The organism is Aurantiacibacter rhizosphaerae, from assembly GCF_009807005.1.
GTDB classification, from domain to species: Bacteria; Pseudomonadota; Alphaproteobacteria; order Sphingomonadales; family Sphingomonadaceae; genus Alteraurantiacibacter; species Alteraurantiacibacter rhizosphaerae.
Genome location: NZ_WUBR01000003.1, coordinates 1 through 56,151 on the forward strand (window position 1 = coordinate 1; position 56,151 = coordinate 56,151).

Annotated in this window: 57 protein-coding genes, 2 tRNA genes and 1 pseudogene (1 of these 60 only partly in view); 36 read left to right on the forward strand and 24 right to left on the reverse strand. The window is 62.1% G+C overall.

The window, feature by feature from the left end; translation table 11 throughout:
• Positions 1–122, reverse strand: a pseudogene (locus tag GRF63_RS12275) (electron transfer flavoprotein subunit beta/FixA family protein); the annotation flags it as partial.
• A gap of 267 nt (positions 123–389) precedes the next feature.
• Here GRF63_RS12275 and GRF63_RS12280 point away from each other — a divergent pair.
• Positions 390–1,235: an exopolysaccharide biosynthesis protein gene (locus GRF63_RS12280; protein ID WP_160486363.1), complete on the forward strand. Its 846-nt coding sequence runs from the start codon at positions 390–392 to the stop codon at positions 1,233–1,235.
• Positions 1,236–1,273: 38 nt separating this feature from the next.
• Here the strand turns inward: GRF63_RS12280 and sucC are convergent, their stop codons facing one another.
• Entirely contained in the window at positions 1,274–2,473 is a 1,200-nt protein-coding gene (gene sucC / locus GRF63_RS12285) for an ADP-forming succinate--CoA ligase subunit beta (RefSeq protein ID WP_160486364.1), read from the reverse strand.
• A 118-nt stretch (positions 2,474–2,591) separates the two neighbouring features.
• Between sucC and GRF63_RS12290 the strand changes: the two genes are divergently transcribed.
• A complete protein-coding gene (locus GRF63_RS12290) occupies positions 2,592–3,374 on the forward strand; it encodes a 3'(2'),5'-bisphosphate nucleotidase CysQ (protein WP_160486365.1) in 783 nt (260 codons plus the stop codon).
• Between the two features lie 63 nt (positions 3,375–3,437).
• Here the strand turns inward: GRF63_RS12290 and GRF63_RS12295 are convergent, their stop codons facing one another.
• Positions 3,438–4,121, reverse strand: coding sequence for a YiaD family glycine zipper/OmpA-like lipoprotein (locus GRF63_RS12295; protein WP_160486366.1), 684 nt, complete (start codon positions 4,119–4,121; stop codon positions 3,438–3,440).
• A gap of 146 nt (positions 4,122–4,267) precedes the next feature.
• Here GRF63_RS12295 and GRF63_RS12300 point away from each other — a divergent pair, with 146 nt between their 5' ends.
• The gene (locus GRF63_RS12300; protein WP_160486367.1) at positions 4,268–5,587 is read left to right on the forward strand and encodes a hemolysin family protein; all 1,320 of its coding nucleotides are present in this window, start codon (positions 4,268–4,270) and stop codon (positions 5,585–5,587) included.
• A 250-nt stretch (positions 5,588–5,837) separates the two neighbouring features.
• Here GRF63_RS12300 and GRF63_RS12305 read toward each other — a convergent pair whose 3' ends face one another.
• Genes GRF63_RS12305 through GRF63_RS16425 form a run of 10 tightly spaced genes read right to left on the reverse strand, consistent with a single transcriptional unit; the run spans position 5,838 to position 14,785 of the window.
• A complete protein-coding gene (locus GRF63_RS12305; protein ID WP_160486368.1) occupies positions 5,838–6,245 on the reverse strand; it encodes a DUF3035 domain-containing protein in 408 nt (135 codons plus the stop codon).
• Positions 6,246–6,279: 34 nt separating this feature from the next.
• On the reverse strand, positions 6,280–6,798 hold the full coding sequence (gene lspA / locus GRF63_RS12310; protein WP_160486369.1) for a signal peptidase II: 519 nt from the start codon (positions 6,796–6,798) through the stop codon (positions 6,280–6,282).
• Positions 6,795–9,686, reverse strand: coding sequence for an isoleucine--tRNA ligase (ileS, locus tag GRF63_RS12315; protein ID WP_160486370.1), 2,892 nt, complete (start codon positions 9,684–9,686; stop codon positions 6,795–6,797). Before ileS ends, lspA begins: the two co-directional genes overlap by 4 nt.
• A 7-nt stretch (positions 9,687–9,693) precedes the next feature.
• On the reverse strand, positions 9,694–10,635 hold the full coding sequence (locus GRF63_RS12320; protein WP_160486371.1) for a bifunctional riboflavin kinase/FAD synthetase: 942 nt from the start codon (positions 10,633–10,635) through the stop codon (positions 9,694–9,696).
• Positions 10,632–11,810 carry a dipeptidase gene (locus tag GRF63_RS12325; RefSeq protein ID WP_160486372.1) on the reverse strand — a complete coding sequence of 393 codons (1,179 nt, stop codon included), beginning with the start codon at positions 11,808–11,810 and terminating at the stop codon, positions 10,632–10,634. The genes GRF63_RS12320 and GRF63_RS12325 overlap by 4 nt, the downstream gene beginning before the upstream one ends.
• Positions 11,807–12,304 (reverse strand): dihydrofolate reductase, encoded by a 498-nt coding sequence (locus GRF63_RS12330; protein WP_160486865.1) that lies wholly within the window; start codon positions 12,302–12,304, stop codon positions 11,807–11,809. The genes GRF63_RS12325 and GRF63_RS12330 overlap by 4 nt, the downstream gene beginning before the upstream one ends.
• On the reverse strand, positions 12,304–13,362 hold the full coding sequence (locus GRF63_RS12335; RefSeq protein WP_160486373.1) for a 5-(carboxyamino)imidazole ribonucleotide synthase: 1,059 nt from the start codon (positions 13,360–13,362) through the stop codon (positions 12,304–12,306). Before GRF63_RS12335 ends, GRF63_RS12330 begins: the two co-directional genes overlap by 1 nt.
• The gene (gene purE / locus GRF63_RS12340) at positions 13,359–13,874 is read right to left on the reverse strand and encodes a 5-(carboxyamino)imidazole ribonucleotide mutase (protein WP_237392479.1); all 516 of its coding nucleotides are present in this window, start codon (positions 13,872–13,874) and stop codon (positions 13,359–13,361) included. The genes GRF63_RS12335 and purE overlap by 4 nt, the downstream gene beginning before the upstream one ends.
• A 4-nt stretch (positions 13,875–13,878) precedes the next feature.
• A complete protein-coding gene (gpmA, locus tag GRF63_RS12345; RefSeq protein ID WP_160486374.1) occupies positions 13,879–14,565 on the reverse strand; it encodes a 2,3-diphosphoglycerate-dependent phosphoglycerate mutase in 687 nt (228 codons plus the stop codon).
• A 49-nt stretch (positions 14,566–14,614) separates the two neighbouring features.
• Complete coding sequence (locus GRF63_RS16425) at positions 14,615–14,785, reverse strand: hypothetical protein (protein ID WP_202131741.1); 171 nt, start codon at positions 14,783–14,785, stop codon at positions 14,615–14,617.
• A gap of 91 nt (positions 14,786–14,876) precedes the next feature.
• On the opposite strand from GRF63_RS16425, the gene GRF63_RS12350 reads away from it, so the two are divergent.
• The 3 genes from GRF63_RS12350 to GRF63_RS12360 all read left to right on the forward strand — a co-directional run bounded on the left by GRF63_RS12350 (position 14,877) and on the right by GRF63_RS12360 (position 17,286).
• Positions 14,877–14,951 (forward strand) — tRNA-Thr (locus GRF63_RS12350).
• Between the two features lie 300 nt (positions 14,952–15,251).
• Positions 15,252–15,725: a PH domain-containing protein gene (locus GRF63_RS12355; protein WP_237392480.1), complete on the forward strand. Its 474-nt coding sequence runs from the start codon at positions 15,252–15,254 to the stop codon at positions 15,723–15,725.
• A gap of 7 nt (positions 15,726–15,732) precedes the next feature.
• Entirely contained in the window at positions 15,733–17,286 is a 1,554-nt protein-coding gene (locus tag GRF63_RS12360) for a PH domain-containing protein (RefSeq protein WP_160486375.1), read from the forward strand.
• Positions 17,287–17,310: 24 nt separating this feature from the next.
• Here GRF63_RS12360 and GRF63_RS12365 read toward each other — a convergent pair whose 3' ends face one another.
• Positions 17,311–17,607 carry a GNAT family N-acetyltransferase gene (locus GRF63_RS12365; RefSeq protein WP_160486376.1) on the reverse strand — a complete coding sequence of 99 codons (297 nt, stop codon included), beginning with the start codon at positions 17,605–17,607 and terminating at the stop codon, positions 17,311–17,313.
• 50 nt (positions 17,608–17,657) lie between these two features.
• On the opposite strand from GRF63_RS12365, the gene GRF63_RS12370 reads away from it, so the two are divergent.
• Complete coding sequence (locus GRF63_RS12370; RefSeq protein ID WP_160486377.1) at positions 17,658–18,653, forward strand: threonine aldolase family protein; 996 nt, start codon at positions 17,658–17,660, stop codon at positions 18,651–18,653.
• Entirely contained in the window at positions 18,650–19,603 is a 954-nt protein-coding gene (locus GRF63_RS12375; RefSeq protein ID WP_160486378.1) for a DMT family transporter, read from the forward strand. Before GRF63_RS12370 ends, GRF63_RS12375 begins: the two co-directional genes overlap by 4 nt.
• On the opposite strand, the gene GRF63_RS12380 is transcribed toward GRF63_RS12375, so the two are convergent.
• A complete protein-coding gene (locus GRF63_RS12380; RefSeq protein ID WP_160486379.1) occupies positions 19,584–20,369 on the reverse strand; it encodes a Rossmann-fold NAD(P)-binding domain-containing protein in 786 nt (261 codons plus the stop codon). The genes GRF63_RS12375 and GRF63_RS12380 overlap by 20 nt on opposite strands.
• A gap of 53 nt (positions 20,370–20,422) precedes the next feature.
• Here GRF63_RS12380 and pepN point away from each other — a divergent pair, with 53 nt between their 5' ends.
• The 10 genes from pepN (at position 20,423) to GRF63_RS12430 (ending at position 30,756) form a co-directional block, all read left to right on the forward strand.
• On the forward strand, positions 20,423–23,077 hold the full coding sequence (pepN, locus tag GRF63_RS12385; protein ID WP_160486380.1) for an aminopeptidase N: 2,655 nt from the start codon (positions 20,423–20,425) through the stop codon (positions 23,075–23,077).
• The gene (gene pgeF / locus GRF63_RS12390; RefSeq protein ID WP_160486381.1) at positions 23,070–23,753 is read left to right on the forward strand and encodes a peptidoglycan editing factor PgeF; all 684 of its coding nucleotides are present in this window, start codon (positions 23,070–23,072) and stop codon (positions 23,751–23,753) included. Before pepN ends, pgeF begins: the two co-directional genes overlap by 8 nt.
• 187 nt (positions 23,754–23,940) lie before the next feature.
• On the forward strand, positions 23,941–24,525 hold the full coding sequence (gene petA / locus GRF63_RS12395) for a ubiquinol-cytochrome c reductase iron-sulfur subunit (protein ID WP_160486868.1): 585 nt from the start codon (positions 23,941–23,943) through the stop codon (positions 24,523–24,525).
• Positions 24,526–24,541: 16 nt separating this feature from the next.
• Positions 24,542–25,837: a cytochrome b gene (locus tag GRF63_RS12400; protein ID WP_160486382.1), complete on the forward strand. Its 1,296-nt coding sequence runs from the start codon at positions 24,542–24,544 to the stop codon at positions 25,835–25,837.
• A gap of 29 nt (positions 25,838–25,866) precedes the next feature.
• On the forward strand, positions 25,867–26,724 hold the full coding sequence (locus tag GRF63_RS12405) for a cytochrome c1 (RefSeq protein ID WP_160486383.1): 858 nt from the start codon (positions 25,867–25,869) through the stop codon (positions 26,722–26,724).
• Between the two features lie 29 nt (positions 26,725–26,753).
• Positions 26,754–27,290, forward strand: a complete 537-nt coding sequence (locus tag GRF63_RS12410; RefSeq protein WP_160486869.1) for an adenine phosphoribosyltransferase — start codon at positions 26,754–26,756, stop codon at positions 27,288–27,290.
• A 95-nt stretch (positions 27,291–27,385) separates the two neighbouring features.
• Positions 27,386–29,239: a cation:proton antiporter gene (locus tag GRF63_RS12415; RefSeq protein WP_160486384.1), complete on the forward strand. Its 1,854-nt coding sequence runs from the start codon at positions 27,386–27,388 to the stop codon at positions 29,237–29,239.
• 11 nt (positions 29,240–29,250) lie between these two features.
• Positions 29,251–29,892, forward strand: a complete 642-nt coding sequence (locus GRF63_RS12420) for an OmpA family protein (protein ID WP_160486385.1) — start codon at positions 29,251–29,253, stop codon at positions 29,890–29,892.
• Between the two features lie 40 nt (positions 29,893–29,932).
• Positions 29,933–30,006: transfer RNA gene (locus GRF63_RS12425), tRNA-Gly, on the forward strand.
• 138 nt (positions 30,007–30,144) lie between these two features.
• On the forward strand, positions 30,145–30,756 hold the full coding sequence (locus GRF63_RS12430) for a hypothetical protein (protein WP_160486386.1): 612 nt from the start codon (positions 30,145–30,147) through the stop codon (positions 30,754–30,756).
• Between the two features lie 20 nt (positions 30,757–30,776).
• On the opposite strand, the gene panC is transcribed toward GRF63_RS12430, so the two are convergent.
• On the reverse strand, positions 30,777–31,631 hold the full coding sequence (panC, locus tag GRF63_RS12435) for a pantoate--beta-alanine ligase (RefSeq protein ID WP_160486387.1): 855 nt from the start codon (positions 31,629–31,631) through the stop codon (positions 30,777–30,779).
• A gap of 68 nt (positions 31,632–31,699) precedes the next feature.
• On the opposite strand from panC, the gene GRF63_RS12440 reads away from it, so the two are divergent.
• From GRF63_RS12440 to GRF63_RS12460, 5 genes are all read left to right on the forward strand, one after another.
• A complete protein-coding gene (locus GRF63_RS12440) occupies positions 31,700–32,530 on the forward strand; it encodes a division plane positioning ATPase MipZ (RefSeq protein WP_160486388.1) in 831 nt (276 codons plus the stop codon).
• Positions 32,531–32,537: 7 nt separating this feature from the next.
• Positions 32,538–32,822, forward strand: a complete 285-nt coding sequence (locus GRF63_RS12445) for a J domain-containing protein (RefSeq protein ID WP_160486389.1) — start codon at positions 32,538–32,540, stop codon at positions 32,820–32,822.
• A gap of 32 nt (positions 32,823–32,854) precedes the next feature.
• Positions 32,855–34,297, forward strand: a complete 1,443-nt coding sequence (pgmG, locus tag GRF63_RS12450; protein ID WP_160486390.1) for a phosphoglucomutase/phosphomannomutase PgmG — start codon at positions 32,855–32,857, stop codon at positions 34,295–34,297.
• Between the two features lie 5 nt (positions 34,298–34,302).
• The gene (locus GRF63_RS12455) at positions 34,303–35,118 is read left to right on the forward strand and encodes a DUF2059 domain-containing protein (protein WP_160486391.1); all 816 of its coding nucleotides are present in this window, start codon (positions 34,303–34,305) and stop codon (positions 35,116–35,118) included.
• A gap of 180 nt (positions 35,119–35,298) precedes the next feature.
• The gene (locus tag GRF63_RS12460) at positions 35,299–37,758 is read left to right on the forward strand and encodes a ligase-associated DNA damage response DEXH box helicase (RefSeq protein WP_160486392.1); all 2,460 of its coding nucleotides are present in this window, start codon (positions 35,299–35,301) and stop codon (positions 37,756–37,758) included.
• Positions 37,759–37,762: 4 nt separating this feature from the next.
• Here the strand turns inward: GRF63_RS12460 and GRF63_RS12465 are convergent, their stop codons facing one another.
• From GRF63_RS12465 to GRF63_RS12490, 6 genes are all read right to left on the reverse strand, one after another.
• Positions 37,763–38,434, reverse strand: coding sequence for a phytanoyl-CoA dioxygenase family protein (locus GRF63_RS12465; RefSeq protein ID WP_160486393.1), 672 nt, complete (start codon positions 38,432–38,434; stop codon positions 37,763–37,765).
• 60 nt (positions 38,435–38,494) lie between these two features.
• Positions 38,495–38,938: an ExbD/TolR family protein gene (locus GRF63_RS12470; protein ID WP_160486394.1), complete on the reverse strand. Its 444-nt coding sequence runs from the start codon at positions 38,936–38,938 to the stop codon at positions 38,495–38,497.
• A gap of 138 nt (positions 38,939–39,076) precedes the next feature.
• Entirely contained in the window at positions 39,077–39,514 is a 438-nt protein-coding gene (locus tag GRF63_RS12475) for an ExbD/TolR family protein (RefSeq protein WP_160486395.1), read from the reverse strand.
• Between the two features lie 35 nt (positions 39,515–39,549).
• A complete protein-coding gene (locus tag GRF63_RS12480) occupies positions 39,550–40,089 on the reverse strand; it encodes an ExbD/TolR family protein (protein WP_202131742.1) in 540 nt (179 codons plus the stop codon).
• An 85-nt stretch (positions 40,090–40,174) separates the two neighbouring features.
• Positions 40,175–40,993: a MotA/TolQ/ExbB proton channel family protein gene (locus GRF63_RS12485; RefSeq protein WP_160486396.1), complete on the reverse strand. Its 819-nt coding sequence runs from the start codon at positions 40,991–40,993 to the stop codon at positions 40,175–40,177.
• Positions 40,994–41,029: 36 nt separating this feature from the next.
• Positions 41,030–41,704 (reverse strand): energy transducer TonB, encoded by a 675-nt coding sequence (locus GRF63_RS12490; protein WP_202131743.1) that lies wholly within the window; start codon positions 41,702–41,704, stop codon positions 41,030–41,032.
• 345 nt (positions 41,705–42,049) lie between these two features.
• Between GRF63_RS12490 and GRF63_RS12495 the strand changes: the two genes are divergently transcribed.
• Together GRF63_RS12495 and GRF63_RS12500 are read left to right on the forward strand one after the other, a co-directional pair.
• A complete protein-coding gene (locus GRF63_RS12495; RefSeq protein ID WP_160486397.1) occupies positions 42,050–42,940 on the forward strand; it encodes a hypothetical protein in 891 nt (296 codons plus the stop codon).
• 100 nt (positions 42,941–43,040) lie between these two features.
• Positions 43,041–44,351 carry a homoserine dehydrogenase gene (locus tag GRF63_RS12500; RefSeq protein ID WP_160486398.1) on the forward strand — a complete coding sequence of 437 codons (1,311 nt, stop codon included), beginning with the start codon at positions 43,041–43,043 and terminating at the stop codon, positions 44,349–44,351.
• Positions 44,352–44,413: 62 nt separating this feature from the next.
• Here GRF63_RS12500 and GRF63_RS12505 read toward each other — a convergent pair whose 3' ends face one another.
• Entirely contained in the window at positions 44,414–44,869 is a 456-nt protein-coding gene (locus GRF63_RS12505) for a hypothetical protein (RefSeq protein WP_160486399.1), read from the reverse strand.
• 112 nt (positions 44,870–44,981) lie between these two features.
• On the opposite strand from GRF63_RS12505, the gene glpX reads away from it, so the two are divergent.
• Together glpX and GRF63_RS12515 are read left to right on the forward strand one after the other, a co-directional pair.
• Positions 44,982–45,971 (forward strand): class II fructose-bisphosphatase, encoded by a 990-nt coding sequence (gene glpX, locus GRF63_RS12510; RefSeq protein ID WP_160486400.1) that lies wholly within the window; start codon positions 44,982–44,984, stop codon positions 45,969–45,971.
• Positions 45,972–46,031: 60 nt separating this feature from the next.
• Complete coding sequence (locus tag GRF63_RS12515) at positions 46,032–46,577, forward strand: hypothetical protein (RefSeq protein ID WP_160486401.1); 546 nt, start codon at positions 46,032–46,034, stop codon at positions 46,575–46,577.
• Positions 46,578–46,699: 122 nt separating this feature from the next.
• On the opposite strand, the gene GRF63_RS12520 is transcribed toward GRF63_RS12515, so the two are convergent.
• Complete coding sequence (locus GRF63_RS12520; protein WP_160486402.1) at positions 46,700–47,491, reverse strand: alpha/beta fold hydrolase; 792 nt, start codon at positions 47,489–47,491, stop codon at positions 46,700–46,702.
• A gap of 379 nt (positions 47,492–47,870) precedes the next feature.
• On the opposite strand from GRF63_RS12520, the gene GRF63_RS12525 reads away from it, so the two are divergent.
• The 9 genes from GRF63_RS12525 to pheT all read left to right on the forward strand — a co-directional run.
• Positions 47,871–48,806 carry a ribose-phosphate pyrophosphokinase gene (locus GRF63_RS12525; protein WP_160486403.1) on the forward strand — a complete coding sequence of 312 codons (936 nt, stop codon included), beginning with the start codon at positions 47,871–47,873 and terminating at the stop codon, positions 48,804–48,806.
• On the forward strand, positions 48,806–49,219 hold the full coding sequence (locus GRF63_RS12530; RefSeq protein WP_237392525.1) for a cupin domain-containing protein: 414 nt from the start codon (positions 48,806–48,808) through the stop codon (positions 49,217–49,219). Before GRF63_RS12525 ends, GRF63_RS12530 begins: the two co-directional genes overlap by 1 nt.
• On the forward strand, positions 49,216–49,995 hold the full coding sequence (locus GRF63_RS12535) for an inositol monophosphatase family protein (protein ID WP_160486405.1): 780 nt from the start codon (positions 49,216–49,218) through the stop codon (positions 49,993–49,995). The genes GRF63_RS12530 and GRF63_RS12535 overlap by 4 nt, the downstream gene beginning before the upstream one ends.
• A gap of 121 nt (positions 49,996–50,116) precedes the next feature.
• Positions 50,117–50,842, forward strand: a complete 726-nt coding sequence (locus GRF63_RS12540) for a hypothetical protein (protein ID WP_160486406.1) — start codon at positions 50,117–50,119, stop codon at positions 50,840–50,842.
• A 405-nt stretch (positions 50,843–51,247) separates the two neighbouring features.
• Entirely contained in the window at positions 51,248–51,451 is a 204-nt protein-coding gene (gene rpmI, locus GRF63_RS12545; RefSeq protein ID WP_160486407.1) for a 50S ribosomal protein L35, read from the forward strand.
• 23 nt (positions 51,452–51,474) lie between these two features.
• Positions 51,475–51,834 carry a 50S ribosomal protein L20 gene (gene rplT, locus GRF63_RS12550; RefSeq protein ID WP_160486408.1) on the forward strand — a complete coding sequence of 120 codons (360 nt, stop codon included), beginning with the start codon at positions 51,475–51,477 and terminating at the stop codon, positions 51,832–51,834.
• 391 nt (positions 51,835–52,225) lie between these two features.
• Complete coding sequence (locus GRF63_RS16740) at positions 52,226–52,903, forward strand: helix-turn-helix domain-containing protein (protein ID WP_160486409.1); 678 nt, start codon at positions 52,226–52,228, stop codon at positions 52,901–52,903.
• Between the two features lie 106 nt (positions 52,904–53,009).
• Positions 53,010–54,110 (forward strand): phenylalanine--tRNA ligase subunit alpha, encoded by a 1,101-nt coding sequence (pheS, locus tag GRF63_RS12560; protein ID WP_160486410.1) that lies wholly within the window; start codon positions 53,010–53,012, stop codon positions 54,108–54,110.
• A protein-coding gene (pheT, locus tag GRF63_RS12565; protein WP_160486411.1) for a phenylalanine--tRNA ligase subunit beta crosses the window boundary here: on the forward strand, positions 54,107–56,151 show its 5' portion. It continues 346 nt past the right edge of the window; 2,045 of the gene's 2,391 nt are visible here — the first part of the coding sequence; its start codon is at positions 54,107–54,109; its stop codon lies beyond the right edge, outside the window. Before pheS ends, pheT begins: the two co-directional genes overlap by 4 nt.

The window sequence follows — 56,151 nt, forward strand, 5'->3', positions numbered from 1 at the left end:
ATCTCGTCAAACGGGTTCATGCTCATCTTGACGTTCGCCAGATCAACACCCGAACCATCGCTCTTCACGCGCGGCTTCACATTGTAATCTATCACCCGCTTAACGGGCACGAGGATTTTCATGAATTTGTCCTCTCAGTCTTGAGTTCTGCCGTTTGTGTAAACAGCTTAACGTATAGGTCAAGCTGGATATTCGGGCTTGGTCTCAGCGCCCATAGCGGCGAAACGGCTGTTCCATATCCTATAACGCGCGGCAATGAATTTCGGCCATCGACAAGACTCTTTTTTGCAAAACGTGCCAGAAGTCCGTCGAACAAGGCGCTAGAGGGCATACCCTACATTCAAGAAACCACATGTACCGTTCCCGCGTTGTTGCAGGGGAGAGAATCTTTGGCAACAACACCACACTCCGTCGGCGATATCCTGGATTGCCTGGACGAACTGGCACAGGAGAACGATGCCGTGTCGGTAGGGCAGGTTTCGCGCGCCTTCGGCTCGCGCACATTCGGCCCTGCCATCATGGTGCCCGCCCTGCTGGAACTGACGCCGGTCGGCGCCATACCGGGCGTGCCGACCTTTCTGGCCGTCGTCATCGCGCTGGTCGCGGTGCAGAAGATGGCGGGCCGCCAGTCGCTATGGATACCGGGCATCCTTGCTGATCGGCGCGTCTCGGCTAAAAAACTGGACAAGGCGACGAACAAGCTGCGCGGTCTTGGCCGGTTCATGGACAGGCACTTCCACCGGCGATTGAAGGTGATGACGCGCGCGCCCTTCGCGCAGATCGCAGCAGGCATCGTGGTGCTGCTGTGCGCGACCGTGCCGTTCCTTGAGGTGCTGCCCTTCGCCAGCAGCGTACCCATGCTGACCATCGCTGGCATCGGCCTGGCCGTGTTGGCGCGCGATGGGGTTCTGATGCTCGTCGCGATCAGCGTGAGCGCCGCGGCGATGGGGGCATTGGGATATGATTACTGGGACGGCGGGCTGAGCGATACCGAAGCGGTGGACGGGCTGGTGGACCAGCGCGACATCGACAACGCCAAGGCGGAAGCGGAAAGCGCCGGTCGCGAAGCCAAGTCGGCAGCCGAGGACACCGAAAGGGCCGTCGAACAGATCGGTGAGGATACCGAGCGCGCCGTGGAGGAAACGGCGAAGAAGGCCGGTGATGCAGTCAAGAAAGCAGGCGATGAGGCCGCCAGCGCGGCGGACGAGGCAACGTCCGGCTCCAGCGGAGAATAGCGGCGCGCCAGTCAGCCTGGCACGCCGCTCAATTCAGATTACGCCGCTTCCTTCACCTCTGCGACGATTTTCTTGGCGGCATCGCCCAGGTCGTCTGCGCTGACGATGGGCAGGCCGGAGTTGGCGAGGATATCCTTGCCCTGCTGCACATTCGTGCCTTCCAGGCGCACCACCAGCGGCACGTCCAGTTCCACTTCCTTGGCCGCGATCACGATGCCTTCTGCGATGGTGTCGCAGCGCATGATGCCGCCGAAGATGTTGACAAGAATGCCCTTCACCGATGGATCCGACAGGATGATCTTGAAGGCTGCCGTCACCTTCTCCGTCGTCGCGCCGCCGCCCACGTCCAGGAAGTTGGCGGGGAATGATCCGTTGAGCTTGATGATATCCATCGTCGCCATGGCCAGACCTGCGCCGTTCACCATGCAGCCGATGTCGCCATCCAGCTTGATATAGGCAAGATCGTGCTTGGAAGCCTCGACCTCCATCGGGTCTTCCTCGGTCTCGTCACGCATGGCTTCCACATCGGGGTGGCGGTACAGCGCGTTGGAATCGAAGCTCATCTTGGTGTCCAGCACCAGCAATTCTCCGCCTTTGGTTTCCACCAGCGGATTGATCTCCAGCATGTCGCAGTCCAGCGCCGTGAAAGCCTCATAAAGCTTCTTCGAAAGCTTCTGCGCTTCCTTCGCCAGTTGACCGTCCAGCTTCAGCGCAAAGGCCACGGCGCGGCCGTGATGCGGCATGAAGCCGGTGGCGGGATCGATGGTGATGGTGGCGATCTTTTCGGGCGTGTTGTGCGCCACGTCCTCGATATCCATGCCGCCCTCGGTGGAAACGATCATGGCAACGCGGCTGCTTTCCCGGTCGATCACCATGGAAAGATAGTATTCCTTGGCGATGTCCACGCCGTCCGTCACATAGAGGCGGTTGACCTGCTTGCCCTCGTCACCCGTCTGCACGGTGACCAGCGTGTTGCCCAGCATATCCTTCGCATCGGCTTCCACCGCATCGATGCTCTGGGCAAGCCGCACGCCGCCCTTGGCATCGGCGGGAAGCTCGGAAAACTTGCCCTTGCCGCGGCCACCGGCATGGATCTGCGCCTTCACCACATATAGCGGCCCCGGCAGCTTCTTCGCGCCTTCGACAGCCTCCTCCACGCTCATCGCAGGATAGCCGGTGGGCACACCAATGCCGAATTTCGCGAGCAGTTCCTTGGCCTGGTATTCATGGATGTTCATCGGGCGGACCTTCGTTGCAATTAATGAGAGTCGGTAGGATCGTTCTTTTGCGGGCGCTAAAGCATCATCGCGCGGCGCTTGCAATCGGTTCCGCCCTTGCGCACATGCCAATGTACCGATGATCGACAGCATGAAACTCGAACAGATCTGCCGCGAGGCGGGATATATGGCGCTTCGCAAGTGGCCAGCGGGCGGGCATGACCTGCAAAGCTGGGAAAAATCGCCGGGAAGCCTGGTGTGCGAGGCCGATCTGGAGGTTGATACCTTCCTGCGCCGCGAGCTTGGCGCGTTGCTGCCAGCGGCGGGCTGGCTGTCGGAAGAAACCGCCGACACTGACGATCGCCTGGAAAAGGGCCTGATCTGGCTGGTGGACCCGATTGATGGCACGCGCGATTACATTCGCGGGCGCAAGGGGTGGGCGGTGAGCGTTGCGTTGATTTCCGCAGGCCGTCCGCTGATCGGATCGCTGGTTGCCCCGGCGCGGGGGGAAGTGTGGTCTGCCGTGGCGGGGAAGGGCGCGTGGCTGAATGGCCAGCGCCTGAAATCCAGCAAGCGCGTGAAATTCCCCGGATCGCGGGTGCCGGTGCATGATCTGCCGAAGGAAGACAGCGACCTTGTGACCGTGGAGCAGCCCAATTCCATCGCCCTGCGCGTGGCTATGGTTGCCGATGACAGGGCGGATCTTGTGGCGACCCTGCGCTGGGGCTTTGAGTGGGACATCGCCGCCGCTGCCCTGATCGCGCGGGAGGCAGGCGCCGCGGTTACTGATGCCTTCGGCCAGCCGCTGGCCTATAACAAGCGCGATCCGCGCGCCTTTGGCCTGCTGGCCAGTGCGCCGGGCATTCACGGTGCGGCGGTGGAGCGGCTGCGCGAACGGGCAGAGCGCCTCGTCAACAAATAGAGCCCACAAATAGAAAGGCCGCCCCAAGCGGAGCGGCCCTTCCTTGCATAAATGTCCGCGCGATCAATAGGCCGCGTTGACATCATCCTGCGTAATCGGCGTGATGCGGATTTCCACGCGGCGGTTCTCTGAACGGCCGGCTGCGGTGGAATTGTCTGCCACCGGATACTGTTCGCCATAGCCAATCGTTTCAACGCGGGCGCGCGAAACGCCGCGTGACACGAGGTAGTTGGCAACCGATTCGGCACGGCGGCGCGAGAGATCCAGATTGTACTGCTCGCTACCGGTGGAATCGGTGTGGCCCATCACGTCGATCAGCGAATCGGGATAGGTCACCATCGATTGTGCCACGCCGTCCAGCGTATCGCGCATCTGCGGCGAAATGCTGGTGGAATCCACGGCGAAGGTCACATCCGGGAAGTTCACCAGAATGCCGTCACCTTCAGGCGTCTGGTTCACGTCCACGCCGGTGCCGGCGGTAACTTCTTCCAGTTCCTTGATCTGCTCGTCCATGCGGTAGCCGACATAGCCGCCAGCTGCGCCGCCGATGCCTGCGCCTACGATGCGGGCTGTCTTGCCGCCGATAAGGCCGCCCAGCAGATAGCCGAGACCGGCGCCGCCGATGCCGCCAAGTGCAGTGCGCGAAATTTTGCGCTCACCCGTGTTGGGATCGGTGACGCAGGCGCTGGTGGTGCCGATAAGCGCCAGTGCTGCTGTCGTCGAAACAAGCATCTTTTTGATATTCATGAAAAAATTCCTCCATTAATCCGCGCATCCCCAAACCTGAAGTGGCGCGATGTGCTCCCCTTAACGAATGTTCCCGATGCCAGTTCCGCGAAGCCGTGCTTTCTGGGCTTTTGCGCAATCCCATAAACCTGCTAGCGGGAATCGCGATGAGCCCCTTCCCCTGGCATTACGCGGCCGCGCTCGCTTTCCTGATCGTTCTCAACGGCGTTTTTGCCATGTCGGAGCTGGCGATCGTCTCTGCGCGCACCGCCCGCCTGCGCATGGCCGCCGAAAAAGGCAGCAAGAGCGCCGAGGTCGCCATGCGTCTGGCGGCAGAGCCGGGCAAGTTCCTCTCCACCGTGCAGATCGGCATCACGCTGATCAGCATCATTGCTGGTGCGGTGTCGGGCGCGGCGCTGGGCGCCCCTGTGGGGGAGCGGATCTCTGCCTGGTTCGGCCTGGATGAGGACACGGCCTATAATGTCGGCTTTGCCATCGTGATCGGCTTCACCACCTTTGGCACACTGATTGTTGGCGAGCTGGTGCCAAAGCAACTGGCGCTGCGCGCCGCGACACCAATCTCGCTGGTGATGGCAAGGCCGATGGCGCTGCTGGCGAAGGTGGCCGCGCCCTTCGTCTGGCTGCTGGATGCGTCATCCAGCCTGCTGCTGTCGATGATTGGCATGCGCAACAAGGGCGATCACCGGCTGACGGCGGAAGAACTGCACATGATCTTTGCCGATGCCACGCGCACCGGCGTGATAGAAGAGCAGGAGCGCGCCATCCTTTCGGGCATCATGCGGTTGCAGGATCGCCCCGTCAGAGAATTGATGACGCCGCGCACGCAGATCGACTGGATCGATATCAACGCGGATGACGATGCACTGCGCACGGCGATTGCCGAATCGCCGCATTCGCTGCTGCCCGTGGCCGAAGGCTCTCCCGACAAGGTTCTGGGCGTGGTGAAGGTGCGCGAGGTGCTGACGCTGCTGATGACAGGCCGCACGGTCGTGCTGGACGAGCTGATGCGCAAGAGCGAGGTGGTGCCGGACCAGCTGGACGCGATGGATGCGCTGCGCGTGTTGCAGCAATCGGGCACAGGCATGGCGATGGTGCATGATGAATATGGCCACCTAGACGGCATCGTCACCACGGCGGACCTACTCTCGGCCATCGCCGGTGATTTTGCCAGCCACCAGGACGAGGGCGATACGCCCATGTTCACAGAGCGTGAAGACGGCAGCTATCTGGTGTCAGGCGCACTGGCGGCAGATGCGCTGGCAGATCGCCTCGACCTGGATTTTCCGGAGAACAAGGAATTCGCCACCGCTGCGGGATACGTTCTGTCCGTGCTTAAGCACCTGCCTGCCGAGGGCGAGTTCTTCATCGATCAGGGATGGCGTTTCGAGATCGTCGACATGGACGGGCGCAAGATCGACAAATTGCTGGTTGCGCGGGAGAAGCCCGGCGATTTGGTCGACGAATAGATCGGGATTTGTTTGTTTTTCGATTGCGCCTCCGCGCAATCGTCCTCGCTAGATGCGCAGCAAGTTGCGCCCGCTGCGGGCGGCCAGTCGGCCTTGCGGTGCGCTAGTCGCGGACCGATCCAGCACACACCTTAAAGTGGTGCGGAAGAAACGGTCGCGACAAGTGACCGCAAGCGCGAATGCGCGCCCGAGCTTCTGCGAGGAAAGCCAAGCAGCGCGGACGCGCTGCGCCCGGCGCTTGAGGGCCAAATCAGGAAGGTATTACGGCCCGTGCTGCCTGCCCGTCACCTTCAGGGGCGGCGATGATGGCCTGCGTCGTGGTGCCCTTGTCCACCGTGTAGGTTTCCGCATCGCCAATGGCAGAGCGGATGCCGGGATCGGCCTGGCCCGCCTGATCCAGCGCGGAGGTTTCGATGGTGCTGCGCTGCGATGGGCCGCCGAACAGTGCTTCCAGCGCCTGCTGCGAGGCGGTGCCTTCTGCAGGGCGCGGGGCGCCGGGTGCGGGCGGCTCCAGGTGGAAATCGGGCGGGATCACCAGCGGCGCCTGGCGCTGCACGGCAAATTCATCCGGACGATCGCGGTCAATACTGATGCCGCCACAGGCGGACAGGCCAAGCACGGCGGCAGAGGCAATAAGGGCGCGGGTGTGATTACGCATAGTTGTCAATTCTCCGGGCTCATGGGCCATCGGTCTATTCAGTAGCAGCGTCCTGCTCATTGGACGGTTTCTCGCGCATGAACAAGGCGCGGGCAAGGATAATAACAACGCCGATCGTGATCGCGGCATCGGCGACATTGAAAATCAGGAATGGACGAAAATCGCCGATATGCAGGTCGGCATAGTCGATGACATAGCCGTATAGATACCGGTCGCGGATATTTCCCAGCGCGCCGCCCAGCACCAGCCCCAGGGCCAGAATTTCGCCCAGCAGCTTTTCACGCAGCATCCACACCAGCACCACCAGCGCGATGGCGGCCGTGCCGGCGACCAGTATCCAGCGCATTTCCATGCTGGTCGCCTCGAACATGCCGAGCGAGACGCCGTAGTTGTTGGTGCGGGTGAAATCGAAGAAGGGCAGCAGCGGGTAATGGTCACCCACGCGGGTGAGGCCCAGGTCCTCCACCACGAAGTTTTTCACCCACTGGTCAATCCCGAAAATCGCCAGCGCCAGCACGATGCCATAGATACGGAACTTGGCCAGCGCGCTCATGATGCGGCATCCAGTTCGGCAACCACGCTTTCGCAGCGGTTACACAGGTCGCCATCTTCGGAAACTTCCGGCAGCAGGCGCCAGCAACGGCCGCATTTCGCATCGTCGGATTTTGTCACGCTCACGCTGTCGCCATCGCCCAGCGTCACTGTGCCGGTGATGAACAGGGTGGCGAGATCTTCGGCGGTAAAGCCTTCCGGCACGGCGCTGGCGGGCACGGTCACCTCGGCCTCCAGCCCGGAACGGATGGTCTTCTCGCGGCGCAGCGGTTCGATGGCTTCCATCACGCGTTCGCGCAAGGATCGCAGTGCGTCCCAGCGCGCGGTATCTGCCTCAGCCGACGGAATTTCCGGCCATTCCAGCAGGTGGACGCTGCCGCCTTCCGGGTGGCGCGTGCCCCACACTTCCTCCGCGGTGAACACCAGCACCGGCGCGGCGTAGCGGATCAGCGCGTTGAACAGCGTATCCAGCACGGTGCGATAGGCGCGGCGTTCTGCCGATCCGGGCGCATCGCAATAGAGCCTGTCCTTGCGGATATCGAAGAAGAAGGCCGAGAGGTCCTCATTCATGAAATCCACCAGCGCGCGGGTGTAGGCATCGAAATCGTAATTATCGATATGGGTGCGCAAAGTGGCATCCAGCTCGCCCAGCAGCACGAGTGCGTAGCGCTCCAGTTCCGGCATGTCCGAAACATCCACCCGCTCGCTCTCGTCGAATTCGCCCAGCGCGCCCAGCATGTAGCGCAGCGTGTTGCGCAGCTTGCGATACTGGTCGGCCACGCCTTTCAGGATCTCCGGCCCGATGCGGTGATCTTCGGTGTAATCGACGCTGAGCGCCCACAGGCGGATGATGTCCGCGCCGTATTGCTCCATCACCTTCAGCGGATCGATGGTGTTGCCCAGACTCTTCGACATCTTGCGACCGTCTGCGGCCATGGTGAAGCCGTGGGTCAGCACCTGCTTGTAAGGCGCGCGGCCACGGGTGGCGCAGGATTCCAGCAGGGAGGACTGGAACCAGCCGCGGTGCTGGTCACTGCCTTCGAGGTAGAGATCGGCCGGGCTTTGCAGATCCGGCCAGACATCGCTTTCCAGCACGAAGGCGTGGGTGGAGCCCGAATCGAACCACACGTCGAGAATGTCGGTGACCATCTCGTAATCCTCGACCGCGTAATCGGGGCCGAGAAGCTGTGCGGCGTTTTCCTGAGACCACGCGTCCACGCCGTCCTGCCTGATGGCATCGACGATGCGCTGGTTCACGGCCTGGTCGACCAGATATTCGCCGCTTTCGCGGTTCACGAACAGCGTGATGGGCACGCCCCATGCGCGCTGGCGGGAGAGCACCCAGTCCGGGCGACCGGCGACCATCGAACCGATACGGTTCTTGCCTTTGGCAGGAACGAACCGCGTCTTCTCGATTTCGGCAAGGGCCGTTTCACGCAGCGTGGCGGTGTTGTCCGCCTGTGTGCCCAGCGCCACTGCGGCGCCCAGCGCATTGGGAACGGCCACGTCGAAATCGAACGTGCCCAACGGCTTGTCCATCGGCACGAACCACTGCGGCGTGCAGCGAAAGATGATCTTCGCCTTGCTGCGCCAGCTATGTGGATAAGAGTGTTTGTAATCGGTGGATGCGCTGAGCAAACCGCCCGCTTCCGCGAGGTCCGAACAGATCGGACCGTCCGGCGCGTTGAACTTGGGATTGATGACCGACATGTTGCGCTCATCCGTGCGCGGCAGCCAGCCCCAGTCCTCGCGATAGCGGCCATCGTCGTCGACAACGAACTTGGGCGTGATGCCGTTGGCCTTGCACAGGTCGAAATCGTCCTCGCCATGGTCGGGCGCCATGTGGACGATTCCCGTACCCGCATCGGTGGTGACAAAATCGCCCGCCAGCATCGGGCGCGGCTCGGCAAAGAACCCGCCGAGGTGATGCATCGGGTGGCGAACCTTGGTTCCGGCGAGATCGGAGCCTTTGATGACTGCCTCTGGTTCCTTGCGATAAAAATAGTCGCCGGGAATTTGATTTGCAGTGCGTTCTAAGAAAGTGTCGGCGAGATCCCGTGCGACTAGATACATCGCTGCATCCCCGCCGCAATTGACTAATACATAGTCCACATCCGGCCCATAAGCCAAAGCCTGGTTCACCGGGATCGTCCACGGCGTCGTCGTCCAGATTACCGCGTGCGCGCCGACCAGTTCCTCGATGGGCGATTCCACGATCTCGAACGCCACGTCGATCTGCGTCGAGACGATGTCCTCGTACTCGACCTCGGCCTCGGCCAGCGCGGTTTTCTCTACCGGGCTCCACATCACCGGCTTCGCGCCGCGATAGAGCTGGCCGCTCTCGGCGAATTTCAGCAGTTCGGCGACGATGCCCGCTTCGGCCTCCGGCGCCATGGTGAGGTAGGGCTTGTCCCATTCGCCCATCACGCCCAGCCGCTTGAACTGCTCCGCCTGCACCGCCACCCATTCGGCGGCGTATTCGCGGCATTCCTGGCGGAATTCCTTTGGCGGAACCTCGTCCTTGTTCTTCTTTTTCTTGCGGTACTTTTCCTCGATCTTCCATTCGATCGGCAGGCCGTGGCAATCCCAGCCCGGAACATAGGGCGCATCCTTGCCCAGCAGCGTCTGCGTGCGGATCACCGCATCCTTCAGCACCTTGTTCAAGGCGTGGCCGATGTGGATGTTGCCATTGGCATAGGGCGGGCCATCGTGAAGGATGAACTTCTCACGTCCCGCGCGCGCCTTGCGCAGCTGGCCGTAAAGGTCATCCTTTTCCCAGCGCGCCAGAATGCCCGGCTCCTTCTGGGGGAGGCCCGCCTTCATGGGGAAATCGGTCTTCGGCAGGAAGACGGTGTCCCGGTAATCCCGCTTGGCTGTTTCGTCGGTCATCGCGCCATTATTCCTTTGGGCGGGCACCTAGTAGCTCGCGCGCCCGCGCACAATCCTCTTCCATCTGCGCCTTCAGGGCGTCCATGTCGTCAAACTTCGCCTCAGGGCGCAGGAAGTGATGGAAGGCGATGTCGATTTCCTGCCCGTAAAGATCGCCGGAGAAATCGAAGAAATAGGGCTCCAGCAATTCCTTGGGCGGATCGAAGCTGGGCCGCACGCCAAGGTTGGCTGCGCCCTGCAATTCCTGCCCCGTTGCCAGCACCCGGCCAGTGACGGCGTAAATGCCGAAGCGCGGGCGGATATAGCTGCCCATGTCGATATTGGCGGTGGGATAGCCCAGCTCTCGTCCGCGCTTGTCCCCATGGATCACGGTGCCGCGCACGGTGAAAGGGCGGGTGAGCAATTGCGCGGCCACATCGCATTCTCCCGCTTTCAGCGCATCACGTATGCGGCTGGAGGAGACGACCTGCCCGCTGGACCCCACCGGGCTGATGGCACGCGCCTCTATGCCGCAGGTTGCGCCGATTTCGCGCAGCATCTGCGTGTTGCCGCCGCGATCCTTGCCGAAGGTGAAATCCTCCCCCGTCACCACGCCTGCCGCGCCCATCTGTCCGGCCAGCAGATCGCGCACAAAGCCCGTGGCGGTGGTGGCTGCCAGCGCATCGTCAAAGGCGAACACCATCATCGCCGCGGCACCTGCCTGTTCGAACATCGCCTCCCGCTGATCCAGCGAGGTGAGGCGGAAGGGCGGCACATGCGGAGCGAAATGGCGGATGGGATGGGGATCGAAGGTGGCGACGATGGCGGGCCGGCCCTCCGCCCGTGCCCATTCCACGGCCTCTCGCACCACGTGCTGATGGCCAAGATGAAACCCGTCAAAATTGCCGAGCGCAACGATCGCTCCGCGCAGATCATCGGGCATGGCATCACGGTGAGAGAGACGGGTCATGCGTTTGCCTTGCCTTGGGGGCGCAGCCCCTCTTCCAGCACGCGCAGGGCATTCCCGCCCATTACCGCGCGAATTTCCTCTGCGCTGAACTGTGCATCCATCAGCGCCTGCGTCACCTGCGCCAGCTGGGCGGTGTCGAAACCGGTGGTGACGGAGCCATCGAAATCGCTGCCCAGCGCCACATGGCCGATACCCACCAGATCGCGCACATGCGCCATCGCCGCGACGATCGCCTGCGGAGACGTGTCGCAAACAGCGCCCGGCCAATAGCCGATGCCGATCACGCCGCCCGTTCTTGCCAGGCCGCGAATCTCTTCATCGGTCAGGTTGCGGTTGACGGGGCATGTCGCCTGCACACCGCCGTGGCTGGACACGACGGGGCGCGTGGCCATGGCCAGCACATCGGCAACGCAGGCATGGCTGCAATGGGCAATGTCCACGATCATGCCCATCGCCTCCATCTGCTGCACAGTGTCGCGGCCCATGGGGGTGAGGCCTGATTTCGCCACGCCGTGCATGGACCCGGCCAGATCATTGTCGAAGAAATGCACCAGCCCCGCCATGCGCACTCCGGCGTCGTAGAGCACATCCAGATTGGCGAGATCGCCCTCCAGATTGTGCAGCCCTTCGACAGAGAGCATGGCGGCAACCGGCGGATCGGCCACATCGGGCGCGCGCACCGGCACGATATCGGCAGGGGTGCGCACCAGCGTCAGCCGCCCGTCAGAACCTTGCGCCGCACGCTCCAGCTTTTCGCCGTGCCACAGCGTCCGCTCCAGCAGCGAGCCCCACGTGCGCACAGGCTGCAACTGGCCGATGGCGAGCAGGGTGATGTTATCCGTCTCGTCCGTGTTGCTGTCATAGTTCTGGTTCTTGGGCGTCTTGGTGACGCTGGAGAATACCTGCAAAGTCACATTGCCCTGTTGCAGCCGCGGCAGGTCTATATGCCCGCGCTCTGCCGGTTCCAGCATATCGCGTTGCCACAGCAAGGTATCGCCATGCAGATCAACCACGCGCAAGGTTTCATGCAAGGCGCGCGCTTCGGCAGAGATTTGCGGCAGGGGCTTTGCATCGATCTGGTTGCGCTGGCGTTCCACAACACCGGGCGCCAGCGTGAAGAACGCGATTGCGGCCAGCAGGATCACGCCGCCAAAGCCGATCAGCACGCGTTTCATGCAGGGCCAGACCGCTCAAACGTCACGAAATCATAGGGGGGGAAGCCATCCCTGGCAGGGCGGCTTTCGCGGGCGATTTCACGCCACGATGGATCATCGGCGGGGGATCGCATTGTCACATCGCCGCGCGTATCCTCAAACACTTCGGTCAGTTCGAAGGTCGTGCCATGATCCCAGAACAGATCAAAGATTTCCGCGCCGCCGATTACCGCGATATCGCCATCGCCAGCCAGCTTCATCGCCTCGTCCGGACTGGATGCCGTTTCCGCGCCCTTGGCCTGCCAGCCAGCCTGCCGCGTCAGCACGATATGACGGCGGCCGGGCAGCAGGCCGGGCAGGCTCTCGAATGTCTTGCGGCCCATGACCATGGGTTTTCCCATGGTCAGGCGTTTGAACCGCTTCAGATCTTCCGAGATCGCCCAGGGCACATCGCCATCTTGCGCGATGACGCCATTGGTCGCCCGCGCGACGATGAACAGCACGTCACGGCCCATCATCCCACCCGCGTGACATGGCCCATCTTGCGGCCTGCACGCGCTTCTGACTTGCCGTAAAGATGCACATGCGCGCCCGGCCGGGACAGGTGGCGGGCCAGATCCAACGCGCCTTCGCCGATCAGATTGTCCATCATGATCTTTGCAGAAGTGCTGTCCGTCGTGCCCAATGGCAATCCGCAAATGGCGCGGATATGGTTCTCGAATTGGCTGGTGACCGCGCCCTCTATCGTCCAGTGGCCGGAATTGTGCACGCGCGGTGCCATTTCGTTGAACACCGGTCCGCCTGCCGTGGCAAAGAATTCCAGTGTCAGCACGCCGATATAGTTCAGCGCATTGGCAACCTTGCGCGCCATGTCCCGCGCCTGCTCCACCTGCGCAGCCACGATTGCCGGGGCGGGCAGTTCGCAATGGGCCAGGATGCCATCATCGTGGCGGTTGCGGGTGGAATCCCAGAAGCGCACCTCCCCATCGCGCCCGCGCACCAGGATGACGGAGAATTCGCATTCGAAATTCATCCGCGCCTCGTAAACGCAGCCGCTTTCCGGGATGCGCACGCCTTGCGCATCGGCACGTTCGTTGATCGACCACTGGCCCTTGCCGTCATAGCCGTCTCGCCGGGTCTTCAGGATGCCGGGCACACCGATTCGCTCCACCGCATCGGCCAGTTCGCTATCGTGATCGATGGCGACGAAATCGGCAGGCGTTCCGCCAGCATCCTGGATGAAGCGTTTCTCGCGCGCGCGATCCTGCGCCACTTCCAGCGCGCGCGGTGCAGGCGCCAGCATATCCTGCGGCAGTTTCGCCAACGGGCCAACCGGCACGTTCTCGAATTCATAGGTGATGACGTCGCAATCCTGGGCGAATTGCGTCAGCGCCTCTGTATCGTGCCAGTTGGCGCAGGTGAAGCTGGCGGATACCTCTGCAGCCACGCTTTCGCGTTCCGGCGCAAAGATATGGCAGCGATAGCCCAGCTGCGCGGCAGACATGGCCAGCATGCGGCCCAGCTGGCCGCCGCCGAGGATGCCGATCGTGGAACCGGGGGGAAGCGCGCTCATGCCCCGGCCGATTCAGGGTCCGAGGGTTTTTCTGCCACCTTGCCGGTTTGCGCGGCGCGATAGGCTTTCAGCCTTTCGGTCAGCGCGGCATCGTTCAGCGCCAGGATCGATGCGGCCATGATGCCTGCATTGGTGGCACCGGCATCGCCGATTGCCAGCGTGCCGGTGGGCACACCTGCGGGCATCTGCACGATGGAAAGCAGGCTATCGAGGCCGGACAGCGTGCGGCTTTGCACCGGAACGCCCAGCACGGGCAGGTGCGTCAGCGCGGCGATCATGCCGGGCAGGTGGGCAGCGCCGCCCGCGCCTGCGATCACGACCTGGAAGCCGTTTTCCGCCGCGTTCTTGCCGAATTCATGCAGCCTGTCCGGCGTGCGGTGGGCCGATACGATGCGCGCATCGTAGCTTACGCCCAGTTCGTCCAGAACGGCGGCGGCCTTCGTCATGGTGGGCCAGTCGGACTGGCTGCCCATGACGATGGCAACGGGGACCTTGGCGGCGGCAGCGCTCATCAGATCAGGCGTCCTTCAGGTAGTAATGCTTGCCCACGGGGGCGGAGCCTTCAAATTCGTAGATGATCGGCTGGCCGGTGGGGATTTCGAGGCCCGTGATCTCATCATCGGAAATATCCGACAGGTGCTTCACCAGCGCGCGCAGGGAATTGCCATGGGCAGAGATGATCACGGTTTCGCCCGCTTCCAGCTTGGGCAGGATCTCGCTTTGCCAATAGGGCAGCACGCGTTCGATCGTCAGCTTCAGGCTTTCGGTCTGCGGCACATCGATCCCGTCATAGCGCGGATCGGCGCCGGGATCATACTTGTCGCCCTTGGGCATTTCCGGCGGCGGCACGTCAAAGCTGCGACGCCAGACATGCACCTGTTCCTCGCCATGCTTTTCGCGCGTTTCTTCCTTGTTGAGGCCGGTCAAGCCGCCATAGTGCCGCTCATTCAGGTGCCAGTCCTTGGTTTCCGGGATCCACAGCCGGTCACATTCTTCCAGCGCCAGATGCAGCGTCTTGATCGCGCGTTTCTGGACTGAGGTGTAGGCCAGCGTGGGCAGAACGTCCTTTTCCTTCAGCAGGCGGCCCGCCGCTTTCGCCTCGGCCACGCCTTTCTCGGTCACGTCGACATCCCACCAGCCGGTGAAACGGTTTGCCAGATTCCATTCGGACTGGCCGTGGCGCACGAGGATCAGCTTGGGCAATGTCTTTCTCTCTCACTTTTACAAGAACAGGCTCGCAGAAGCGGGCGCACTAGCTTTCGACGTCGGTCTTGGAAAGGTCTGACGATTCGCCTTCCCCATTGGCGGATGGGCCATCGGCGGGCGAATTGGGCGCCATCGCCCGCTTTTGCGCCTTGCGCCGTTTCAAATTGGCGCGCAGCTGCGCGGCCAGGCGTTCTTCGCGGGACAAATCCTTGCTCATGGCATATACCCTTGGCCCAAGGCGCGTTTCGGCTCAAGCTTGGCTTGACTTTCGCCCGCTACGCGACAATAGGGCGCGCCTGTTTCGGTTCGCCGCGGTAGCTCAGTGGTAGAGCGCACCCTTGGTAAGGGTGAGGCCGAGAGTTCAATTCTCTCTCGTGGCACCATTTTTTGTTTTGGCCTCAAGCGCCGGCGTTCGCGTCCGCTCACTTGGCTATCCTCGCATCAGCTCGGACGCGCAGTCGCGCTTGCGGTCGTTATCACGACCGAGCCCTATTTTATGCCTCGTGAATTGGGCAAGAAACGGTCCGCGCCTAGCGGAGCGCAAGGCCGACTGGCCGCCCGCAGCGGGCGCAGCTTGCTGCGCATCTAGCGAGGACGCACCGGCGGAGGCCGGTGCGCAAAGCATAAATCGCCCGGCGCTTGAGGGGCTTTTCAAAGAGTGTGTTGCGGCTATAGATCACCCGATGGATACGGAACCGCTCACAAAACTCGATCCGGCTTACACCACGGTCATGCGAATCGAGGGTGCGCTTACGGTTTTGCCGTTCCTGATCGGCGCAATTGCCCTGGGCGTTGCCGGGATCTTTCCCGAACCCTGGACGTGGGCGCCCATGGCGGTGCCGGCCATCTTCGCGGTTCTGTTCATCGGGCTGCTGCCGATAAAGCGCTTCAGATCGCGCGGGTTTCACATGTCGGATGATCGGGTGCGCGTGGTGAAGGGCGTGATGTTTCATGCCGATACCGTGGTGCCGTTCAGCCGGGTGCAGCACCTGGATGTGGAGCAGGGGCCGCTGGAGCGCGCCTTTGGCATTGCGCGGCTGATCCTGCACACGGCGGGCACGCACAATGCCTCCGTCACGCTGCCGGGCCTTGCCCATGCCGATGCCGTGGCCATGCGCGAGGAAATCCGCGCCCATGTGAAACGCGAATCGCTGTGATGAAGCTGTGACCGCTGCTGCAAAAATAGAGGTTGGCGAATGGCGGCGGGTCAACAAGCTCACCCTTGTCGTCAACACGCTGCTTACCGCCGGGCGCGCGCTGATACCCATCGGTTTCGCGCTCTATTCCATCAGCGACGATGGCGGTGCCACCGGCATTGCGGCGCTGCTGTTCGGGTTGGGCGGTATCGCCCTGTTCGCCCTGATGATCGGCGGTGCGTGGCTATCCTGGTATCGCATGCGCTATCGCATCGGTGAAAACGATGTGCGGCTGGAGCAGGGGATCATCAGCCGCTCGGCCCGGTCCGTCCCCTATGATCGCATTCAGGACGTCAGCCTGGAGCAGAAACTGATCCCGCGCATCCTTGGGCTGGTGGAGGTGAAGTTCGAGACGGGCGCAGGCGGCAAGGACGAGCTGACGCTGTCCTACGTGTCGGAGGCCGAGGGGGAGCGGCTGCGCGATACCGTTCGCGAAATGGCGGAAGGGGAGGGCGCTAGCCCGATTGATGCAGCACATCGGCCCCTATCCGCATCCGCCCCCGCTGCGCAGCAGCAGGGTGAAACGCTGTTCGCCATGGGGCCGAAGCGGTTATTCATCTTCGGCCTGTTCAATTTCTCGCTGGTGGTGTTTGCCGTGCTGCTGGGCGCGATGCAGCAGCTGGAATTCCTGCTGCCGTTCGATTTGTGGGATTACTTGAGCGACTGGCTGCGCGATGGCCGCATTGTGGAGGCGGGTAAGGCCGTCTCCGGCTATGGACTGGCGGCGAAGATTATCGCGGCGATCTATGCTCTTGGCGTGGTGATCGTGGTGGGCATGGCCAGCGGAATGGTGCGCACCTTCGTGCGGGATTGGGAATTCCGGCTGGACCGCACGCCAAAGGGCTTTCGCCGCCGCCGTGGTCTGTTGACGAAAACGGACGTCGTCATGCCGGTTCAGCGGGTGCAGGCGCTGGTGGTGAAAACGGGCGTCATCCGCCGCCGCTTCGGCTGGCACGGGCTTTCCGTCATCAGCCTGGCGCAGGATAACGGCAGCTCCAATCACGATATCGCGCCCTTTGCCACCATGGCAGAGATCGCCCCCATCGCCCGCGAGGCCGGCTTCACCCTGCCGGATGACAGCGCGCTCTGGCGACGCGCCAGCAGCGACTATTACTTCGATCGCGCCATCCTGCGCGCGTTTTTCCCAGCAACGGCGGCGCTGCTGGCGTTTGTGACGGGATTTGTGCCCGTGGGGCTGGCGCTGGCGGCTGTGACTATGTTTATCGCGGCGGGCGAATATTTCCTTTGGCGTTTCGTGCGCCATGCCCTCGATCCAGAGCAGGTGATTTCGCGTAGGGGATGGCTGGCACCCAGCCTGCGCATCGCCAACCGGGTGAAGCTGCATTCGGTGGAAATCACCCAAGGCCCGCTGGCCCGCTGGCGCGGCTATTGCACGCTGCGATTCGGCCTGGCGGGCGGGCGGCTGGCATTTCCCGGCCTTGGTCTGGAAGATGCGCGGGAAATGCGCAGCGCGGCGCTCAACTCGATTGCCGCTGTCGATTTCGCCAAATTGCCGAAATAGTCCGGCGTCGTGTCAGCGCGCAGCCTAGCTTGGGGTATCGGCCAGCACGTCTGACCATTCCTCGTGCTGTCGGAATTGCGCCGCGACATAGGGGCACTGCGGCACGATGGTGAAACCCTTATCGCGCGCATCCTTCACCATGAATTCCACCAGGTCGAAGGCGATGCCCTTTCCGCGTGCTGCGGGCGGGGTGAAGGTGTGGTCTGCGATTCGCGCTTCGCCGCGTGCCTGCCATGTCAGCTCTGCAGGCTGGTCTGCCCCCTCCACCTCCACGCGGTAGGCGCCATGGGTGGTTTCGTCGGTTACTTTTATGTCTGACATGAGTGTCTCCTTCTTGCGCTGAACGATCCCCAAGGCCATGGCGTTCCGCGATGCAATTCCTGTCCGACAATGCCGCACCCGTACATCCCCGCTTGTGGGATGCGATGCGTGCTGCCGACAGCGCCGATACGCCGTATGATACCGACGCGCTGAGCCGGGAGCTGGATGCGCGCTTTACCGCGATGTTCGGGCGCGAATGCGCAGCGTTATGGGTGGCGACGGGCACGGCGGCGAACTGCCTGGCGCTGGCGACGATGGTCGATCCGCATGGCGGCGTGGTGTGCCACGAAGAAGCGCATGTCGAGATGGACGAATGCGGCGCGCCCGGTTTTTACCTGCACGGCGCAAAGCTGCTGCTGGCCAGTGGCGAGGGCGCGAAGCTGACGCCGGAGACGATTGGCGATGTCCTGTCCGGCATCACGCGCGGCGTGCACCAGGTTCCGGCGCAGGCGATCTCGATCACGCAGGCGAGCGAATACGGGCTTTGCTATCGGCCTGAAGAACTGGCCGCCATCGGTGCGCTGGCACGCGAGCATGGCCTTGGCCTGCACATAGATGGTGCGCGGTTCGGCAATGCTGCGGCGCACCTCGGCGTGTCACCGGCAGAGGCGGCTGGCCCTGCGGATGCCCTCAGCTTCGGGTTCGTGAAGAACGGTGGGATGGGCGCAGAGGCGGTGATCCTGTTCGACACTGAAAAGGCAGAGATGCTCCGCTTCCGCCGCAAGCGCGCCGGTCATCTGCAAAGCAAGGGCAGGTTTCTCGCGGCGCAGATCCACGCCATGCTGGATGACGACTTGTGGCTGGAAAATGCGCGTGCCGCCAATGCGGCAGCCGCGATCATCGCCGATGCAGCGGGTGACCGGCTTATCCATCCCGCCCAGATCAACGAACTGTTCGTGGCGATGAACGCCGATGAGCGCGCGGCACTGCGCGCGCAGGGTTTCTCCTTTTACGACTGGGATGACTCCAGCATCCGCCTCGTCACCAGCTGGGCGACCGATCACGATCATGCGGATGCGCTGAGCAAGGCCATCGCGTCTTTATGAGCCTGCCGCATCCCGATCACACGTTGCTGCGGCTGCGGGTGATTGTGCCCTTTTTGCTGACCGGACTGATCTGGGGCAGCACGTGGTGGGTGATCACGGACCAGATCGACGGTGTGCCGCCAAGCTGGTCTGTCGCCATCCGCTTCATGGTGGCGACGCCAGCCATCTTCATCGTCGCGCGGCTGATGGGCAAATCGCTGGCCATCGGCAAGGCCGGGCACTGGCTGGCGCTGGCGGTGGGCATCGCGCAGTTCTGCGGCAATTTCAATTTCGTCTATCGCGCCGAACTGCATCTGACATCGGGCATCGTGGCGGTGATGTTCACCCTGCTGATCGTCTCCAACGCCGTGCTCGGCTGGCTGCTTCTGGGGCAGAGGATCACGCGCAATTTCGTGATCGGCACGTTCATCGCGATGGCGGGCATCAGCCTGCTGCTGTGGCATGAGGCGGGGCTGAACCCGCTGGGCGGATCGATCCCGCTGGGCATTTTCTGGGCCGCATTGGGCATTCTGGCGGCCAGCATCGCCAATGTGGTGCAGGCGAACGAGACGGGCCGCGCCCTGCCGATGGTCAGCCTGCTGGCATGGGCCATGCTGTATGGCACCATCGCCGATCTGGCGCTGGCATGGTTCACCGCCGGGCCGCCCACATTGCCGGATCGCACCACGTTCTGGCTGGGCATCGGCTGGCTGGCGCTGGCGGGCAGCGTGGTCACCTTCCCGCTGCATTACACGCTTGTGCGAGAGATCGGCGCGGGCCGGGCGGCCTATAACGGCATTGTTACGGTTATCGTGGCCATGCTGCTGACCACCATGTTCGAGGATTATCGCTGGAACGCGCTGACGGTTTCGGGCGCGCTGCTGGCGGTGGTCGGCCTGGTGATTGCCCTGCGCGCACGGCAGGCAAAGGCGCAGCCGGTGCCGACCAAGCCTATGGCTTCAGAGAGCTGAGCCCCTCGCGATACGTCGGGTAGGCAGGCTGCCAGCCCAGCACCCGCTTCGCCTTGCCATTCGCCACCCGCCGGTTCTCGGCATAGAAGCCGCGCGCCATGGGGGAAAGGCCCGCCTCCTCAATGCTCTGCAATGGAGGAGGCGAAACGCCCAGCAGGCGGCAGGCTTCCTCGATTACGCTGTTCTGGCTGGTGGGCAGGTCATCGGACAGATTGTAGGCCCCCGGCGGCGCATCGCTGGCGAGCGCGGCCATCACACCGCTGGCGATGTCATCCACGTGAACGCGGCTGAATACCTGCCCCGGCAGATCAATGCGGTGGGCCTTGCCGCTCTCCACCCGGTCGAACGCGCTGCGACCGGGGCCATAAATGCCCGGCAGGCGGAACACACGTGCGCCCAGATCCAGCCACAGCGCGTCCGCCTCACTGCGGGCCGACCGCCTGCCCGTTCCGGTGGAGGACGCTTCATCGACCCACGCGCCCTCAGCATCGCCATACACTCCGGTGGAGGACAAATAGCCGTACCACGCCGTTGGGAAGTCCCGCCCATAGGTGTCCAGCACCGGATCGAGGCCGCTCTCCCTGTCGGGCGGAACGGAGGAGAGAACGTGGCTCGCCTGCTCCAGCGCGGCCTGCACCGAATCGCGATTTGCAAAATCCACTTCGCCGTCAGAACCCGTGGCTGAAACCTGCCAGCCTGCCGCGTCGGCAAGCTTCGCAATGCGTTTTGCGGTATATCCAAGACCAAATATGAACAGATGCGCCATATCGTGCGTTCTATACACTCGACGCGCCAACCCAAGGATTTTAGGCCAGCATCATGGATATCGCCCGCACACCCTCCACCCCCGATGGAAACCCCGAACTCGCCGATGCCGCGCGCACTCCGCAAGAGCCGCCCACGATCCGGCGAGAGGATTACCAGCCGTTCCCCTGGACCGTGCCCGAAGTATCGCTGGATTTCGACCTTGGGCTGGAAGCGACGCGCATCGTCTCCACGCTCAAAGTTGCGCGCAACCCCGCCGCCGAAGCATCCCCCACGATCCGCCTGAATGGCGATGGGCTGGAGGTTGTCTCTGTCGCCATCGATGGTGAGCCGAGCAATGGCTGGACGATGGATGGCGACGATCTGCTCCTCACCCTGCCGGGCGAGGCGCATGAAATCAGGATCGTGACCGAGATCGACCCATCGGCAAACACGCAGCTGATGGGCCTCTATGCCTCTGACGGCATGCTGTGTACCCAGTGCGAGGCGCAGGGCTTTCGCCGCATCACCTTCTTCCCCGATCGCCCCGATGTGCTGTCCACCTACCGCGTGAAAATGCACGGTGATGCAGAGACATTCCCCGTATTGCTGTGCAACGGCAATCTGGAATCCACCGGCAAGGATGAGGATGGCACCCATTGGGCCGAATGGCATGATCCCTGGCCCAAGCCGAGCTACCTGTTCGCGCTGGTGGCCGGGCAACTGGTTGCCAATACCGACAGCTTCACCACCATGAACGGCCGCGAAGTCACGCTGAACATCTACGTGCGCGACGGCGATCTCGACCGCACCGGCCACGCGATGGAATCGCTGAAGAAGTCGATGCGCTGGGACGAGGAAACCTTTGGCCGCGAATATGACCTGGACCTGTTCAACATCGTGGCCGTTTCTGATTTCAACATGGGCGCGATGGAGAACAAGGGCCTCAACGTCTTCAACACCAAATATGTGCTGGCGGACGAGGATACCGCCACCGATGGCGATTTTGACGGTGTAGAAGGCGTGATCGCGCATGAATATTTCCACAACTGGTCCGGCAATCGCATCACCTGCCGTGACTGGTTCCAGCTTTCGCTGAAGGAAGGCTTCACCGTCTTGCGCGATCAGCTGTTCAGCCAGGACATGGGAAGCGCGCCGGTGAAGCGCATAGAGGATGTGCGTGTCCTTCGCGGGGCGCAGTTCCCCGAGGATTCCGGCCCGCTGGCGCATCCCATCCGGCCTGACAGCTATCGCGAGATCAGCAATTTCTACACCGCCACAGTCTACAACAAGGGCGCCGAAGTCATCCGCATGATGCGGACCATGTGCGGGGAAGAACGCTTCCGCAAGGGAACCGATCTCTATTTCGATCGCCACGATGGGGAGGCGGCAACCTGCGAGGATTTCGTCCGCGCGATAGAGGAAGGTGCCGGGCTGGATCTGGAACAGTTCCGCCGCTGGTATTCGCAGGCCGGCACGCCGAAGATCACGGTCAGGCTGGAGCATGCTGGCAATACGGCCACGCTGCATCTCTCGCAGGATGTGCCGGCAACGCCCGGTCAGCCGGAAAAGCAGCCCATGCCAATCCCGCTTAAACTGGCGCTGTTCGATCGCGAATCGAAATCGCATCGCGGCGAGGAGTTGATCGTTCTCGATTCGCAGGAGGCCAGTTTTACCTTCGAAGGCTTCGCGCAGCCTCCCGTCCTCTCCATCAATCGCGGCTTCTCCGCGCCGGTGGTGATAGAGCGGGACATTGCGCAGGACGATCTGGTTTTCCTGGCCGCGCATGACGATGATCCCTTCGCCCGTTACGAGGCGCTGCAGGACCTGATCGTCTCCCATCTCAAGCAGTCGGTGAATGGCGATCTTGCCGATGCGGAGCGTGATTCTGCGCGTACCGCGATTGCCGCAGCGATCAGGGCCGTGTTGCAGGATGATGCGCTGGACGATCTGATGCGCGGGGAACTGCTGGTTCTGCCAAGTGAAACCTATCTGGCAGAGACCATGGCCGTGGCCGATCCGGGTCGCATCCATGAAGAGCGCCAGGCTCTGCGCGCAGCCATCGGTGCCACGCTGAAGGACGATTTCTCCGCCCTGCATAAACGTGCCAGCGCCGTACCCTACAGCTTGCAGCCGGAGGCGCGCGGTGCCCGCAAGGTGAAGACGCAGGCGCTGATGTTTCTTGCCGCAGGCGATCCAGAGCTGGGCCGTGCAATGGCATGGGCGCAATATGAGGCTGCCGATAACATGACGGACCGGCAGGGCGCGCTGATGGTGCTGACCGGTGTGGACGGCATAGAGCGCACCAATGCGCTGCTGGATTTCTACAACCGGTACAAGGGCAATGCGCTGGTGGTGGACAAGTGGTTTGCCCTGCAGGCAGGATCCATGCATCCCAATACGATTGAACATGTGAAGGCGCTGGCAGAGCATCCGGATTTCACCATGAAGAACCCCAATCGCGTCCGCTCGCTCTTCATGGCGTTTGCCTATAACCCGCACGCCTTCCACGCCGCAGATGGGGAAGGGTACAGGCTGGTGGCCGATGTGATCCTGGCGCTGGACCCGATCAATCCGCAAACCGCCGCCCGATTCGTGCCGCAGCTTGGCAAATGGCGAAGGATGGAGCCGAAAAGGTCCGCGATGATGAAGGAGCAGCTTGAACGCATCGCCTCTGCGCCTGCATTGTCTCGCGATACATATGAGCAGGTGAGCCGGAGCCTTGGCTAACGCGGGCCGGGTCATAAAGGCGGAGAACCTGTCCGTCCCGCATGGCTTTCTGGATGCGGCGCAAAGCGATACCCGCGCTTATGATCTGGCCGTGGGCGATGCCAGCGTGGTGATGGTGAAGCAGGTGCATTCGCCCGATGCCATCGCTGTCACGGCTCCCTTTGCTGAAGGTGAACGGCCTGAGGCGGACGCCATGGCCACGGCAACGCCGGGCATCGCGCTTGGCATCGTCACCGCCGATTGCGCGCCGATCCTGCTGGCCGATGAAGCCGGCGGCGTGATTGGCGCGGCTCACGCGGGCTGGCGCGGTGCGCAGGGCGGCGTGGTGGAAGCGGTTATCGCGCAAATGGAAAAGCTGGGCGCGCGGCGGGAACGGATTGCCGCCGCCATCGGCCCGTGCATCGCGCAGGACAGCTATGAAGTGGGCGCAGACATGCGCGCCAATTTCGCCGCTGCCGATCACGAATTTTTCCAGGCCACCGGGCCGGGCAAGTGGCATTTCGACCTGGAAGCCCTTGTGGCGCAACGTCTTTCCTCCGCCGGAATCGAATCGGTTTGCCCTCTGGAAATGGACACTTACTCCGCCGCGCGGCGTTTTCATTCCTATCGCCGCGCCACCCATCGCGGGGAACCGACAGGGGGTCGGCAGGTTTCGCTGATACGCCTCCCGACCTAGATTGTGGGGGGCTTCCTTGCTGCGCTTGTCACATTAGAGCCAAAAGGCGGGTTGGCAGCGCGGGTTTGCTCGTCTATCAGCCGCGCCAAGCCGCCGCCCGGCAACGGTTCGTCGCGCGGTTTTTGAACGAATCTCATCGTCACCACGGGCCAGCATGGCATCTGGTGGCGGCAGGCAAGGCAAGGGTATGGCATCCACCACTGGTATTGCTGACACGACTCCTGATGTAACCGAAGGTGTCGAAGGCGAAGACGGCGTTCGTCGTCGCGATTTTATCAATATCGCCGCGGTTTCCGCAGCGGGCGTGGGCGGTCTTGCCGTACTGCTGCCGCTGGTAAGCCAGATGGCGCCTTCGAAAGACGTGCTGGCCGAAAGCACGACGGAACTGGATATCTCCAGCCTGGACGTGGGCCAGTCGATCAAGGCCGTGTTCCGCAAGCAGCCGATCTTCGTGCGCCGCTTGACCCCGGCAGAGATTGAGGCGGCCAATGCCGTCAACACCTCCTCCCTGCGTGATCCGCAGACGCTGGAAGAACGCACCAAGCCGGGCCATGAAAGCGTGCTGGTGGTGATGGGCGTTTGTACCCACCTTGGCTGTGTGCCGCTTGGCGCACAGGAAGGTGAGAACAAGGGCGAGTTCGGCGGATATTTCTGCCCCTGCCACGGTTCGCACTACGACACGGCAGCCCGTATCCGTAAGGGTCCGGCGCCTTCCAACCTTGTCGTTCCCGACTATGAATTCACGTCCGACACGACCCTCGTGATCGGCTGAGGCGAGAGAGAAGAAAATGAGCTTCCCCTGGGCCAAGGAATACACCCCGCAAAACGGCGTGATGAAGTTTTTCGACGAGAAGCTGCCGCTTCCTCGCTTCATCTACAACGCGGTGGGCGCCGGCTATCCGGTGCCGCGCAACCTCTCCTATTTCTGGAATTTCGGCGTTCTCGCCGGGTTCTTCCTGGTTTTGCAGATCGTCACCGGCGTCGTGCTGGCGATGCATTATGCCGCGAACACGCAGGTCGCCTTCGCCACGGTGGAGCACATTGCGCGTGATGTGAACTGGGGTTGGCTGATGCGTTATACGCACGCCAACGGCGCCAGCTTCTTCTTCGTCGTCATCTACATCCACATCTTCCGCGGCCTGTTTTACGCATCGTACAAGCCGCCGCGCGAAATGATCTGGCTGATCGGCGTCGTTATCTTCCTGCTGATGATGGCCACCGCCTTCATGGGCTATGTGCTGCCGTGGGGCCAGATGAGCTTCTGGGGCGCGCAGGTTATCACCGGCCTGTTCGAGGCGATCCCGCTGGTCGGCCCGCCGCTGAAGACCTGGCTGCTGGGTGGTTTTGCGCCGGACAATGCCGCGCTGAACCGCTTCTTCAGCCTGCACTTCCTGCTGCCCTTCGTGATTGCAGGTGCCGTTATCCTGCACATCTGGGCGCTGCATATTCCCGGCTCCAGCAACCCCACGGGCGTTGAAGTGAAGACCGAGAGCGACACTGTGCCGTTCCACCCTTACTACACCGCCAAGGATGGCTTCGGACTGGGCGTTGCGCTGATCGTGTTCATGACCTTCGTGTTCTTCCTGCCGAACACGCTGGGCCACCCCGATAACTATATCGAGGCGAACCCGCTCTCCACGCCTGCGCACATCGTGCCGGAATGGTATTTCTATCCGTTCTACGCGATTCTGCGTGCCTTCACCTTCGACTTCATCCTGCCGGCAAAGCTGTGGGGCGTGCTGGCCATGTTCAGCGCAATCCTGGTGTGGTTCTTCCTGCCCTGGCTGGACAAGGGTCCGGTCCGCAGCGGCCACTATCGCCCGCTGTTCCGCAAGTTCTTCTGGTTCGGCCTGATCCCGGTCATGGCAGTGCTGTTCTATTGCGGCGGCGCCCCGGCTGAAGAACCCTATGTGATGATCAGCCAGATCGCGACTGCATATTACTTCCTCCATTTCCTGGTGATCCTACCAATCATCTCCTCGATTGAACGGCCCGATCCGCTGCCGTTCTCTATCACCGAGGCGGTGCTGGGATCCGACAAGAAAGCCGTGCTGGGCGAAAACGCCGAGCCGGTGGCCACCTGACGAGCCGAGATTAAGGGAAAGACGAAAAAATGATCCGCCTTGTTGGTATCCTTGTTGGTCTTGGCTTCACCTTTGTGGTGTTGCTCGCCTTCGTCACCGGCGCTTACACCGCTGCGACCGAAGAAGTGGCCGAAACCGCAGAACACGCCTTCCATGAAGAGGCCCACGGCCCTGAAGCTGGCTATTCCTTCGATGGTGTCTTCGGCACCTGGAATTATGCCCAGCTGCAGCGCGGCTATCAGGTCTACAAGGAAGTGTGCTCCGCCTGTCACTCGCTGAAATTCGTGGCCTTCCGCGATCTTGCGCAGCTCGGCTATTCCGAAGCGCAGGTGAAGGCGGAAGCCGCCACCTGGCAGGTGCCCGGCATCAATCCGGACACGGGTGAAAACGAAATGCGTCAGGCTCTGCCGACCGATTATTTCCCTTCGCCCTATCCCAATGCCGTGGCTGCCGCTGCTGCCAACAACAACGCGATCCCGCCTGATCTTTCGCTGATGACGAAGGCCCGCCATCACGGCAGCAATTACGTCTACAGCCTGCTGACCGGCTATCAGCAGCCGCCAGAGCGCATGCTGGAAGATTTCCCTGACGCAGCGCCGGGCACAGGCCTGTATTACAACCCGTATTTCGCCAACCTCAACCTGGCGATGGCACCGCCGCTTACCAGCGACGGTCAGGTAACCTATGCCGATGGCACCGATGCCACGATCTCGCAGATGTCGCAGGATGTGGCTGCCTTCCTCACTTGGACTGCAGAGCCTGCGCTGATCAAGCGCAAGCAGACCGGCCTGCCGGTGCTGGGCTTCCTGCTGTTCGCAACGATCCTTGCCTGGTTCGCCAAGAAGCAGGTCTGGGCCGACGTGAAGCCCAAGCGCCGCAAGGACTAGAGGCAAAATTGCCGGATACAGATCCGGGGCTGGGGCGTGATGGGTTGAAAGACCTGATCCGCACGGTCCCGGATTTTCCGTCTCCGGGTATTCAGTTCCGCGATATCACCACGCTGCTCGCCGATGCCGAAGGGCTGGCGGCTTCTGTCGATATGCTGGCCGAACTTGCCAGCGATCTGCGCGTGGACAAGGTGGCCGGGGTGGAAGCGCGCGGCTTCATCTTCGGAACCGCGCTCGCCATTCGCCTTGGCAAAGGCTTTGTCCCCTTGCGCAAGGCCAACAAATTGCCGGTGGAGTGCATCGGCGAAGATTACGCGCTGGAATATGGCGAGGCGCGGCTGGAACTCGATCCTTCCATCATTACCGCAGACGAGAACGTGCTGCTGGTGGATGATCTGCTGGCAACAGGCGGCACTGCCCTGGCAGGGGCGCGCCTGCTGCGCCGGGCCGGGGCCATGGTGTCACATGCACTGTTCGTGATAGAGCTGCCCGAACTGGGCGGTGCGCAAGCTTTGGCCGATGCCGGATTAGAGGCCAAGGCGTTGCTCCAATTCGGCGGCCGTTGACGTTCCTCCCCCATGGGACCTAGGTCCCTATGGGAAAGTTATGGGAAGTCAGGCATTATTGCTGATTATCGGGGCTTCATGAAGGCGGGCGACTAATGGAAGAACAGGCGATCGTGATCGCGCTGGTCGGTGTTTTGGGCATCGGCGCGCAATGGGTGGCTTGGCGCACCGGTTGGCCGGCCATCGTGCTGATGCTGGCCGCAGGTTTTCTTGCCGGCCCCGTTCTTGGTATCATGGACCCGGAGACTGCCTTTGGCGGAATGCTGGAGCCGATGATCTCCATCGGTGTTGCGCTGATCCTGTTCGAAGGCGGCCTGAGCCTGGAATTCCGCGAATTCCGCAAATATGGCGGCGGCGTGTGGCGCCTCGTCATATTCGGCGTTCCGCTTGGCTGGCTGTTCGGCTCGCTTGCGGGCTATTACATCGCCGGCCTCGTCTGGCCGGTTGCCATCCTGTTTGCCGGCATCCTGGTGGTCACCGGCCCTACCGTGGTTATTCCGCTGCTGCGGCAGAGCGCCGTGCAACAGCGGCCCGCCGCACTTCTGAGATGGGAAGCTATCGTAAACGATCCCTTCGGCGCGCTGTGTGCCGTGATCGCTTATGAATATTTCCGCAGCACCGCCGCTACTGGCGGCACGGCCTATGAAGTGGTGCCCGAAATCGCCATCGCCGCGGGCATCTCCGGCCTGATCGGCTTTGCCGCGGCATGGATCATCGCATGGAGCTTCCCGCGCGGCTTCGTGCCTGAATTCCTGAAAGTGCCGGTACTGCTGGTGGCCGTGGTCGGCACTTTCGTGATCTGTAACAAGATCGAGCATGAGGCTGGCCTGCTGGCCGTGACCGTGATGGGCATCGCGCTTGCCAACATGCATGTCTCCAGCTTGCGCAGTATCCATCCGTTCAAACAGAACATCGCCGTGCTGCTGGTGTCGGGCATCTTTATCCTGCTGTCGGCCAGTCTGGATCTCGATCAGTTGCGCCAGTTCGAATGGCAATTCGGCCTGTTCCTGCTCGCCCTGCTGTTCCTGGTGCGCCCGGCAACGGTTCTGCTCAGTCTGCTGTTCTCCGACGTGCCCTGGAACGAGCGATTGTTCCTGGCGTGGATTGCGCCGCGCGGCATCGTGCTGGTGGCCATCTGCGGCCTGTTCGCGCTGCGCCTGGAAGATCTTGGCTATGCCGATGGCACGATCCTGATCGGGCTGAGCTTTGCCGTGGTCGTCACCACCATCGTGGCGCATGGCTTCACCATCGACATCGTGGCAAAGCTGCTGAAGGTGAAGGGCGCAACGCAGCCCGGCATCGTCATCGTGGGTGCAACGCAGTGGACGGTTGCCCTTGCGCGGCAGCTGCATGATCTGGGCACGCCCGTGATGCTGGTGGATTCAAGCTGGCAGAAGCTGAAGCCCGCACGGGCCGCTGGCCTGCCCACCTATCACGGCGAAATCCTGAACGAAGCGACCGAGCACAATCTGGATATGACGCCGTATCAGGTGCTGATCGCGGCCACCGATAATGAGGCGTATAACACCCTCGTGTGCTCTGAATTCGCGCCGGAAATCGGCACGGACAGGGTCTATCAGCTGGGCGAGGGTGCGGATCATGACGATCACCGCGCCATCCCTTCCAGCCTGCGTGGCCGGTCGCTCTTCCATTCCGGCTTCGGAGTGGACGATGTGCAGCAACGGCAGATGGAAGGGTGGGAGTTCCGCCGCACCAAGCTGTCCGACAAGTTCAGTGTCGAGGATGCGCGCGAAGCTCTGCCAGAGGCGGCCAGCATGCTGATGCTGGTGGAATCGGATGGCGACCTGCGCTTCTTCACCCACGCCGCCGCACCAGAACCGCAACCGGGAGATACGATCATCTCCTATTCTCCGCCACGCGCCAGCACGGCCGAGGAAAAGGCTGCGAAACGCAATGGAAAAGGCGGCAACAAGCCGCAACCGGCATGAGGATGCAGGATATGAAGACCAAACTCACCATCGCCGCGGCGGCATCGCTTGCACTGTTCCTGTCCGCCTGCGAATTGCGGCAGGACGCTGACGGTGAAGAGCCCGTGGCGGCGGAAGAGGGCAATACCCTCGATCCATCGGCCACGCCCGTGCCTTCGCCCACGCCCAGTGGTAGCGCATCGCCTGTCGCCTCCATCATTCGCGAGGATGCTGCGCCCGATACCAAGACCGCGGAACTGCCGGTGCAGCCTGTTGAGATGACGCTGCCGTTTCCCGATGGCTCCGACATTTCGGAGGCAGCGGAACGGCGCCTTGCCGGCCTGATGAAACAGCGGGCGATAGAGGAAGACTGGCCGGTGATCCTTGGCGGTCACACCGATTCGGGCGGAAACGATCAGGCCAATCTGCGGGCATCGCGTGCCCGTGCCGAAGCCGTGGCCGCCTGGCTGGTGGAGCGCGGCGTGGACGATGACAGGATCGAGATCATCGCCTTTGGCGAGCAGAACCCCATCGCCCCCAACGCCATGCCCGATGGCACCGCCAATGAAGAGGGCCGCCGCAAGAACAGGCGCGTGGTTATCCGCATCGCTCCGCCAGAGCCGGCTGACGGCGATACGGACGAAGAAAACGCGAGCAGCGATCAGGACGCTTGACGAGAGCCCGGTTCCGGTGGCATCGGCGTGGGCCGAGCGGGCGGGTATAGCTTAGTGGTAAAGCCCCAGCCTTCCAAGCTGGTTATGCGGGTTCGATTCCCGCTACCCGCTCCAACTCCTTCTCCCTGAAATTGCAGACTGTCGCCAATATAGGCAACTGCGACCGGTGATCGGCCGCGGAAGAGGGCCATTCGCAAACTCCCAGACAGCTTTCGCTTAAATTGTGATAAGATGCTGGCGGGAGAGAATACTATGGCCAGCAAATATGAAGCCGAAGTCTACCGCTGCATGGATCCGGCAATCGCCCTTGTCGAAAGCCTGGATAATCCAATGCACCGGGCGATCCTGAAAAACTATTGCCGCCACGTGCATCTTGAAGGCGGCGGCATGTTCAAGGAAATCACCGCGCCCGACATGATGGCCGATGATCCGGTCTACCATTTCACCTGGGGTGACGGCTTCGTCGTCAAGGGACGGGCGGGCGTGTCCGATTTTTACGCCAGCATCGGCGACGTGGTGCTGTGGAACAGCGGTGACCAGATCGCGGTGGCCGATTGGGGCATTGCCGATGAAATGTGGTTTCACCAGATGGCGACCGGCGCAGAGCTGAAGAAGCTGGGTCAGCAGGTGGAGAAGGACGACGGGCTGTATATCGCGCATTCGCGGCAGGCCTTCATCTGGCCTTATGACGAGAACGCGCTGTTGAAGGGCGAACACATCTACGAGGACAAGGCCACGCTGACGATCGAGGAGATCGATCCGGCCGAATATATGACGCCGCAACGCGTGCGGGAAATTCACCGCGAATGCCTGACCGATCTGGAAGAACGCTGGGGCGCCGAATACTGGGTCTATCGCCCCTGATTGCCTCGCAAGTAATCAGTCTACGCTGACGAGACCGGCTTGTTGTCGATCAGCCGGGTCTGGCCGATGCGCGCGGCCACGAACAGCCGCGCATTGCCATTGTCGCCATCCAGCGCGGCAATACTGTCGGCATCGCGAAGTTCGGCGTAATCGACGCGGGAGAAGCCTGCGCCCAGCAGTTCATCCTCGAGCATGGCAAGCGTGGCAGCAGTTTCCTGTCCGTCGCGGATGCGGGCAATCGCCTCGTCCATGGCGCGGGGCAGGGTGGCGGCGGCGGCGCGGTGCGTTGCAGAGAGGTAGGCGTTGCGGCTGCTCATCGCCAGGCCATCGGGATCGCGCACGATTGCCGCGCCGTGAATGGCATCGGCGTGGGGCTGCACAAGGTCCAGATCGCGGGCCATGCGGCGGATCACGGCGAGCTGCTGCCAGTCCTTTTCCCCGAACAGCGCAATGTCTGGGCGGACCTGGTTGAACAATTTGCACACCACCGTTGCCACACCGTCAAAATGGCCGGGTCGATCCGCGCCGCACAGCCCGTCGCTCACACCGTTGACGGAGATGTTGGTGGCATAGCCTTGCGGATACATCGCGCTGGCATCGGGCGCCCACAGTAGGACCACTCCCTCCGCCTCCAGCTTGGCGCTATCCTCTGCCAGCTGGCGGGGATAGGCGTCCAGATCCTCCCCTTCGCCAAACTGGCGGGGGTTCACGAAAATCGAAACCGCCACGTGATCGGCCAGCTTTGCCGCCTCCCGCACCAGCGTCAGATGCCCTTCGTGCAGCGCGCCCATCGTGGGGACGAGCGCGATTGTGCCCGTTTTGCGGATTTCATCCACAGCTAGGCGAAGGTTGGGCAGGGTGGTGACGGTTTGCATGGGCGCGGCGCTCCGATAGACTGTGTGCCACGGCCTAGCGCCCAAGACAGCTAAGAGAAAGACCGCCTGTGACAGCCCCGCATCGTATCGTGTTCGCCAATGAAAAGGGTGGCACCGGCAAATCCACCACTGCCGTGCACATCGCGGTGGCGCTGGCCTATCAGGGCGCAAGGGTTGCTGCCCTCGATCTGGATACGCGGCAGAAGACCTTCTTCCGTTATTGCGAGAACCGCGCCGAAACGCAGCGCAGGCGCAAGGTGCAACTGGCCGGCCCCAAGTTCGATATCTGCCACGGCGACACCATCGAAGCGCTGGAGGAGGAAGCCGCGCGCATTGGCGAAGGCATGGATTTCCTGCTGTTCGATACGCCGGGCCGTGACGATCCCTTCGCCCGCCACGTGGCCGCCAGCGCGGATACGCTGGTTACGCCGATGAACGACAGCTTCGTGGATTTTGACCTGATCGGGCAGGTGGATGCGGAGAATTTCAAGGTTCGCAAGCTCAGCTTCTATGCCGAACTGATCTGGGAGGCGCGGATCAAGCGCAGCCGGGTGCAGCTGGAGGAGCAGAAGCGCGAGATGGACTGGGTGGTTGTGCGCAACCGCACCGGCTACACCGATGCCCGCAACCAGCGCCGCATTGACGAGGCGCTGACTGAGCTTTCCAAGCGCGTGGGCTTTCGCGCGGTGCAGGGCCTGTCCGAACGCGTCGTCTATCGTGAGCTGTTTCCATCCGGACTTACCTTGCTGGACAAGGGGCACCTGGGGGAACTGGGCACCAGCCACCTGGTGGCCCGGCAGGAATTGCGCAACCTTGTGGCCAACCTGAAGCTGCGGGTGCCCAAGCATGGCGACGATGCCCCAAAGCTGGCGACAACGCCGATGGTTGAGCCTGCTTGACCCGCGGATGAGCAAGTTCATCATCATCATCGGCATCGTGATCCTGATGTATTACTGGATCTTCAAACGCTGGCCGTGGCAACCCAGGATCTCCACCCGGCAGCAGGCCGTGTTCAACGCGCGCAAGACGTTGGGCGTGGAGCAGAACGCCAACCGAAATGAAATAATTGCCGCGCATAAGCGCCTTGTCGCCATGGTCCACCCGGATCGGGGCGGCACCAATGCGCAGGTTCATGAGGCGAATGCCGCAAGGGACCTGTTGCTGGATGAGCTGCCCGATCAATTGCCCTGATGGCGCGCCCGCGGGCGTTCTAGGAAAGACCCATGAATCACCAATTCGATTCCACCGTCCTGCGCGAATATGACATTCGCGGCATTATCGGTGCAACGCTTGGCGCGGATGATGCGCGGGCCATCGGGCGCAGTTTCGGTACGCTGCTGCGCCGCGATTTGGAGCGGGAAGAGACGGGCCGCGAACGTGCGCCGCTGGTGGCCGTGGGCTATGATGGCCGCGTCAGCTCTCCCATGCTGGAACACGCCCTGATCGAAGGGCTTACAGGCAGCGGCTGCGATGTGCGGCGCATCGGCATGGGGGCAACGCCCATGCTGTATTACGCCGAAGCCTCAGCCGAAGAGGTGGATGGCGGCATTCAGATAACTGGCAGCCACAATCCCGCCAATTACAATGGCTTCAAGATGGTATTTCGTGGCCGACCGTTCTTCGGCGTCGATATCCAGCGGATCGGGGAACTCGCGGCCGGTGGCGATTGGCTCGACGGGACCGGCAGCGTTGAAAGCCTCGAAATCATCGAAGAGTATGTCGAGCGTCTCCTGGCTGCACTCTCCGGGGTGGACGCATCGGCGCTCTCCGGGCTTAAGGTCGGCTGGGACGCAGGGAACGGTGCTGCCGGCCCCGCGCTCGAGCTCCTCGCCAAGCGCCTTCCGGGTGAGCATCACCTGCTGTTTACTGAAGTCGACGGTAGTTTTCCCAATCATCATCCTGATCCCACTGTTGAGGCCAACCTTGCCGACCTCAGAAAACTTGTCGCGGAGAAGAACCTCCACTTCGGAGTGGCTTTCGACGGCGATGGCGACCGGATCGGCGCCATCGATGGCGAAGGCCGTGTCATCTGGGGGGATCAGTTACTCATGATTTACGCGGAGGACCTCCTCGCAAGACTACCTAGTTCCACGATTATCGCCGATGTGAAGGCCAGCCGCGCGCTGTTTGACGCGGTAGAAAAACACGGCGGCAAGCCCGTGATGTGGAAGACCGGCCACTCGCTGATTAAATCCAAAATGAAGGAAGTTTCCGCGCCGCTGGCAGGGGAAATGAGCGGCCACGTGTTTTTTGCCGACGATTATTACGGTTTCGACGATGCGCTGTACGCCGGCGTGCGCCTGATCGCCGCCTCTGCCCGGCTGGGCCGTACGGTTACGCAGTTGCGCGAAGAAATGCCCGCCATGCTCAACACGCCGGAATTGCGCTTTCAGGTGGACGAAAGCCGCAAGTTTGCCGCGATCGAGGAGGTGAAGGCGCGTTTGACAGGTCCGGATGTGCCCGAAGGCATAGAGGTCAACAAAATCGATGGCGTGCGGGTGAACACGCCCGACGGCTGGTGGCTGCTGCGCGCATCCAACACGCAGGATGTGCTGGTGGCCCGCGCCGAAAGCGATACCGAGGAAGGGCTGGCACGATTGTTGGGCCTGATTGACGAACAACTGGCACTAAGCGGCCTGCAACGCGGCGAAAGCGTGGGGCATTGAGAAATATGAATATGATGATCCGCAAAACGGCATTTGCACTGTTTGGCGCCGCAACGCTGGCGCTGTCCCCCGTGGCGGCAATTGCGCAGGACGACCCGGATATGGAACAGCTGGCGATGCTGGGCACCATGTTCGAGGTGGAACCGCTGACGCCGGAGCAGGAGGCTCGCCTGCCGATGGCGCGCGGCGTGGTGGAAAAGATCCTTCCCGAAGGTGCGATGATGGAAGTCATGGGCTCTGCCTTCAACGGCGTGCTTGGCCCGATCCTGGAAATGACGAATGAGGATGAAGGCGCGGCGCTGCAAGGCGCGCTGGGATATGCGCCGGAAGAGCTGGCAATTGGCGAGGACGCCTCTGCCGAGATCCTGAAAATGATCGATCCCGCCTGGAGGGAGCGTAACCAGGCGATCAGCACCATGACGCAGACCATGATGAGCGACATGATGACACGGATGGAGCCGATCATGCGGAACGTGATGAGCGAGCTTTACGCCATCCATTTCACGCAGGAAGAACTGGTCGACATCGATGGCTTCTTCTCCACGCCAAGCGGCCTCAGCTATGCGCGGCAATCCTATGCCATGGCGGGCGATCCGCGGATCATGGCGGCCATGTTCTCCGAACCGGACCTGTTGTTCGGCTCCTTCGCGCAAATGCCCGCCATGATGGAAGAAGCGCTGGCCGATGTGCCCCAGATGCGCAGCTATGCGGAGCTGAGCGAAACCGATCGCGCGCGCCTGATGAAACTGACGGGCCTTTCTGCAGAGGCGCTGGAAGAAGCCATGCAGGCGGCTGCGGAAACCAGCGCGATAGGCATGTAGACAGGGCAGGCATCGCCGCGATGCAACCATCGCCGTGGCTGGCGCGTTACTTCTACGAAGTGACAAGGCACCCGATGCACCAACCCCTGGCCAGTGAACCCGCCGCCCGATGTGGCGGTGCCAGACATATCTGCTCCTCAGGACGTGCCGATACGCACGTCTGCGCACGGGCCTGTGCGTATGACTGAACCCGCAATTCCGCCTGAAATCACCGACTGGTTCGCCAGCCGTGACTGGCGCGTGCGGCGGCACCAGGCGGAAATGCTGGCCGCGTCCGATGCCGGCAAGCACGCGATGCTGGTGGCCGATACGGGCGCGGGCAAGACGCTGGCGGGTTTCCTGCCGACGCTGGCAGCCTTCTGCCCATCCCGCATCGGGGAAGGGGAGCGACCGCAAGGATTGCACACCCTCTATATCTCGCCATTGAAGGCACTGGCGCATGATGTGCAGCGCAACCTGTTCACGCCCGTGGAGGAGATGGGGCTGGACCTGCGCATCGAAACGCGCAGCGGAGATACCCCGTCGGATCGCAAGCGCCGCCAGCGTGTGAAGCCGCCCAACATCCTGCTCACCACGCCGGAAAGCCTCTCTCTTCTGCTCAGTTTCGAGGATAGCCTCACCCTGTTCGAAGGGCTGAAACGCGTGGTGGTGGACGAGATCCACGCCTTCGCCACCCAGAAGCGCGGCGATCTGCTGGCGCTGGCGCTGTCCCGCCTGCAAGCCATCGCGCCCGATATGCAACGCGCCGCCCTTTCGGCCACGGTGGCTGATCCCGAAGGCTATCGCGGATGGATCGCGCCGTGGGGCGATCTGGATTGCGTGGAACTGGTGCAGGGGGAACAGGGCGCGGAGCCGGAGGTGGAGATCCTGCTGCCCGATGGCGAACGCGTTCCATGGGGTGGCCATGCTGCCACATGGTCCATCCCTCAGCTTTACGAACGGATCGCGAAGAACAACACCACGCTGGTGTTCACCAACACGCGCTTTCTGGCCGAGTACATCTTTCAGCATTTGTGGGATGCCAACGAGGAGAACCTGCCAATCGGCATCCATCACGGCTCTCTATCGAAAGAAGCGCGCCGCAAGGTGGAAGGCGCCATGGCGCGCGGCGAGTTGCGCGCATTGGTGTGTACGGCCAGCCTGGATCTGGGTGTCGACTGGGGCGATATAGACATGGTCGTGCAGATGGGCGCGCCCAAGGGATCGTCACGGCTGTTGCAGCGCATTGGCCGCGCCAATCACCGGCTGGATCAGCCCAGCCGTGCGCTGCTGGTGCCGGGCAATCGCTTTGAATTTCTGGAAGCCACCGCCGCCATGCAGGCCGTGGACGAGGGGCAGCGCGATGGCGAGGATTTCCGCCCCGGCGGGCTGGATGTGCTGGCGCAGCACGTGATGGCCTGTGCCTGCGCCGCGCCGTTTCGGGAGGATGAGCTGCTATCCGAAATCCGCTCCTGCTGGCCCTATGCCATGATCGATGCAGAGCAGTTCTCCCGCGTTCTGGAATTCGTGGCCACGGGTGGATACGCGCTGAAGGCCTACGACAAGTTCAAGCGGATCACGCGCGACGCGCAAGGCGTGTGGCGGCTCACCCACCCCGAACAGGCGCAGCGCCACCGCATGAATGCAGGGATCATCATCGATTCAGAGATGCTGGACGTGCGTTTCCGCAACGGCCGATCACTGGGGAAGGTGGAGGAGCGCTTCGCCGCATCGCTGCGCCCCGGTGACACCTTCCAGTTCAGCGGCGTGAACCTTGAGGTGGAGCAGATCAAGGACATGGAGCTGACGGTGCGCGCCAGTTCCAAGGCTGCGATGATCCCCAGCTATGGCGGCCTGCGCCTGCCGCTCACCACCCATCTGGCGGACCGCGTGCGCGCCCTGCTGGTGGACCGCGCGGGCTGGTCTCGCTTTCCCGATGATGTGCGCGAATGGCTGGAGGTGCAGGACTGGCGCAGTCACCTGCCGGGGCCGGACAATCTGCTGGTGGAAAGCTTCCCCCACGCGAAACGCCACTACACCGTCTATTACACCTTCGTAGGCTGGAATGCGAACCAGTCGCTGGGCATGCTGATCACCAAGCGGATGGAGGATCTGGGCCTGATGCCCGGTGGCTTCGTTGCCAATGATTACTCGCTGGCCGTCTGGGGGCTGAAGCCGGTGGAAGACCCACGCCCATTGCTATCGCCCGATATCCTGACGGAGGAATTCATCGACTGGGTGCAGGAATCGCACCTTCTGCGCCGCGCCTTTCGTGAAGTGGCAGTGATCGGCGGGCTGGTGGAGCGGCAGCATCCGGGCAAGCGCAAGACCGGGCGGCAGGTCACCTTCAGCACGGACCTGATCTATGACGTACTGCGCAAGTATGAGCCGGACCACGTGCTGATCGAGGCGGCATGGGCCGATGCCCGCACGCGCATGACGGATATTGGCCGGCTGGGCGATTTGCTCGATAGCGCGGCGGAGCGGCTGGACCACGTCACGCTGGATCGCGTCAGCCCGTTGGCGGTGCCGGTGATGGTGATGATCGGCCGTGAGGCAGTTCCGCAAGGCGCGCAGGATGACGAGCTGTTGCTGGAGGCGGAGACGCTGGCAGGCGCGGCGATGAGGGTGGACGGCCTGCCGGAAGATTTGAGCGACTAATTGTCTAAACGGCCAGCCATTGGAGCGGGCTCGGCAGTTCTTCGGCGCAATAATCTATTTGCAACACCCGGCGAGTGCGCGGCTTGATGCTTGCGGCAGAGGCGTGGAGGATTGGCGTCGAATAGGCCCAGACATCGCCTGCTTGGGCAATGCATCTCCGGATGGTGGACATGCCGACGACTTTGGCGATTTCAGGTTCTGGAATGAGACCCAATAGATGCGAACCTGCTGCGATATCGAGCGGGCCGTTGTCGAGGTTCACCTGATCCAGATGGATGCGTAAGGTTGCCATGCCCGCCAGCAGACCGAACGGAGGCTCCACGTGATGTATGCCCTGTTTGATTGTCCAGGTACTGAAGCCCGGCAATCGTATCGGTTTGCGCACTGCAATGGTTCTATCCTGATGCCAGGCCAGCGACCAATTGTGTTTCGCAGTCTTGTCGAATAGCACGGCGCGCACAGCCCGGGCCGGCCCGATCAGGTTTTGCGCAATGTTGTTGCAAACGCCCTGAGAGATTATCGGTGCAAGCTGGCGCAGGTCTGCCAATCGATGGCCCGCAGCATCGCCCGACCAAGGCGCAACGATTGCCTCGATTGCCGCAACGTTGCCAGCCAGGGCGCCGGGAAAATGTGCGGCCCCGATCGTCTTGAACTTGTTTAGCTGATCGTCATCCACGCGGACATGATGGGACTTTGCCGTTCGCGATGCAAACACAGCTCTTAATGGTAACGATCGTCAGTCCGCATCGAACTCGCGATATCGCTCATTCCCGACAAATGCGAACTTGTCGAGCTTTGCATCAGCCACCGCGTTGATGACCTTCACGCTATCGTTGTAGCTGGCATTCGCTTCGGGTTCGAACCGGATCACCGGCATTTCGGACTGCGTCCTTGCGCTGGCAAGGCGGGTCTCCAGTTGGCTTTGCGATACCGTTTCACCATTCCACAGCACGCCGCCGTTTTGCTGCACGACCAGCGCCACGCTTTCATAGTCGCTGGCGATCCCCTTTGGCGGGCCCGGCAGGTCCACGTCCAGCCGATGTGCGGCGATGGGGATGGAGAGGATGAGCATGACGAGCAGGACAAGCAGCACATCGATGAGCGGCGTGATATTGAGCGCGCTCATCGGCTGCGGCGTTGTGTTGAAGCTGCGATCAAGCATGCGAGAACGTATGGCCATGATACCTTCCTTATGTGTCACAACATAACATCACACATTACCGAAGGTGTCAAATTGCGGGGGGTGAGGCGCGGATGACAGGCACGAAAAAGGGGCGGATCGCTCCGCCCCTGATTTCTTCAGCTTATGCCAGAGGGACTATTCGCCCTTGGAGAAGCTGCGATATTTCTCGTTTCCAACGAAGCCGAACTTCGTGACACCGCTTGCCTTGATGATGTTGAGCACCTTGGCAGACAGATCGTAGCTGGCATTTGCTTCCGGCTCGAACTGCAGTTCGGGTTCCACCGCGAAGCCCAGTGACTCCTGCAGATTGCCAACCAGTTCACCCTGGCTGATCGGATCTGAATTCCAGAGAATCTGGCCGTCCGGGGTCAACACGATCTTGTTCTTTACCGGGTCGACATCCGGGGTGTTAGGATTGTTCGTGGGCGAAGGAAGATCGATATTGATCGCATGTGTCGCGACCGGGATCGTGATGATGAACATGATGAGGAGCACGAGCAGGACGTCGATCAACGGCGTCATGTTCATGTCCATCATCGGTTCGCCGTCGTCGCCGCCACCTGACATTGCCATGGGTTTTTACTCCTTGAAACTCTCTACCGCGCCGATCAACCGTTGGGGTCGACGGGGTTGGAAATAAATCCGATGGTCGGATAACCGGCCGCCTGGACGTTGAAAATCGTACCGGCAACACAGCGCCACGGCGCATCCTGGTCACCACGGATATGCACCTGCGGGATCAGGTCCGGATCAGCCATGATGGCATCGGCCCCGCCGGCACGCTGCACGATCGCATCGAGACGTTCGAAGGCGCGGTCGTAAAGTTCGCCGGAATCCACAAGCGTGGTGTTGTTCAGGAAGATCCGGCACTCTCCGTCGCGGCTCGCACCGGTGTACGCGGTGTTCAGCGTGCTGGGCGTGCGGCCTTCGGGGTCGGTGGTGGTCACCGTGATCAGCAGGTTCTCGACCTTGTCGTCGGACTCGATCGATTCGAAAATCGGGATTTCGAGTTCTTCGACGGTCTGGATGGCAACGGGAACCGCGATCAGGAAGATGATCAGCAGCACCAGCATGACATCCACCAGCGGCGTGGTGTTGATGTCTGACATCGGCGTTTCGCCGGCGCCATCTCCCATCGCTATGGCCATGTCTCTTGTCCTATCTCAGGTTACGTAATCTGGTGGCGGGCGCCTGCATGCGAAAGCGCCCGCCAATTCGGTTTAAGCCGGTGGCTTACTTCCTCGGTGCGTTCGGTGCAGTCGAGGTAGTGGTCGCACCCATCTTGGTGGTTGCGGGCTTTGCAGCCGTAGCTGGCTTGGCGGTCGCCGTGGTGGGCTTGGCCTGAACCATGGCAGGCTTCACGGCACCGTTCGAGGTGATGTTGGCCTGCAGATCGGTGGAGAAGCCGGAAAGCATCGCTGCGATCTTGCGGTTGCGGCTCATCAGGTAGTTGTAGGCGAACACAGCCGGCACAGCCACGATCAGGCCGATGGCGGTCATGATCAGTGCTTCACCAACCGGACCTGCAACCTTGTCGATCGAGGCAGAGCCCGAAATACCGATGTTGATCAGGGCGCGGTAAATACCGATCACGGTACCGAGCAGACCGACGAAGGGAGCGGTTGCACCCACCGTGGCGAGGAACGGCAGGCCGCCGTTGAGGCGTGCCATGATCGAGCTTTCCGAACGCTGCAGCGTACCGTGCAGCCAATCGTGCGATTCCAGGCTGTCATCCATCTTGGACGATTCGTCGCCGGCACGGATGCCGTCGTCAACCAGCTGGCGCCAGGCGCTGTTCTTGTCGAACTTGGAAGCGCCTTCCTTCAGCGAACCGGCACGCCAGAAATTGGCACGGTTCGAACGGTATTCCTTCATCACCTTGTTCTGTTCGAAAATCTTCGTGAACAGGATGTAGAAGGAGCCAACCGACATGATGATCATGATGGCAAGGATGGTCCAGGCGACGGGGCCGCCTTCTTCCATAGCTTTGATGAAGCCGAATTCGTTGACGGGGGCTTCGCCACCCGTGGCTGCTAGAATTTCGATAAGCATGCGATTAAGTCCTCTTCCTAGAGAAAATCTGTTCGATCAGTTGATCTGGTAAACGATGTTGGTCGACCAGCTGCCCGAAGTCGGGTTGCCAGCGTCGTCCAAAGCAGGGTTGAACCGGGCGTAGCGCGTCACGTCGTCACAGGCCGCCTGATCCAGGGTCGGATCTGCAGCACGGGTAACCCGGCAGGACGATACGCGTCCGTCGGCTCCCACTGTAACAGCAACACCCACCGTACCCTCGATCTCACGACGCAGAGCGCGCGAAGGGTAGTTCTCGATGATGCGACGGGTCCAGCGTGCCTGGCCATCCGGCGTTGCCGGCCGTGCCTTCGAAGGTGGCGGCGGCGCTGGTGGCGGTGCCGGAGGTGCAGCCGGTGCCGGCGGCGGAATCCGCAGTGCCGGGGGTGCCGGTGGCGGGATGTTCGCCTGCGTCCGGATTGGCGGTGGTGCGACGCTCACATTAATAGGTGGCGGAGGTGCAACCGGCGGTGGCGGTGCAACTTCCTGTTCCGGCGGCGGGGGCGGGGGTTCCTCCTCCGGCTCCGGTTCCGGCTCCTCAATATCCACGGTGGTGACCCGCTCTGCAATCTCCTTCACCGCCGAAATGGCGAGTCCGGAAATAAGCAGGTAGCCCACGGCCACGTGGATGAGGGCAACGATGACAATCGAGATTACTCGACTGCCGCTCATCTCTTGGTCAGCGTAAGCCATCCAGTCCCTTCACTCCAGTTTAACGTCCAGCCAGACCGAAATCCGGCTCTCCAAGGGTAGTCCAAACATAGTCCGGACAACCCAGCTTGAAAATCTTGCCTACCGTTTTGATACCTTGTGACACCGACCCGGCACAACAGTTAATGTGCCAAAAACGCCACAGCGGGAATTTTTTGTTTTCTCCCGGACAGACTTGGGCGGCTCTTAACGAGCCTGAAGGGTTCGGGCAAACCCTTTGTTGATTAAGTCATGATTCAGGACACAGGCCTGACTTGCCGATTAAACCGGACCCCAAGGGCAGGATTACGCATTGTCCTATGGACACCAACGCGCAGAAGGATTGCCATGTCGACCCGCTCTTTTTCACGTAAAGCTTCACGTATTACGCGCGCCGCACTTGGCGCCACACTGGCTTTTACCGTCACGGCCTGCGTCAGCTCCGGCACTGCCATGTCGCAGAATGTGCCCATGACGGAATTGCCCGATGCACAGGCGCCTACCTATGCCGATCTGGTGACCATGGCGATGGAGGCGGACACCGTCGCCATCGTTGCGGTGGAGGAGCAGATTGCCTTCCCGCAAGAGCGCGCGCCGGATGTGCCGCCATCGGAAATTCGCCTTTATATAGAGTCGCTTACGCAAAGCCTGCTGGCCGGTCCGCAGGCGGTTGGCGCGCAGCTGGCCTATGTGGTGGATCAGCGCCGCGATGCAGATGGCAAGGCGCCCGATCTGGAGGGGCGGCAGTTCCTGGTGTTCGGAGATCTGTCCCAAACCCAGCCGGGTGCGCTGCAGCTTTTGTCATCCGATTCGATGCTGCCCGCCGGCCCGCAGATCGAGGCCCGCGTGCGCCGGGTGCTGACCCAGCTTGCCGCGGCCGATGCGCCACCGATGATCACCGGCCTGCGCGATGTAATCTCCGTTCCCGGTAATCTGGTGGGCGAATCGGAAACGCAGATGTTCGTTGAAACCAGCACCGGCCAGCCGGTGTCGCTCACGGTGATTCGCCGCCCCGGCATGGCACCGCAATGGGGCGTGTCACTGGGGGAGCTGGTGGACGCCGCGGCTGAGGCGCCAGAGCGTGATACCCTCGTCTGGTATCGCCTGGCGTGCTCTCTTCCACGCGAATTGCCCGCCGACGCGTTTTTGCAGAGCGACCGCACTTCGCAGGATCAGGCGCGGGCGGATTACGCCTATATCCTGTCCGAGCTGGGCAACTGCGAGCGGCGCTTCACCTGAATTCACGATAAATCGATGCAACACTGCTCTGGCCAAGCGGCGCGGGCTTGCCTAACGCCTGCGCCGCACAAAACACGTCACAGGACAGGCAGGAATTTCGATGGCTGAGAATTTGCGAATCGCATTGGCGGGGCTGGGTACGGTGGGTGCAGGCGTGCTGCGCCTGCTGGCTGAAAACTCGGAAGTGATTGCGAACCGCGCCGGGCGGGCCATAGAAGTGGTGGCGGTTTCCGCGCGTGACCGGGCCAAGGATCGCGGTGTGGACCTGTCTCCCTATGCCTGGGAGGACGACATGACGGTGCTGGCCGCCCGTGACGATATCGATGTGGTGGTGGAACTGGTCGGCGGTTCTGACGGGCCTGCCCTGACGCTGGCGCGAAAATCGCTGGCCAGCGGCAAGGGCCTGGTCACGGCGAACAAGGCGATGGTGGCCCATCACGGGCTGGAACTGGCAAAACTGGCAGAAGGCAATGGCGCGCCCTTGCGGTATGAGGCGGCGGTGGCTGGCGGCATCCCTGTGATAAAGGGGCTGGCAGAAGGCGCAGCTGCGAACCGGATCGAACGGATTTACGGCATCCTCAACGGCACCTGCAATTACATCCTCTCCGAAATGGAGACGACGGGACGCGATTTCTCCGATGTTCTCGCCGATGCGCAGGCGCTGGGCTATGCAGAGGCGGACCCAACCTTCGATATCGAAGGGGTGGATGCAGCGCACAAGCTCTCCATTCTGGCCAGCATTGCCTATGGTACGGAGCTTGATTTCGCGGCGGTGGACACATCCGGCATCAGCCGCATTCGCGCCGCCGATATCTCTCAGGCGCGCGATCTTGGCTATGTCATCCGCCTGATCGGCCTTTCCGATTGCACCGACAAGGACGGCACGCGTCACCTGTTCCAGCGCGTTGCGCCATATCTGGTGCCCGTAAAACATCCGCTGGCCGCGGTGGACGGCCCCACCAATGCCGTGGTGGCAGAGGGCAATCACGTGGGTCGCCTGCTGTTCCAGGGTGCGGGCGCGGGCGATGGCCCCACCGCCAGCGCCGTGGTGGCTGACCTTGTCGATATCGCCCGTGGCAGCAGCATGGCGCCGTTCTCGCAGCCGGTGGATACGCTGCAATCCAGCACGCCCGCCGATCCGGGTGACCGCCGCAACCGCGCCTATGTGCGTTTCACTGTGGCAGATCGGCCCGGCGTGCTGGCAGAGATTACCGCCGCCATGCGCGATGCAGGCGTCTCCATCGAGAGCATGATCCAGCACGGCCAGCCGGATGATAGCGGCGATGAACCCGTGCTGGTTGCCATCGTCACCCACGAAGGACCGGAAAGCGGCGTGGCCAAGGCCCTCGAGCTGCTGGAAGGTTCGGCAAGCCTGGTGGAAGAACCGCTGGTGATGCGCCTGATCGGCTAGTCACCGGCCGGGGTGGCACGAGGGAGCGCCACCACTGCTATCTCGCTGCTGCTGCTCGCCGCCTAATCATCGCCAGAGATATCTATCGGCACCCGCTTCCCCGTCAGTTCGGCGGCAGGCGCGTCTGCCTCTATCGCGCTCACCGCCGCGGCTTCCTCCTCGCTTAGGGGTTCGGGAAACGCGGTCGTATCCACCAGCGGTGGATAGGGCGGGACGGAGCCGACGCGAATGCAACTGGGCGGGCCGAGGCCGAGGACCCAGCATGGCGGATCGGTTAGGCCGGGAACATGCCGCCGGTCCGATTGCACGGGCCGTGGCAGGGGTGAAAGATAGCGTTCGGTCTCGGGCAGTTCGCGGCACACCACGATTGCGCCGTCTTCACGGATATCTTCCTCGCAACGCTTGGGCTCCACCAGCGGAACCGGCGCATCGTCGTCAAATGCACCGCCGCTTTCATTGGCAATATCGGTGGGGCCGTACACCTCTTGCGTGAATGCCGGTGATGCAGGAACACCCATTATAAGTAGCGGTGCGAAAATTACGGCTGATAGCCTCGACATTCACACCCCCTCGACCTAAGCGGCATTGCTTTAAGTCCCGGCCAGTTTCCGATGGGAGCCTGAATTACTTATGAACTCCGATAATTCCGCCAAGAGCGTTCTCGATCGCGTACTCGTCATGGAAATGGTGCGCGTTACGGAGGCTGCTGCCGTTGCCGCCTCCACACTGGTTGGGCGCGGCGATGAAAAAGCCGCCGATGCCGCCGCCGTGGAAGCGATGCGCCAGACATTCGATACGCTTGATATCGATGGCACCGTGGTAATCGGGGAAGGCGAACGTGACGAAGCGCCCATGCTCTATATCGGTGAAAAGGTCGGCGGTGCGCCGGGCAAGGGCCCCAAGATCGATATCGCGCTGGACCCGCTGGAAGGCACCACCATCACCGCCAAGGCCGGGCCCAATGCGCTGGCCGTGCTGGCCGCTGCCGAAGAGGGCTGCCTGCTGAACGCGCCTGACGTTTACATGGACAAGATCGCGGTTGGCCCCGGCTATCCCGAAGACGTGATCAGCCTGGACAACAGCGTTACGCAGAACGTGGAAGCCGTTGCCGCCGCCAAGGGTGTGAAGCCGTCTGAAATCATCGTGTGCGTGCTGGATCGCCCGCGCCATGCAGAACTGATCGCGGAACTGCGCAGCATCGGCTGCGGCGTGGTGCTGATCGGCGATGGCGATGTGGCCGGCGTGATCGCCACCACCGATCAGGACACCACGATCGACATCTATATGGGTTCAGGCGGCGCGCCCGAAGGCGTGCTGGCCGCGGCCGCGCTTCGCTGCGTGGGCGGGCAGTTCAATGGCCGCCTATTGTTCCGCAATGATGATGAGCGCAAGCGTGCCGCCAAGTGGGGCATCGAGGACCTGGATCGCATCTACAAGCTGCACGATCTTGCCAAAGGCGACGTTATCTTTGCTGCCACGGGCGTAACCGACGGCTCGCTGCTGGACGGCGTGAAGAAGATCAAACGCCCCAATGGCGAACGCATCATGACCACTGAAAGCGTGGTGATGCGCGCTTCGTCCGGCACGGTGCGCTGGGTTAAGGGTGAGCACCGGATCTAGGGTTCACCCGGACCCCCGAATCCAGTTGAGCAAGGCCGGTCGATGGCGAAAATCAAGGTCATGAAATTCGGCGGTAGCGCCCTTGGCCTTTCGGCTGTCGGCATCGTCGTGCTTCTGGCGATTATCGCCGTGCCCGTGCTGCTGCTGTTCGGCGCTGCCAAGTTCAGCGTCTGGACGCTTGGCTGGATGCCCGATCTGATCGGGATTGCGGCGCTGGTGTCTCTGGCACTCGTCCCGCTGGCCATCATCCCGGCGATGCGCGGGGTGGCCAGCAGCCTGCTAGGCTTCGCATCGCTGCTTTTCGGCGTCAGCCTGTGGCTCTATTCGCTGGCGTCGACCTATATCGAATGGGGCATGCTGGGCGTTATCCTTGGCGTGCTGCTGGCAGGCATCGGCGTGGTGTTTACAGGCGTGCTGGCCGCGCTGTTCTCTGCCAGCTGGGGCGTGCTGGGCAATATCGCCGCCCTGTTGGCCCTGACCATCGCAACACGCTTTGCCGCCAGCTTCCTGCGCGCATCGGCATTGCGCGAAACCTTGCGCAAACGCGTGCAGGAGAACCCTTCCGAAGCCATCATAGATCAGCCTGATCCCGGCGATCATCGCTGAGGCGATTACGTGGGGTTTGCGCCCCGCCAAAAGCGGCCTGTCGGCTAACGACCCGACAAAGGACCTTGCAATGGGACTGTCCCCTGCTTTCGCCTCACTTTGCGAGCCGGCCAGTCGCAGTATTATCCCGATGCCGAGGTGCTCATTGCATGCAGAATCACGCGAATGGTCTCCTCTGGCTGATCCCACATGGGAAAGTGTCCGCTACGTTCGAACCAGTGCAGCGTCGCTTCGGGAAATGCTTTGATCGCGCGATCCGCCTGCTGCGGTAGACACAGCCGATCCTTGCGTCCCCAGCCGATGACAACGGGCTCAGCTGTTTTCGCAGGTCCCTCTTGCATTGCGCCGTCGGCGAGGTCCTTCACGAGCGAGTTGACGGTCCGCGTATTAGCCAATGACCTGAGTTCACGCGCGACGAAGGCCGGGTCGAGTTTCCAAGGCCTTGCAGAAAGCTGGGCCATCAGCGCGGTCCGGCCTGCGACATTTCCGGTAATGGCAGAAAGCGCCGGTCGCAGCGCGCGAACCAGGGCAACCGATGGCGTTATGGTCGCTTTGAAGAAGTTACGCTCCCACCCCTGCCAGAAGCCGCCCGGATCCAACGCGACAACCGCGCCCGCTCGGCCGCGCCGCGCCATCTCGAGCACCAGGCGAGCGCCCAACGAACTGCCAACCATATCAATATCTGTGAGATTCTTCGCGCCGAGCCAGTCGTCCAGACTCCGCGCGAGACCGTCGAACGTTCCGCTGTCGGCCTCTTCGGGTGTCTGCCCATGGCCGGGTAGGTCTATGGCGATCACATCCCTGACTTGAGAAAGCGCAGGCGAGATCGTGTCCCACGAGCCGGAAGTAGCCCCTAGTCCGTGGACAAGGAGAAGGGGTTTTCCGCGCCCTGCGCGGGTAATGTGCATGGTCATGTAATGGTAACGTCTCGCACCGACTTATGGCCCCGTAGATGTCGTCATCGCCCGAGGTGAGACCAAGAACGGACAGTCCGGTATCGGCCCAGTTGGGGTCGCTCAATCTCGTATCTTCGACGTCCGCTAACCACCCCAATCCCAGTCATTCGGCAATGTCCGCTTTTGCCCTCAATGCCAATTGGAGGCACAAGCTCGGTCGGCACCTCGCCGACCGCAAGGACGAACGCCCGATCGCAGCGGGCGCGTAGCGTAGCGGAGCGCGTCTAGCGAGGAAGCAGCCGCGGAGGCGGCTGCGCAAAACAACGGGCCTCCACATTGCAATTCCATGACTCTCGGCTAGGGCGAAGCCTCCAGCACCACACAGGGATTCGCATCCATGAAAATCATGTCCGGCAATTCGAATTTGCCCCTCGCCCGTGCCATTGCCGGCTATCTTGAAGTTCCCCTCACCGATGCCAGCGTTCGCCGCTTTGCCGATGAAGAGGTGTTCATCGAGATTCACGAGAACGTGCGTGGGGAGGACGTGTTCATCGTTCAGTCCACCAGCTTCCCGGCGAATGACAATCTGATGGAACTGCTGATCGGCATCGATGCGCTGCGCCGCGCGTCTGCCAAGCGGATCACCGCTGTGGTGCCCTATTTCGGCTATGCCCGGCAGGATCGCAAACCCGGCCCGCGCACGCCGATCTCGGCCAAGCTGGTGGCAAACCTGATTACAGAGGCAGGCGCGGATCGCGTGCTGGCGGTGGATCTGCACGCAGGCCAGATCCAGGGCTTCTTCGATATCCCGACCGACAATCTCTATGCCGCGCCCACCATGGCTGCCGATATCCAGGCACGTTATGGCGAGAAGGACCTGATGGTCGTCTCCCCCGATGTGGGCGGCGTGGTGCGCGCCCGCGCCCTGGCAAAGCGGCTGGACAACGCCCCGCTCGCCATCGTGGACAAGCGCCGCGATCGCCCCGGCGAAAGCGAAGTGATGAACATCATCGGTGATGTGAAGGGCCGCTGCTGCATCCTAATTGACGATATCGTCGATTCGGGCGGCACGCTGTGCAATGCTGCGCAGGCGCTGCTGGATCAGGGCGCGAAAAGCGTGACGGCCTATATCACGCACGGCGTGCTGTCGGGCGGTGCGGTGGCGCGGGTGAACAAGTCCGCGCTGAAGGAGCTGGTAATTTCCGATTCCATCCAGCCGACCGATGCGGCCAAGGATTCAGACCGCATCCGCATCCTGCCCATCGCCCCGCTGCTGGGCGAGGCGATTCGCCGCATTGCGGATGAAAGCAGCGTCTCCAGCCTGTTCGATTGATGCGCGCTGCGGCTGCCCTGCTTGCCATAACATTGGCGGGCTGCACGGCGGCCGCACCTGCGCCGGTCAGCTGGCAGCCACCGCTGGGGCCAAATCCGGTTTTTAATGCCGCACCCGGTGCAGCGCCCGATCATCGCCTGCTGGTGACAGACCTGAACCTGCCGCCCGATGCCGTTGGCGCTGCGCATTTCCATCCGTGGGAGGAATATCTCTACGTGATCGAAGGCAGCGCCCTGCTCGACATGGAGGGATCGCCGCCGCGGACCCTGACCGCCGGAGAAAGCTTCGTCATCCCCGCAAGGCAGGTGCACACGCCGCGCGCAGGCGGCGATGGGGTGCGCGCCATCGTGATCCGCCTGCATGACGAAGGCGATCCGGAACGACTGCCCGCAGATGGGGTTGAAGCCGAATGAAACTTGATGCCGAAATCGCCCTTGCTCACCGCCTTGCCGATGTTGCGCGCGAGGAAATCCGCCCGCTGTTCCGCTCCGGCGTGGAGAGCGAGGCGAAGGACGATGCCTCCCCCGTCACGATAGCGGATCGCAATGCCGAAGAGGCGATGCGCAAGCTGATCGAGGCGGAGTTTTCGGGCGACGGCATTCACGGCGAGGAATTCGGCGTGAAGGAAGGCGTTTCCGGGCGGCAATGGGTGCTGGATCCGATCGATGGCACCACCGCCTTTCTGGCCGGACGCCCCATTTTCGGCACGCTGATCGCGCTGCTGGTGGATGGCTTCCCCGTGCTGGGCATGATCGATCAGCCGATTGCCTCGGAACGCTGGCTGGGTGTTGCCGGAGAGCCGACGACCTTCAACGGCAGCCGGGTGGAAACGCGCCGTTGCCGCGAACTCTCCGCCGCCAGCCTTGCCACCACCGGCCCGCATTATTTCACGCAAGGCCAGGGCGATGTGTTCATGGCGCTGGCCGCGAAGACCGATCACAAGCGCATGGTGATGGGCGGCGATTGCTACAATTACGCCTGCCTCGCGTCGGGCCAGATCGACGTGGTGTGCGAAGCGGGGCTGAAGTTGCATGATTACGCGGCTCTGGTGCCGGTCGTCGAAGGCGCAGGCGGCATGATGTGCGACTGGGCGGGCGAACCGCTGCACGCAGGCTCCGACGGCACCGTGCTGGCGCTGGGCGATCCGGCGCGGCTGGAAGATGTGCTGGAGGCCATGGGCGGACAGTAGGGGGCGGACAATAGGGGGCGGCCAGAAGGCTCCCGCACGCGCCGACCAAAAAGTAAGCAAATCATGCGATTGCATAGCCCGTTCGACTTTTGAGCGAGGGGTATTTATGCGCATTGGCGGGATGATCTGGGTTTTGCTGGCGGCGCTGTCTTTGGGCGGCTGCGGGGTTGCGCAGGATGAACCGCATGACAGCGGCCCACCGGATTACCGCTATCGCCTGACAGTGGAAGTCGACACACCCGAAGGTGTGCGCAGCGGCTCCAGCGTGATCGAGGTCACGCAAAGGCTGGGCCGGTCTGGCGCCAGCCCCGCCCACCAGGCTGTATATCGCCGCCTACAGGGTAAGGCGGTTGCTGTAGACCTTCCTGATAACCGTGTGCTGTTCGCCTTGCTGCGCTCCGACGATAATATCGAATGGGCGAGCTATGTGATGCAGGATATTGCACCGGACATCGAGTGGGAAAGCTGGTCGGAGCGGCTGGACAATATGCTGCTACTTGAAGGGCCGCAGGATTTGCCGCGATATTGGCCGCGCGCTGGAAAGCCGGGGACGAGATCGGCGCTGCCGATGCTGGTGACCTTTGGCGAACTGGACGATCCGACCAGCGTGGAGCGGGTCGACCCGGATGACTTCGCAGCCAGCTTTGGCGAAGGCGTGAGCCTGAAGCGCATCAGGGTGCAGATGACCGATGATCCGGTGACGACCGGTATCGAGGAGCGGTTGGGGTGGTTGCCGAACTACTATGACAAGATGCTTGATGGGCAACGGCTAAATTCGGTTCATGCGGAGCATCGATTAGCCAACGATCTGTCCCAAGGTGCTTTTAGCAAGGGGATATTACAATGAACCGCGAAGCTCTTTTTTCCTCTTCTGGCTCTCGACTCGTATGATCGCGGCTTTGGCTACAGCTTGCTTTTAAATTGAGGGCTCGGAGAGAAATCAGCTTGAAACTGCACGAAAGCTCGGCACAGATGTCGAAGACCCTTCGCAAGTTCGCGTTCCTGCCCACTGGGCCGTTTCCTACGGCCAACCACAAGGGCAGGATCGCGAATCGCTCTTTCACATCGTCGACGCCCACGAACATCTGGGCCGCATTATCAGCGCCTCACCCCCGCATGTAGTTCATCAACTAACTTGCATTCCTGCGCAGAATCGCTAATTGCGCGGCCTTCACCGACACGTAATCATCTGCCGGTCTGGCCGTAAGGGCTGCCAGGGCTGGTTAGGACGTGTCTCTGCAAGGAGATGAAAATGCCCAAGCTGAAGACCAAGAGCGGCGTTAAAAAACGCTTCAAGCTCACTGCCACCGGCAAGGTCAAGCATGGTGTCGCTGGTAAGCGTCACCGCCTGATCAGCCACAATGCGAAGTATATCCGCCAGCAGCGCGGCACCAAAGTCTTGTCGAAGGCCGATTGGTCCGCCGTCAAGAAATGGGCGCCCTACGGCCTTAGTTAAGCCGCAGCTTAGGAGATAAAGATATGCCTCGCATTAAACGCGGCGTGACCACACGCCAGAAGCACAAGCGCTTACTCGATCAGGCCAAGGGCTATCGCGGTCGTCGCAAGAATACGATCCGCGTGGCTCGTCAGGCCGTCGAAAAGGCCGGCCAGTACGCCTATCGCGACCGCAAGGTTAAGAAGCGCAACTTCCGCGCCCTGTGGATCCAGCGTATCAACGCTGCGGTTCGCGCCGAAGGCCTCACCTATTCGCAGTTCATGCATGGTGTGAAGCTTGCCGGGATCGAGCTGGACCGGAAGGTCATGGCCGATCTGGCGATGAACGAAGGCGATGCCTTCGGCCTCATCATCAAGCAGGCGAAGGACGCACTTCCCGCTTAAGAACAACATCGGTTTTGCCGATAGCAAAAGGGCGCGGTTGGTTTGGTCCAGCCGCGCCCTTTTCTTTGCCAATTTCAGCCTTGAATATCAGGACTGGTTCGGAGAACATTCAGAGTGCCGTTCGTAATTTGATTGCTTAAAGGTCAAAACTTTGCCTTTTATCGGGATTGCAGGTTGGATCGCAATCATGGGGGGCCGAGTAATTCCAAACGAAGACGCCTGTAACGGAACAGTGCGGGTAACAGCTTATGAGCTGTCTCCCGCTCTACAGCCGTTCTTCAGCGCGCTTTACAACTTCGATGTCCATACTGACGGATCATCAATTGTTCGCGATTGTCATTACCCGGATTGGGCAGGCCTTCATTTTCGCGCACACGGCCTTCCGCAACTGGTGTCTATCGGTGACGCTCCGACAGAGGAGAACACACCCTTCGCGGCTAATGGCCCCACCAGCCAATCGTTAAGGGTAGGCTTTCGCACCTCCCAAACATGGAGCGTCGGGCTGAGCCCGGTGGGCTGGGCACGATATGCAAACGGCCCGGCGAGCGCGATCGCCAACAGCATCGTGGATGCATCAACCCATCCGGCGTTCAAGATCTTCACCGCCATTCCAGAGATCATCGCCGCGACGCCGGATGATGCGGATGCCGTTGTCCGCCAGATTGACACGTTTCTGTGCCAGATCGATTCTCCACGCAGCCCGCATGAAGAAAAGGTGATCGCCATGCACGAGGCGCTGCGCGATCCATCCGTCGGCGATGTCGAAACCCTTTCGGAGCGTGTCGGCATCAGCCGCCGCACGCTGGAAAGGCTGGCGTCGCGTTTCTTCGGCTTTCCTCCCAAAACCCTGCTGCGCCGCCAGCGTTTCCTGCGCAGCCTAGGCAAGTTCACGATCGAACCGGGGCGCAGCTGGAGCGCATCGCTGGATGGCCACTATGTCGACCAGGCGCATTTCGTGCGTGAATTTCGCGCGTTCATGGAAATGACGCCCAGCGAATATGCACAGATGCCGCATCCGGTTCTTGGCAACATCTTCACCAAGCGATTGACGGAGCAGGGCGCGCATTAGGGGCGGGCGGCCCGGGCGCTGAGAGAATTAGGGCTTGGGCGCGGGCGGCAGGGCGGCTAACAGGCGCGGCCTGTCGTCAAACAAATCGAAGTACCGCAAAGCACCCATGTCCGACCACGATCAAACAGGCCAAGAGGCCCAGTCCCGCATTTCCGCTGCTGAAGACTTAAGCGCGCTGGAGGCCTTGCGCGTCGAATATCTCGGCAAGCAGGGCAGCATTTCCGGCTTGCTGAAGACGCTGGGCAAGATGACCCCGGAGGAACGGCAGGAGAAGGCTCCGGCGATCCAGGCGCTGCGCCAGTCGGTGACGGACGCCATCACCGCGCGCAAGGCAGAGCTGGAAGCCGCCGAACTCGAAGCGCGGCTGGCAACGGAGACGCTGGATCTCACCCTGCCTGCTCCCCAGGCACCGCAGGGCAGCGTGCACCCGGTAAGCCAGGTGATGGACGAGCTGGCAGAGATTTTCGCCGACCTTGGCTTTGCCGTGGCTACCGGACCGGAGATCGAGGACGACTGGTACAATTTCACCGCGCTCAACATGCCCGAAAGCCATCCGGCGCGCGCGATGCACGATACCTTCTATTTCCCCGACACCGCGCCCAAGGGTGGCAAGATGCTGCTGCGCACGCACACCAGCCCCGTGCAGGTGCGCACCATGCTGGCCGAAGGTGCGCCGCTTCGCATCATCGCGCCGGGCCGCGTGTATCGCAGTGACAGCGATGCCACCCACACGCCGATGTTCCACCAGATCGAAGGGCTGGTAATCGACAAGGGCATTCACCTTGGCCACCTGAAATGGACGCTGGAAACCTTCCTCAAGGCCTTCTTCGAGACAGAGGATATCGTCCTGCGCCTTCGCCCCAGCTATTTCCCCTTCACCGAACCCAGCGTGGAGGTGGACGTCGGCTTCGCGATCGAAAACGGCAAACGCATCCTGGGCGGCAGCGGCGATGAAGCCGGCCACGGCTGGATGGAACTGCTCGGCAGCGGCATGGTGAACCGCCGCGTGATCGAAATGAGCGGCCTTGATCCCGACGAATGGCAGGGCTTTGCCTTTGGCGTGGGCGTGGATCGGCTGGCCATGCTGAAATACGGCATGGACGATCTGCGCGCCTTCTTCGATGGCGATACGCGCTGGCTGAACCATTACGGCTTCAGCCCGTTCGACCAGCCCACCCTTTCCGCCGGTGTAGGAGCGCGGTCATGAAGTTCTCGCTCGAATGGCTCACCTATTTCCTCGAAACTGATGCGAGCACCGCTGAAATCGCCGCCAAGCTGAATGCGATCGGCATCGAGGTGGAGGATATCGAGGACCCGGCAGAGAAGCTGGAAGGCTTCCGCGTGGCCGAGGTTCTTACCGCCAAGCCGCATCCCGATGCGGACCGGTTGCAGGTGCTTTCCGTCAACACGGGGGAGGGCGATCCGCTGCAAGTCGTCTGCGGCGCGCCCAATGCGCGTGCCGGGATGAAGGGCGTGCTGGGCCTTCCGGGTGCAGAGGTGCCCGCAAACGGCATGAAGCTGCGCAAGTCCGAGATCCGCGGCGTCGAATCCAATGGCATGATGTGCTCCGTGCGTGAGCTTGAGCTGGGCGAGGAGCACGACGGCATCATCGAATTGCCCGCCGATGCGCCCGTAGGAACAAGCTTTGCCGAATATCACGGTGCCTCGCCCGTGTTCGACGTGGCGATCACGCCGAACCGGCCCGATTGCATGGGCGTTTACGGCATTGCCCGCGATCTGGCGGCGGCCGGCATGGGCACGCTGAAACCGCTGCGCGAGCATGACATTGCCGCCAGCTTCGCCTGTCCGGTGGAAATCCGCACGGACGATGCCGAGGGCTGCCCCGCTTTCTATGGCCGCGTCGTCAAGGGTGTGACCAATGGCGCAAGCCCCGAATGGATGCAGAAGCGCCTCCTCTCGGCGGGCCAGCGCCCGATCAGCGCGTTGGTGGACATCACCAATTACATGATGCTGGCCTTCGGTCGTCCGGCGCACGTCTATGACCTGAACAAGCTTTCCGGGCCGGTCGTCGCCCGCCGCGCGCGCGATGGCGAGAAGGTGCTGGCGCTGAACGAGAAGACCTACACGCTCGATCCCAGCATGACCGTGATCGCCGATGACAGTGGCGTGCACGATATCGCCGGGATCATGGGCGGCGAGGAAAGCTCCGTGCAGCCGGAAACCACCGATGTGCTGCTGGAAATCGCCTATTTCGATCCGGAAGCCATCGGCGTGACGGGCCGCAAGCTGGGCCTTGCCACCGATGCGCGCACCCGGTTCGAGCGCGGCGTGGACCCTGCCTGGCTGGACGAGGGGCTGGAAAGCCTCACCAGCCTGATTCAGCGGTTCTGCGGCGGAGAGGCGAGCGAGATCGTTCGCGCCGGAACGCCGCCGACCGATCCGAAGGTCATTGCTTTTGATCCTGCACTCACCGCGCGGCTTGGCGGTGTGGAGGTGCCCGAAGCCGAGCAGAAGCGCATTCTGGAAGCGCTGGGTTTCTCGGTTGGCTCTGACTGGCAGGTCACCTGCCCGCTGCGCCGCCACGATATCGAGGGCGCTGCCGATCTGGTTGAAGAAGTCGTGCGCATCCATGGCCTCGGCAATGTGGAAAGCGTCGCGCTGCCGCGTGCTGACGGCGTTGCCCGCCCCACCGCCACGCCGATGCAGGCGCTGGAACGTCGCCTCCGCCGTGCTGCTGCGGCGCGCGGGCTGAATGAGGCGGTGACGTGGTCCTTCCTGCCTACGGCCCAGGCCGAACATTTTGCTGATGGCGATGCGCTGTGGGTACTGGACAACCCCATCAGTGAGGACATGAAGGCCATGCGTCCGTCGCTGATCCCCGGCCTGCTGAGCGCGGCGAAGCGCAATGCCGACAGGTGCGCTGCGGGATCGCGATTGTTCGAGATCGGCCGCCGCTATTTGCGCGCCGAGGATGGCTCCAGCGATGAGCGGTCCACCCTTGCCGTACTGTTGTCGGGCGAAAAGACACTGCGCGGCTGGTCTACCGGCAAGGCTGCGCCGTTCGATGCGTTCGACGGCAAGGCCGAGGCCGAGGCGCTGCTTGCCGATGCCGGTGCGCCTGTAGAAAAGCTGATGGTGTTTGGCGAAGCGGGCGGCCAGTTCCACCCCGGCCAGTCTGCCACTTTGCGGCTTGGCCCCAAGAACATACTCGCCCGCTTTGGCGCGCTGCATCCGGCGACGCTGGATGCCTTCGATATCGATGGAACGGTGATCGCCGTGGAAATCTA

Bases quoted from the DNA above. Each gene is read 5' to 3' on its own strand.
- GRF63_RS12475 (WP_160486395.1), bottom strand. From the start codon at position 39,514: ATGGCAATGTCAGGTGGCGGCGACGACGGCGAACCGATGATGGACATG.
- GRF63_RS12420 (WP_160486385.1), top strand. From the start codon at position 29,251: ATGAAGACCAAACTCACCATCGCCGCGGCGGCATCGCTTGCACTGTTC.
- GRF63_RS12530 (WP_237392525.1), top strand. From the start codon at position 48,806: ATGCGCGCTGCGGCTGCCCTGCTTGCCATAACATTGGCGGGCTGCACG.
- GRF63_RS12325 (WP_160486372.1), bottom strand. From the start codon at position 11,810: ATGAAACGCGTGCTGATCGGCTTTGGCGGCGTGATCCTGCTGGCCGCA.
- petA (WP_160486868.1), top strand. From the start codon at position 23,941: ATGGCATCCACCACTGGTATTGCTGACACGACTCCTGATGTAACCGAA.
- lspA (WP_160486369.1), bottom strand. From the start codon at position 6,798: ATGAGCGCGCTGGCCAAGTTCCGTATCTATGGCATCGTGCTGGCGCTG.
- ileS (WP_160486370.1), bottom strand. From the start codon at position 9,686: ATGACCGACGAAACAGCCAAGCGGGATTACCGGGACACCGTCTTCCTG.
- GRF63_RS12290 (WP_160486365.1), top strand. From the start codon at position 2,592: ATGATCGACAGCATGAAACTCGAACAGATCTGCCGCGAGGCGGGATAT.
- GRF63_RS12525 (WP_160486403.1), top strand. From the start codon at position 47,871: ATGAAAATCATGTCCGGCAATTCGAATTTGCCCCTCGCCCGTGCCATT.
- GRF63_RS12480 (WP_202131742.1), bottom strand. From the start codon at position 40,089: ATGGCCATAGCGATGGGAGATGGCGCCGGCGAAACGCCGATGTCAGAC.
- GRF63_RS12460 (WP_160486392.1), top strand. From the start codon at position 35,299: ATGACTGAACCCGCAATTCCGCCTGAAATCACCGACTGGTTCGCCAGC.
- GRF63_RS12470 (WP_160486394.1), bottom strand. From the start codon at position 38,938: ATGGCCATACGTTCTCGCATGCTTGATCGCAGCTTCAACACAACGCCG.
- GRF63_RS12490 (WP_202131743.1), bottom strand. From the start codon at position 41,704: ATGGCTTACGCTGACCAAGAGATGAGCGGCAGTCGAGTAATCTCGATT.
- GRF63_RS12455 (WP_160486391.1), top strand. From the start codon at position 34,303: ATGAATATGATGATCCGCAAAACGGCATTTGCACTGTTTGGCGCCGCA.
- GRF63_RS12520 (WP_160486402.1), bottom strand. From the start codon at position 47,491: ATGACCATGCACATTACCCGCGCAGGGCGCGGAAAACCCCTTCTCCTT.
- GRF63_RS12500 (WP_160486398.1), top strand. From the start codon at position 43,041: ATGGCTGAGAATTTGCGAATCGCATTGGCGGGGCTGGGTACGGTGGGT.
- GRF63_RS12380 (WP_160486379.1), bottom strand. From the start codon at position 20,369: ATGGCGCATCTGTTCATATTTGGTCTTGGATATACCGCAAAACGCATT.
- rplT (WP_160486408.1), top strand. From the start codon at position 51,475: ATGCCTCGCATTAAACGCGGCGTGACCACACGCCAGAAGCACAAGCGC.
- GRF63_RS12405 (WP_160486383.1), top strand. From the start codon at position 25,867: ATGATCCGCCTTGTTGGTATCCTTGTTGGTCTTGGCTTCACCTTTGTG.
- GRF63_RS12415 (WP_160486384.1), top strand. From the start codon at position 27,386: ATGGAAGAACAGGCGATCGTGATCGCGCTGGTCGGTGTTTTGGGCATC.
- GRF63_RS12515 (WP_160486401.1), top strand. From the start codon at position 46,032: ATGAAATTCGGCGGTAGCGCCCTTGGCCTTTCGGCTGTCGGCATCGTC.
- GRF63_RS12430 (WP_160486386.1), top strand. From the start codon at position 30,145: ATGGCCAGCAAATATGAAGCCGAAGTCTACCGCTGCATGGATCCGGCA.
- GRF63_RS12300 (WP_160486367.1), top strand. From the start codon at position 4,268: ATGAGCCCCTTCCCCTGGCATTACGCGGCCGCGCTCGCTTTCCTGATC.
- GRF63_RS12335 (WP_160486373.1), bottom strand. From the start codon at position 13,362: ATGAGCGCGCTTCCCCCCGGTTCCACGATCGGCATCCTCGGCGGCGGC.
- GRF63_RS12445 (WP_160486389.1), top strand. From the start codon at position 32,538: ATGAGCAAGTTCATCATCATCATCGGCATCGTGATCCTGATGTATTAC.
- GRF63_RS12330 (WP_160486865.1), bottom strand. From the start codon at position 12,304: ATGGGCCGTGACGTGCTGTTCATCGTCGCGCGGGCGACCAATGGCGTC.
- GRF63_RS12305 (WP_160486368.1), bottom strand. From the start codon at position 6,245: ATGCGTAATCACACCCGCGCCCTTATTGCCTCTGCCGCCGTGCTTGGC.
- GRF63_RS12355 (WP_237392480.1), top strand. From the start codon at position 15,252: ATGGATACGGAACCGCTCACAAAACTCGATCCGGCTTACACCACGGTC.
- GRF63_RS12540 (WP_160486406.1), top strand. From the start codon at position 50,117: ATGATCTGGGTTTTGCTGGCGGCGCTGTCTTTGGGCGGCTGCGGGGTT.
- GRF63_RS12495 (WP_160486397.1), top strand. From the start codon at position 42,050: ATGTCGACCCGCTCTTTTTCACGTAAAGCTTCACGTATTACGCGCGCC.
- purE (WP_237392479.1), bottom strand. From the start codon at position 13,874: ATGAGCGCTGCCGCCGCCAAGGTCCCCGTTGCCATCGTCATGGGCAGC.
- GRF63_RS16425 (WP_202131741.1), bottom strand. From the start codon at position 14,785: ATGAGCAAGGATTTGTCCCGCGAAGAACGCCTGGCCGCGCAGCTGCGC.
- GRF63_RS12535 (WP_160486405.1), top strand. From the start codon at position 49,216: ATGAAACTTGATGCCGAAATCGCCCTTGCTCACCGCCTTGCCGATGTT.
- GRF63_RS12485 (WP_160486396.1), bottom strand. From the start codon at position 40,993: ATGCTTATCGAAATTCTAGCAGCCACGGGTGGCGAAGCCCCCGTCAAC.
- glpX (WP_160486400.1), top strand. From the start codon at position 44,982: ATGAACTCCGATAATTCCGCCAAGAGCGTTCTCGATCGCGTACTCGTC.
- GRF63_RS12365 (WP_160486376.1), bottom strand. From the start codon at position 17,607: ATGTCAGACATAAAAGTAACCGACGAAACCACCCATGGCGCCTACCGC.
- panC (WP_160486387.1), bottom strand. From the start codon at position 31,631: ATGCAAACCGTCACCACCCTGCCCAACCTTCGCCTAGCTGTGGATGAA.
- GRF63_RS12295 (WP_160486366.1), bottom strand. From the start codon at position 4,121: ATGAATATCAAAAAGATGCTTGTTTCGACGACAGCAGCACTGGCGCTT.
- pepN (WP_160486380.1), top strand. From the start codon at position 20,423: ATGGATATCGCCCGCACACCCTCCACCCCCGATGGAAACCCCGAACTC.
- GRF63_RS12375 (WP_160486378.1), top strand. From the start codon at position 18,650: ATGAGCCTGCCGCATCCCGATCACACGTTGCTGCGGCTGCGGGTGATT.
- GRF63_RS12400 (WP_160486382.1), top strand. From the start codon at position 24,542: ATGAGCTTCCCCTGGGCCAAGGAATACACCCCGCAAAACGGCGTGATG.
- GRF63_RS12320 (WP_160486371.1), bottom strand. From the start codon at position 10,635: ATGACCCGTCTCTCTCACCGTGATGCCATGCCCGATGATCTGCGCGGA.
- GRF63_RS12505 (WP_160486399.1), bottom strand. From the start codon at position 44,869: ATGGGTGTTCCTGCATCACCGGCATTCACGCAAGAGGTGTACGGCCCC.
- pheS (WP_160486410.1), top strand. From the start codon at position 53,010: ATGTCCGACCACGATCAAACAGGCCAAGAGGCCCAGTCCCGCATTTCC.
- sucC (WP_160486364.1), bottom strand. From the start codon at position 2,473: ATGAACATCCATGAATACCAGGCCAAGGAACTGCTCGCGAAATTCGGC.
- pgmG (WP_160486390.1), top strand. From the start codon at position 32,855: ATGAATCACCAATTCGATTCCACCGTCCTGCGCGAATATGACATTCGC.
- rpmI (WP_160486407.1), top strand. From the start codon at position 51,248: ATGCCCAAGCTGAAGACCAAGAGCGGCGTTAAAAAACGCTTCAAGCTC.
- GRF63_RS12370 (WP_160486377.1), top strand. From the start codon at position 17,658: ATGCAATTCCTGTCCGACAATGCCGCACCCGTACATCCCCGCTTGTGG.